This window comes from Variovorax sp. V93 (assembly GCF_041154485.1).
In the GTDB taxonomy this organism is placed as follows: domain Bacteria; phylum Pseudomonadota; class Gammaproteobacteria; order Burkholderiales; family Burkholderiaceae_C; genus Variovorax; species Variovorax beijingensis_A.
The window spans coordinates 5311147-5367920 of the sequence record NZ_AP028669.1; the positions used below are offsets into that span (position 1 = coordinate 5311147).

Below are 56774 nucleotides of genomic sequence, written 5' to 3' on the forward strand. Positions count from 1 at the left end.
GACGCACCGCATCAGCAAGTGGGTGAGCCACAGCGCACGCGAGAACTGGCGCGCCAAATGGTTCAGCAAGGTGCAGGCGCAATTGCTGCCGCTGCTCGAGCGCAATGGCGGCCAGGTGACGCCGGTGCTGGCCAAGGGCCCGCTGGCCGACCTGACGCAGCAGCTCAAGCGCGAGCATTCGGCCACGCTCGTGGTCGATGCGCGCCGCCCCAAGATCGGCGTCGACCTGGAGCCGGTCACGCTCGACCAGGCGCCGCCGCGCCAGTCGGGCTGGGCCTTTCCCGGCGCCGTGATGGGCATGGGCGCGCTGCTGGTGCTTGCGAACGAACTGGCCGAATAAGCGCGCAACCCCGTCCCTGAACGAGCCCCGGTGCGGCAACGCGCCGGGGCTCGTTGTTTTGGGGCCTCTGGGGTATCCTGCGCCGCATGCGCATCATCATCAAATGGCTGCTCAGCGCTGTCGCGCTGCTGGCGGTGGCTTATCTCTATCCCGGTGTCCAGGTTGCCAGCTTCGGCTCCGCACTGATTGCCGCAGCCGTCATCGGCCTGCTCAACATGGTCGTGCGGCCGGTGCTGGTGGTGCTGACGCTGCCGGTCACCATCGTCACGCTCGGGCTGTTCCTGTTCGTGATCAATGCGCTGCTGTTCTGGGCCGCATCGGGCCTGTTGTCCGGCTTCCAGGTCAACGGCTTCGTGGCGGCGCTGATCGGCTCGCTGATCTATTCGCTGCTGGGCCTGGTCATCGAAGCCGCGCTGGGCGGGCTGCTCTCCAAGGGCTGAGCCGCCAAGGCGGGCGGCGCTTTCTTTATCGCTGCTCGGCTCACTTCAGCGGCGGCTCCTCGGCCTGCCGCTTCACCAGCACCTCCACGGCCCGTGCGCGGGTGTCGATGATCGACGCCTCGTAGTGGTCAATGGGCGTGCCGGGCCTGCGCATGAGTTCCTGCGCGGCCTTGAGGCGGTCGCGTGCGGCCGGATAGTCGAGGATGGCCACATTGGCCTCGGCATCGGCGCGCACCGCGCGCACCGAATCGTTCTGCGCGCCATACAGGTTGGCCAGGGCCCGCCAGGCGGTGGCATCGCGCGGATTCGTGGCCACCCAGTCGCGCAGCACCGGCACCAGGGGCGCGGGCTGCCGCGTGGCCACGGCGGCATCGGCCGCAAGCAGCATCTCCGGCCGCTCCTTCGACTTGGCATCGAGCAGGCCCGCGGCCTTGGGCGCGTTGCCGCCGGCCAGTTCGATCTCGGCGTTGAGCCAGCGCGCCAGCCTGGCTGCGGAGGCGTCGTCGGCGGTGCGCGCCGTCAGCCGCTCGGCCATGGCGCGTGCGGCGCGGAAGTCGCGCAGCTCCTTGGCCGACAGCGCCGCCGCATAGAGCGTGCCGGCCTGCTGGGCCGCACTGCTCTTGGCAAACTCGCCGCTGGAGGCCGCATCGACCCACAGCCGCAGCACGTCCACACCCGGCCGCGTGAGCACGCGGGCACGCGCGGAGATCATGGCGTGGTCCATGGCCAGCGGCATGGCCGGGGCGGCATCGAGGCGGAACTGGAAGCGCCCCTGCATGTCCGAGATGCGCTCCGAGGTGAGCGGATGGCTGCGCAGGTAGGGGTAGGAGCCGTTGTCGTTCAGGCGCGAGGCGTACTGCAGCTTCTCGAACATCGCGGCCGCGCCCTGCGGCGCAAAGCCCGCCTGCGTCATCACGCCGAAGCCGACGCGGTCGGCCTCGCGCTCCATGTCGCGCGAGAAGCTCAGCTGGTTCTGCATGAACAGCGCCTGGCTGCCCATCATCACGGCCTGGCCCGCATCGGCGTTGCGGCTCTTGCCGGCCGCGATCATGCCGAGGATCAGGCCCGCCAGCATCAGCGGCATCTGCTTGCCCTGCTGGTTCATGATGCGGGAGATGTGGCGCTGCGTGACGTGCGACAGCTCGTGCCCGAGCACCGTGGCCAGCTCGTCGCGGCTGCCCACCGTGGCAATCAGGCCCATGTTGAGGCCCAGATAGCCGCCCGGCAGCGCAAAGGCATTGATGTTGCGGTCGCGCCCCAGCAGGATGGTCCAGGCAAAACGCTCGTCGAGCTCGGGCGTGAGCTCGCCGCGCTGGCGGGCGGCGGCCAGCAGGCGCTGCCAGATGTCCTGCACGTAGGCGGCGACCACCGGGTCGTCGATGTAGTCGGTGTCGCGGTAGAGCTCGCGCGCAATCTGGTCGCCCAGCTGGCGCTCGGCACTGGCGGTCATTTCGCCGCCGTCGCCCAGGCCCGGCAGCACCTGCATCTGGGCGCGGGCCGGCACCGGCAGCAGGACCTGGCCCGCTATCAAAACGGCAGCACAGAGCGACCGCAAGGCGGGCGCGGCGGAAGTCTTTCTGGTGGCAAAGGGAGTCAAGCGCGGCATTCCTCGTCCATTGGCTCGGGCTCGTATGATGCACCTCCACACCGATCGTTCACACATGAGCTCCCTCACCCATTTCGATGCCCAGGGCCAGGCCCACATGGTCGACGTTGCGGCCAAGCCCGCCACCCATCGCGTGGCCGTGGCCACGGGCCGCATCGAGATGCAGCCCGCCACGCTGGCGCTGATCGAATCGGGTACCGCCAAGAAGGGCGACGTGCTTGGCATCGCCCGCATCGCGGGCATCCAGGCCGCCAAGAAGACCAGCGACCTGATCCCGCTGTGCCACCCGCTCGCGCTCACGCGCGTGGCGCTCGCGTTTGCGCTGGCCGAAAAAGGCAATGCGCCGCAGGTGGTGTGCACCGCCACCGTCGAGACCGTGGGGCCGACCGGCGTCGAGATGGAAGCCCTCACCGCCGTGCAGGTGGCGCTGCTCACCATCTACGACATGTGCAAGGCGGTGGACCGCGGCATGCGGATCACCGACGTGCACGTGCTCGAAAAGCATGGCGGCAAGTCGGGCAGCTACCTGGCAGCCCCCCAAGGCTAGGGCGCCAGCCCGTCCACGGGCAGCCCCTTCAGCCAGCGCTCGTACTCTTCTGGAAATGCGATACGGAAGCGCTCCGCCTGGTCGCGGGCTTCCTCGCCCTGCCCCATCAGCTCGGCGCTTTCGATCAGCTTGACGATCACGCGCGGCTCGGGCGAGAAATGCAGCGTGCGCTCGGCCAGCGAGTGCATCGCGGCCGCATTGGCCGGCGTGACGGCCGTGAGCGTCAGTTCGGCAAAGTCGACCTGCCTGGCGAAGAGCCATGATCTTTTGGCCTTGGCGAGCGTGCCGTCTTCATAGGCCGGCAGGCGTTCGTCGCGCGGCAGGTAGATCTGGCTGATGCGGATGTAGTCCCAGGCGGCATAGCCGACCGCCGCCATCAGCGCCGCGGCCGCGACGGAAGACAGGATCGGCGGCTCGAGCCACCGGGCCTTGAAGCGCTGCCGCAGCGATGAAGCCGTTGCGGCGCCACGCGCCGGCCACAGCATGCCCAGGCACAGCCCGAACACCAGCTGGAACGGCCCGTACCAGAGCGGATATTCGAGCAGGCTGTGCAGCGCGATCGCGCCCAGCATGCCCCAGGCCATGAGCCGCACCGAGTCGCGCTCGCGCCAGGGCCTGGCCCCCATCACCATCCAGAGAAAACCGCCGCAGACCAGCACCGACACCGGAATGCCCATTTCCACCGCCAGGTGCAGCGGCAGGTTGTGCGCGTTGTCCAGGATCTCCGGGAAGCGCGGTCCGTCGTACAGCGTGCTGTAGTGCGCGAAGGCCAGCTCGCCCCAGCCCCAGCCCGCGAGCGGATGCGCGGCAATCAGCGAGAGCACGTTGCGCCAGAGGATCATCCGCGTGTGGTCGCCCGGCGCGCCCCCCTGCAGCCGCTGCATCATGCCCTCGACCTCGCCCGCCGCAAGCTGCGGCAGCACCCAGGCGATGGCGAAATAGACCGGGATCATTGCCAGCAGCACCAGCGGCGGCGGCAGGCTGAAGGGCGTGCCAGCGCGCTCGGCCGGTACGCCGCGGCGCTCCCGCCGCGCGATGAAGGCGGCAACGCCCACGATCGACAGCAGCTGGAGCAGCCCGGTGCGCGAGGTGGACGCCGCCGCGGCCACCAGCAGCAGCAGCGCCGCCGCCACCAGCCAGCGCCGAATGCGCGCCGAGGGCTGCGCCGCATGGATCCAGAGCGCCGCCACCAGCGCCATGCTGATCAGCGTGGCGAACTGGTTGCGCTGGCGCAGGTTGCCATACGCCTGGCCCAGCGCGGGCGTGGTGGTCCACGGCACCAGCGGCTCGGCCAGGCCGTAGTACTGGAGCAGGCCGAGCACCGCGCTGACGAGGCCGGCCACGAGCACGCCCACCGCCAGCGCCCCCGATACGGCCGGCCTGCCCCGTGCCATGCCTGCCCCCACACAGGCCGCGGCCGCCATGGCGGCCAGCGCCATCACCGCCGGCAGCCATGCGGCGGCCGTGGCATGCGGGGACGAAAAAAGCACGACTGCTGCCGCCCCGGCGCCGAGCCATACCCAGATGGCGCGCGCCGGCACGGCGACAGGAACGGCCAGAAGCATCGCCGCGAGGCAGACCCAGGTGGCCAGCAGCTGCCAGGCCTGGACCGAGGGACCGGCGACGAGGGGGCAGAGAAACGGGAACGCGACCAGCCCGGCACGCAGGGCGCCGACGGCTTTAGGCGAGAGAGCGGCGGCCTCGGCAGGCGCTGCGCGGGAAGTCATTCCGCCGATTGTGCCGACCGGCCGGGCCGACGAATGGCGGCGGGTGGGAGACGAGCGGCTTTGCGGGAAAACACATTTAGAGACATTCTTAGACAACTATCTACAACTGTTGCCAGCCCCCTGGCGGAAGGCCCGGAATCGGTCCGAAAGGTGTCTCTTGAAGAAACAAGCAAGCTATCTGCGTCGCGCTGTCCAGGCACGGGGCGGTTCGTCCGGCTTCACGCTGATCGAAGTGATGATCGTGGTGGCGATCATCGGCATCCTGGCCTCGATCGCGATTCCAGCCTACAACGACTATGTTCGCCGCGGCCAGTTGCCGGAGGCCTTCAATACGCTGTCCGCCTACCGGGCAACGATGGAGCAGTACTACCAGGACAACCGCAACTACGGTCCCTCCGGAACGAATTGCGCCGCCAATGCCGCGGCCGCATTCACGCCTTCCGGCACCAAGTACTTCAGCTACACCTGTACGACTTCAAACAGCCAGCAGAACTATGTCATCACCGCCACCGGAAGCGCGGGGCAAGCGGTCGGACACACCTACACCCTCAACCACAATGGCGACCGCGCGACCACCCAGTTTAAAGGCAGCACCGTAACCCAATCGTGCTGGCTTACAAGCAGCAGCGCTTGCTGATCGAACCATGTCGATCACCATGCGGCAACGCGGCTTCACACTGGTCGAACTGGTCGTCACCATTGCGGTGTTGGCGCTGATCCTCTTCGCCGTCATGCCAAGCATCGGCACTTGGCTGGAAAACACCCGCATTCGCAACGTTGCCGATTCGCTGCAAAACGGGCTCCAACTGGCGCGCGGCGAGGCTGTGCGGCGCAATCAGAATGTGTCGCTCTGGCTGGTGTCGCTCAATGACCCGGCCGTGCTGAGCGACGACTGCTCTCTTTCAGGCGCCAGCGGCGCCTGGATCGTGAGCGTGAACTCCCCGATTGGGCATTGTTCCGACGCCCCATCGACGATCAGCTCTCCCATGATCGTTACGGGGCGCCCCGCAGGAGACAGCGGCGGAAGAGTCACGGTGGCTGCGGTTCAAGCCGTTGACGGATCGACCGAAGGTACGACCGTCACCTTCAATGGTTTTGGGCGCGTTGCCAACAGCGATGCCATTGGCCAGATCGACGTCATCGGAACCGCCACAGGCACCCGTGCATTGCGCATCGTCGTCTCGCCCTCGGGCTCGGTGCGCATGTGCGAGCCGGCCATTGTCGACAGCACGGCAAAGGATCCCCGCAAATGCTGAACCGAGTGAATCGCGTGCGCGCGCCCGGCCAACTCAACCAGGTGCGGCGCAAGCCTCCCCAAACCTCGCATTCGCGAGGCATCGCCTTGATTGAAGTGCTCGTAGCGCTGCTGATCTTCATGCTGGGCGTGCTCGGGCTGGTCGGCCTGCAGGCCTCGATGACGCGCGCACAGACTGACTCCAAGGTGCGCGCCGATGCCGCCTATCTCGCCAGCGAACTGAATGGGCGCATGTGGTCCGACCTCACCAATCTGGCGAGCTACAACGGCACCGGTTGCGCCTCTCAAGCGCGATGCAGCGAATGGCAAAGCAAGGTCAGCAGCAGCCTGCCTGGAGGGACCGGTGCAGTCACTGTCAACGCAAGCTCCGGCGACGTTGCCGTCACCATCAGCTGGACGATGCCGAATGGTGAAACGCACCAGTACGTCACGCACACAACCGTCTCGAAGGCTGCGAACTGAGATGCGCACCGCTCAACCCATCTTCTCCAAGCATTCTTCCCAGCGTGGCTTCACCCTGGTCGAACTCATGGTCGGCCTTGTGCTGGGTCTGCTCACGGTGCTTGTCATCAGCCAGGTTCTCGCGCTCGCCGAAGGCAAGAAGCGTTCGATCACCATGGGCAGCGATGCGCAAGTCAATGGCGCGTTGTCGCTCTTCACACTTCAACGCGATGTGCAAATGGCGGGCTACGGTGCAGCCGCCAGCCCAGATGCACTCGGCTGCTCGGTGACGGGCAAGTACGACGCCGGTGGCGCGTCGTTCGTCTTTCCGTTGGTCCCGGTCGTCATTACCAATGGCACCAGCACCGATACCAACGCTCCAGACACGATCACTGTCTTGCAAGGGCGGACCACGAACTTTTCGGCGCCCATGGTCCTCAAGGAGGATCACCCACAGTCCAGCAACTATTTCGAGGTGACGTCCTCGTTCGGAGCAGTGGTCGGCAACATGATGATTGCCGTCCCAAAAATCCAGGGCAGCGGCCTGGGCTGCACGTTGTTCAGCGTGACCAACGACACGACATCCCCTGCCACCACATTGGGACCTACTCGTGTACCTCATGCCGCCACCGCTGCAAGCAAGTGGAACCAGAACAGCATATTTCCGACGAGCGGATACGCGTCGGGCAGCTATCTGCTGAACATGGGGTCGATGGTCTATCGCAGCTATTCGATCAGCAGCGCCAATAGCCTGCAGATGGTCGAGCGCTCTCCCGTGAATGGGGTGGTGACCGACCCGCCGCTGGAACTCTATCCGCAGATCGTCAATGTCCAGGCCATGTACGGCAAGGACACCAATGGCGATGGCGTTGTCGACACCTACGACAACGTTACGCCGACCACCAACGCCGGTTGGCTGCAGGTGCTCGCGATCCGCATCGCGGTAGTGGCGCGCAGCAACCAGTACGAAAAGGAGAACGTCACAGCGAGCGCACCCCAGTGGGACGTAGGCGCCAACGCCACCATCACTGGTACCACGACTTGCCATGGTGCGAGCAAGTGCATTGCGCTGAAGGTGAGCCACGTCCCGGAATGGCAGCACTACCGCTTCAAGGTCTACGACACGATCGTGCCGCTGCGCAACGTCCTCTGGAATTCCTGAGCCATCGCCATGCAAATCAGACCATTGAATCTCTTCCAACGCCGGCGTGCTCAACGCGGTGTCTCGCTGCTCTTCGCCCTTCTGACGCTGGTCGCGCTTTTGCTTGCAACATTGGCACTGGTGCGCTCGGTCGACACCAGCACGCTGGTGCTGGGCAACATGGGTTTCAAGCAGGATGCCACCTCTGCCGCGGACCAAGCCGCGCGCAAAGCCATCGACTGGTTGACCGCCAACAGCGCCAGCCTGAACACCGACGCCGCGTCGAGCGGCTACTACGCAAGCACGCAGGAGCTTGCCGCCGACGGCGTGACGGCAAAACCGCCGATCGATGTAACCGGCCGGCAACTCGCCGCCAGCAACAACCGCCAATTGATCGACTGGGACGGCAACACCTGCCAGTCCGCCACCACGGGCACATACAACGGGTGCACCGTTACGACTGCGGATGCCGGCACCATCAACAACAACAACGCCCGCTTCGTCATCTTCAGGCTGTGCTCCAAGGCGGGCAATTACCTCACTGACGCAAGCATCAGCTGCGCCAAGCCGATTTCGAGTAGCGGTGCCAGCGTGACCAAGAAGGGCGAAATGAATTACGCCGAACAGCCTTTTGCCGGTGGCGCTTCCGGACCGTACTACCGCATCGTGGTGCGCGTGCTGGGTGCGCGCAACACAGCCAGCTTCACCGAAACCATTGTGCACTTCTGATGAGGAAGTGCCGCTCCTGCGCCAGACAGAGAACCCAACACCATGAAAAATAGATTCACTCTTGCCATCGGCCTGAAGCCCCAAAGGCAGGCCATCTGCTGTGCGGTGATGATCTGTGCGTTGCTGCTGGGATCATTCGCCCCCATCGTCGATGCAGCATCCACAGACCTCTCGAACCAACCCCTGGCTACGCTGCCCGCGGTTCAAGCCAAGCCAAACCTGTTGTTCGTTCTGGACGACTCGGGAAGTATGGACAACGACTACATGCCGGACCAAATGTCCAGCGGCAAGTATGGGTACCGCTCCGCGCAATGCAACGGCGTGGGTTATGACCCTACCATGACCTATTCGCCACCGCTCAACGCGGATGGGACGTCTTATCCCAATGCGATTTTTACAGCAGCGCGTAGCGATGGCTATGACGCTTCGAGTTCAACGGTCAATCTCAACAATCGGTTCTATTACACCTACAGCGGCACTCAGCCCAAGATGGGTTGGGCATACACCAGCAGCGGAGCCATTCGGAACACTTTCTACAACGAGTGCATGACTTCGACCAACTCGTGGACCAACCTTTTTCAGCAGGTCACGGTCACCAGCACTTCCGCCGAGGCTCAAAACTACGCCAATTGGTATTCGTACTACCGCAAGCGCTACTTGTTGATGCGCACCGCCATGGGCCGTGCAATCTCGGCGCTGGACTCAAGCTATCGCGTTGGCTTCAGCACAATCAGCGACGGAACTGCGGTGGATGGCAACAACTACTTTCGCGATGTCAAGGATTTCGATCTCGCGCAAAAAACCAACTTCTACAGCAGTCTTTACAGCGCCTCGCCGACCGGCTGGACGCCGTTGCGCTCGGCCCTGTCCAAGGCGGGACGCTATTTTGCGAACAAGGCTCCTGACCAGAGCTACGACCCCGTTCAGTACTCTTGCCAGCGCAACTATGCGCTCCTCTCGACCGACGGCTACTGGAACATGAGCAAAGGCCTGAAGCTCGACGGTACCACCGAGATCGGACAGCAAGACGGTACTGAAGCCCGCCCGATGCGGGATGACAGCCAGGTCATCATCACCACCGTGACACCCTACACCGTGGCGCTGACCAGGAACGCGCTTTCCACCCAGACGCAGACCAGAACCTGGACCCGCACCTCCACCACTGTTTCTTCAACACCAGTGGCGAGCGGACAGAACAAGGGGAAGTACGCCGTCACCAAGGTGACTAATCAGCGCTACACGGAGACACAGTCTCGAACCTATACGACGCCTCAATCGGCCACGAGATCCTATTCCGAAACGGTAGTGACAACCGACGGTGTCGAGACGTCCAGAAGTACCAGCACGTCCACCACTTCGGCCTGGGTCAACACCGGGACACCCACCGAGTCGTTTACGGGCAATGGTCCTCCAACCGACAGCAGCAGCTTCACGAGCGGAAACACAAACACGACCTACCAGGCGGCCAAGGGCGATGGTGTGACGGTCAATTCAGACTCTGCTGGATCGTGGAGTTCCTGGTCTACGGCAACCACTTCCAACACAACACCTGTGGCGCAAACGCCTGTTGCGGGCACGCCAACCCAAACACCGTCCACCTCGGGGGGCACCGGTAACACGCTGGCCGACGTGGCCCAGTACTACTTCGCGACGGACTTGCGGACCAGCGCCCTCGGCAATTGCACTTCGAGCAGCTCCGGCAGCAGCCAGGACGTCTGCAGCAACATCGTGCGCCCAGTGGGGAGCGACAAGGCCGCATGGCAGCACATGAATTCGTTCACGATTGGTCTTGGCGTGAGCGGCACTCTGCCTTACGACAAGAACTACCTGACCCAGACCGCTGGTTCCTATGTGGACCTGACCAGTGGTGCATTGGACTGGCCTGTGCCCGAAGGTGCGGATCTGGATGACGGCCAGGGAGGCAACGCAACCAACGTCGACGACCTGTGGCACGCAGCCATTAATGGCCGCGGCCAGTATTACTCGGCGCTCAATGCCAGTGCGCTGAGCGAAGCCATCAACGGCGTCGTCACGTCGGTGCAGCAGGTCTCGGGCTCGGGTGCCACGGCATCGACCAGTTCGCTGCAATTGGTGGCCGGCGACAACAACCTGGTCTTCCGGGCGAGCTACACCACGCAGTTGTGGACCGGCGATCTGCAGGCCTTTGCAATCAACGGTTCGACGGGCGTCATCGCGAATACCGCCACGTGGTCCGCGCAGGCAAAACTCGATGCAACGGCCGCTTCGGACAGAAGAATCTATTTCAGCAACGGCTCGGCTCTACAGAGCTTCGAATACAACAATCTGAGTTCCGCGCAAAAGGGCTACTTCGACAATCTCTGCGGCAAGACCCTCATTGCCGCGCAATGCTCGCAGCTTTCAGACAGCAACAAGGCGCTGGCCAACAACGGCACGAACCTCGTCAACTACCTGCGCGGCGTGCGCACCTACGAAACGGCCAGCGTCGACGCATCCAACAACAGCATTGCCGCGCTCTATCGCAAGCGTGAACATGTGCTGGGCGACATCATCAACGGTGCGCCGGTCTATGTTGGGAAGCCCCCCTTCCGCTATGCCGACGCCGGCTACGCCGACTTCGTTACAGCAAAGTCAACCCGCACGCCCGTGGTGTACGTGGGCTCGAACGACGGCATGCTGCACGCTTTCTCGGCTGCGACCGGCAGCACTGGTGGCAACGAGCTCTGGGCCTACGTTCCAGGTACCGTCATGCCCAACCTCTACAAGATGGCGGACACGAGCTACGGATCAAGGCACCAATACTCCGTGGACGGAGCGCCCGTCATGGGCGACATCAAAGTTGGCACCACCTGGAAGACCATTGTTGTCGGTGGCCTGAACAGCGGCGGCCGCGGCTACTACGCACTGGACATCACCGACCCCAATGATCCCAAGGCCCTCTGGGAGTTCACCGATGCCAACCTGGGCTTCAGTTTCGGCAACCCGGTGATCGCCAAGCGCGGCGACGGCACCTGGATCGTTGCCTTTGCCTCGGGCTACAACAACACCAGTGGCGACGGCAAGGGCCACCTCTACGTTCTGAATGCAAACACCGGCGCCCTGCTGCTGGACATTGCCACCAGCGACGGCAGCAGCGACGACCCGAGCGGCCTCGCAAAGATCAACGCCTGGATCGAAAGCTCCAGCGACAACACAGCCAAGCGCTTCTACGGCGGCGACCAGCAAGGCAACCTCTGGCGCTTCGACATCGACGGTCTCCTGCTACCCAACCGGGCTGCGATGCGACTCGCCAAGTTCCAGGTCAACGACACGACGCCGCAGCCCATCACCACAAAGCCGGAAACCGTGGAGATCTCAGGCAAGCCCGTGGTCGTGGTTGCAACAGGCCGGTATCTCGGCGCATCCGACATCGCGGATTCGACGCAGCAAAGCATCTATGCAGTGAAAGACACGTTGACCGCCACCGGATGGAGCGACGTGCGCGCCGATACCACGAACTTCGTCAGGCAAACGTTCACGTTGAATGGGCCCGTGGCGACCGCCACTGCGGCCTCGGTGTCCAACACGTCGGTCGACTGGGCGACCAAGGGCGGTTGGTGGATCGACCTGCCGCATTCGCGTGAACGTGTGAATACCAACCTGGGCCTGCAATTCAGTACCTTGTCGGTTGCCACCGCCATCCCGAACGGCGACGCCTGCGCATCGGGCGGCACGGCCTGGCGCTACTACCTCAATGTGGCCAATGGCGGCGTCGTGACGACTAACCCGGCCGGTGGACTCTTCAGCACCGACGGGCTGATCATGGGCATGACCTGGGTGCAGGACAGCAATGGCAATGCCCGCATCATTTATCAGAAGAGCAATGGCGACAACGTGATCGAGACGCCGCCGGTGGCGACATCGTCTGGCTCCGGTAGCGTGCATAGAACCTCCTGGCGCGAACTGGTGGACTGAACTTCGATGAAGGCGGTCTTGGCCCCGCATGCGTCGGGCCAGACAAGGATGCGATACGTATTTTTTGTGAGCGTGGCGCTTTCGTTGGCGCTTCACGCTGCAGTGCTTTCGTCGCGGATTTCGCCTGTCGCCCCGAAGGGTGCGCCGACCGGCGCGATCGGAGACGCCGCCTCCTCCATGCGGGTGCGAACGGTCCCCCTTTTTCCTGCGCCGCCCTCGCCTTTGCCTTTACCACCCCGTGAGCCCCTTCAGGCGGCCGAAGCGGCTCATACGTCCGGCCGTGTATCCGCGTCCGAGGAGGAACGGTCGTCAGACCCGTCGCCTGCCGCGCTTCCTCCCGCGGTCATACTCGAGGCTGAAAGCGACAGCTACTTGCCACGCAAGAGGCTATCAATGCCGCCTATTGCCAAGACGACCATCGTCCTTGAGCCTCCGCCCGGTGAAATAGTGAGCACCCGCCTGGTCGGCATTCTGTCGCTCTTTATTGACGAACAAGGTCGCGTTCAGCGCGTGGATGCCGAGGAGCCGACACTCCCTCCGGCCTTCGAGCAAGTGGCACGCGAGGCCTTTATGGCCGCGAAGTTTTCTCCTGGTGAAGTCGAGGGCCGTGCCGTCAAGTCGCGCCAGCGGGTGGAAGTGGTTTTCGACTACACGCCCTGACGCACGCCTGCAACTCGCAAGCAGGGCCTTTCGGCGCGTTGACCACGCCAGCGGTGCGCAGTACGCTCTTGATGTCCCCTAGCAACTGTGCGTCGATATGTATGCGCGACCTCGCGGGCGGCGGTCTATCCGCGAAAAATCGCTGCTAATGTTCTTCCAATGATTTGGATGTCACTCCAGAAATTTCTCGTGTGCACGTACTGAATGCTATGTTCGAGTTTGATCGGCAAGACCAGATTTACGTAGTGTGATTCCGGATCGGGCGCTTTCGCGAGCAGCGAAGACTCATTTCTGAATGCAAGTGATCCCGGATCGGTGATGCCGGGCTGAACACTCAAGATGATTTTCTTCACGTCCGATGAATAGAGTGCGACAAAACGCGGCACCTCGGGCCGCGGGCCGACCACGCTCATTTCACCGCACAGCACATTGAAAAATTGCGGAAACTCATCTAGCTTGTATCGCCGCAAGAATGCTCCAGCCCGAGTAATACGTGCATCTTCACCAACCGTGATCAGAGATCCGTCCGTCTCAGAATCGTGGCGCATGGTGCGGAACTTGAGGATCTGGAAGCACCTACCGGCCAAGCCGACCCGCTCCTGACGAAACAGTGCGGGGCCCGGTGAGTCGAGTTTGATCCAGACGGCAATGGCAGCCAGAATCGGTGACAAGACCAGCAAAGCCACCAGTGCCACGCTGATGTCGAATACCCGTTTAGCCATCAACTTCGCTCAACTCAACAGCTCTTGCAGCGCCGCAATCACTCGATCTTGATCCGCATCATCCATGGCGGTAAACAGAGGGATGCTGAGCATCCGCTGATACGCGGCTTCCGAATGGGGGAACATCTGCGCATTCAATCCATAGCGATCGCGCCAATAGGGTTGGCGGTGAAGCGGTATGTAGTGCACACTGGTCCCAATGCCCTTGTCCGACAAGGCCTGGATCAGGACATCACGCGATATGGCCGCATTCTCCGTAAGGCGGATGACGTACAAATGCCATGCGTGTATCTCGCCGGGCGGAGGTGAGGCGGGAAGCAGCAACGGCAGTGAAGCCAGTTGTTCGCCATAGCGCTCGGCCAGATACTGCCGGCGCGCAAGAAAGCGCGGCAGCTTTGCAAGCTGTGCGATTCCCATTCCAGCAGCTATGTCTGTCATGTTGTACTTGAACCCGGGCGCAACAACCTCGTAGTACCAAGAAGGGGTCGTAGAGCGAAACCTGTCGAATGCATCGCGGTTGATGCCATGCAGTCGCATGACTTTGGCACGCTCGGCCAAGTCTGCACTGCGCGTAACCAGCATGCCTCCCTCCCCGGTAGAGATGGTCTTGTTGGCATAAAAGCTGAAGACCGTGAAATCGGAGTCGAGCGTGCCGACGAGCCGGCCGCCAACGGTTGCCGGGAGGGCATGTGCCGCATCTTCGATCACCTTCAGTCCATGCCGGCGTGCAACCTCCAGAAGCGCCGTCATATCCGCCGCAAGTCCCGCGTAGTGAACCGGGATGACCACCTTCGTCCGAGGCGTGATTGCAGCTTCTACACTTTTAATGTCGATGCATAGCGTGGTCGGGTCGACATCGACCAGCACAACGTCGGCTCCAAGATAGCGCACGACCTCTGCAGTCGCAGTAAAGGTGTGCGTGGTGGTGATCACCTCGTCGCCTGGCCCTACACCGACAGCCTCGAGCGCCAGATGAAGGCCCGCAGTCGCTGAATTTACGGCCATGCAGTGCAACCGTTCGTCGCCGAGAAAGCTCGCAAAATCGTTCTCGAATCGCTTGGCCTTTGGACCTGTAGTCACCCATCCGGAGCGAAGAGCCTCCGCAATTTGCGCTATCTCTTCTTCACCAGTGTCAGGCAGCGCAAAAGGTAGAAAAGTTGACTGTAGAGCCATGTCAGTACGATGGTTTGGAGATCCATGCGAGCACATGAGTGCGAAGCAGTGGAACGGTATTGAACAAGCTATAGAGACAAGGATGTACTTGCACAACGCGTCGCGCAATGGGCGGAGCCAACGTGACGCGTTGTGCGCTCACCTGAGCGCTTGGAAACAGCTCGCGTACCCGCCGCAATGAAACACCTCGTACATCAGCGTTTCGGGGGTTGTTGAAAGTGAAGTCGTACCAGAGCACTCCCCCTCCGGGCTTGACCCACCCCCACATGGCATCGGCTAAGCGCTGCTGAAATGTGTCGTCGAGCAAAGACGAGAAAACGGTGGACTGAAAAACAATGTCCTGGCTTTCAGGCGGCACATCCAACTCGCAGGCGTCCCCCTGCACAAGCTTTAGTTCCATCGGCAATGCGCGACGCGCTTCGGCATAGCGCTCTTCCAGCAATTCAATCCCTTGCAAATTGCTGACATCAAAGCCAAAGCGCAACAACTCCAGCAGATTTCCGCCGCTTCCGCATCCCACCTCGATGAGCCTCTTTTCGCGCAAATCGAGCCAACCCAGACGAGACAGCAGTCGAAGAAACGCCCGCTGACGTTCGTGCACCGTTTGCCAAACGGCAGGATTCAGAAAGCTATAGCGTTGATCCGGCGCTTGAAGGTTTCTTCGCTGATAGCGCTCACGTATGGCATCGAGTTCTTGCCCCGCCTCTGTTGATGACTCCTTGGCTTTCACGACACGGCCTCGATGAATCGCTTGGCCAAGACAGGCCAAGTGTGATGCTCCTGGATATAAGCTTTCCCACGCAACCCCATCTCCCGCCGAGCACCTGGTTCTATTGACGAGATCTCCCGAAGGCCCCGAGCAATGGCCGGAGCAGATTCGGCCTCCACTGAAACACCGCATCCTGCCTCGACAACGGGATCATTGCCGGCTTCGATTGCGCTGAGTACCACGCAACCGGCCATCATGTAGTCCATCAATTTATTGGGGGCGATACCGAATCTGAACAGCGGCACGCGCTGCAAACCAATGTACGCCACGTCCACGGCAGACAACAGGGTCGATATCTGGCGCTTCGGGATAGGGCCGAACATGGCCACGTTGTACAAGCCTTCCGAAGCAACTCTCTGCTTCAGACGCTCTCGCTCAGTTCCGCCGCCAATCAGAATGAAGCTGAACGGCTCCGAAAGCAGCATTGCCGCAGCATCGAGCAGAGAGTCCAGCGCATTGGCCAAGCCGTGCGCCCCCGCGTAGACCACCACCACACGTCCCTCACCACGTGCCTGCTGAATATGCCGCGCAAGCTCAAGTTCAAGGGCGTCGCCGGTGTGATCCCACTCTTCGCTCGACACGCCATTCGGCACGATGTGCAACCTGGACAGATCCAACCCGTGCGCAGCCATATGGTCGTGGACCTTGGGCAGCATGGACACCACAGCATCGGAGTGCCTGCAGGCAAAGTCTTCAGCGGCCTGACATATGGCAATGAACGGGTGCCGTGTTGACATGCCATTGAGTTCCATGGGCGAAAGTGGCCACAGATCGTGCACCTCATGTACCAGCTTCGCCGAAGCCAGTCGCGCAATGCGATGCGCCGGCCAGATGTCCATCGGGTAGGTACTGGATGCCACCACGATGTCCGGTTGGAAGTTGCGCGCAAGCTGTGCGGCATCCCAAATGAGTTGAATGCAGAACGCAGTGATGTTTAGTACGCGACCGACGCCATTTCCTTGATAGCACGGCGTGAGATACCACAGGTATTCCACTCCGTCGATGAGTTCCCGCTGCGTACGCCCAGCGAGCTTCGGCTGAACACTCCGCACGTGTGAATGCGAAGCCGCGACGATGCACACCGAATGGCCGGCGCCAACCCACTCCCGCGCCAGATAGTAGGGTCGGTACTCCATGCCATGGCACATAGAGCCTGCGTAGTGGTTGATCAGCAGGATTCTCACCCCTGCGCTCCTCTCAAGATTTCTGCAATGCGCCGCGCAGCATCGCCCTCCCCATAGGGGCGTACTGGCTTACCCGATGAGCCCAAGGCCGACCGAAAGGCCTCCTGCAGCACTGCGAGCGAGGTGGGAGGCGCAAGACGATTCCATCCAGCGTCGACTAGCTCGACCCATTCAGTTTCGTCTCGCAGTGTGACGCAAGGCTTCTGAAAAAAGAAGGCCTCCTTCTGCACGCCGCCTGAGTCGGTGACGATCATCTGAGCCGACTGCTCCATTTCAATCATGTCGAGATACCCCAACGGCTCGATACAGTGCAGCCGCGTGGTAGCGCTCACGTCCGCGCCGAGTCGCGCCAGCACACCTCGCGTGCGCGGGTGAAGCGGCCAGATCACATCGATCTCCCCGGACAGCGCGGTCAACGCCTCTAGGATTATGCTGAGCCGCCGCGGTTCATCGGTATTCTCGGCACGGTGAATGGTCGCCAGCACGAAAGGACGGCCCGAAATGGCGGCAAGCGCCGACGGGCGCTCGCTTCGAGCACTGGCGATCGCGGAGAAATACAGCGCGGCGTCATACATCACGTCCCCTACTCGGTGGACTAGCGAACTGGCGATACCTTCGTGCTGCAAGTTTTCCAGTGCCACCTCTGTCGGCGCAAACAACCAGTGCGACAGATGGTCGGTCAATACGCGATTGACTTCCTCGGGCATGCGTCGATTGAACGAACGCAGGCCAGCCTCGACGTGCGCCACCGGAATGTGCAGCTTTGCCGCGGCCAACGCCCCAGCCAGTGTCGAATTGGTGTCGCCGTATAGCAGCACGGCGTCTGGCTGCTCGTTCACCAACACCGTTTCAATACCGGCGAGTTGCGCCCCGGTCATCGCACCGTGGAGACCACCACTTATGCCGAGGTTCCAATGTGGCTCGGGAATACCGAGTTCTCGAAAAAAAACACTCGACATGTTGTCATCGAAGTGTTGCCCTGTGTGCAACAAGCGCTCTCGTACATCGGCAGACTCCCGTAGCACCTTGCTGAGGGTCGCAGCTTTGATGAATTGAGGGCGCGCGCCGACAATTGTGATGATATTCATAGACGTCACCTACGAGCGCTGCAACGAGAGATAGAGTTCCGCCATGCGATCCATCTGACGGCGAGCGGAGCCAAGCTCCTCGATGCGCGCGCGATTGAATGTTCCCTTTCTCTCGCGCATCGGCGCGTCGTCGAACTCGGCACACATCGCGGCGACCAGCGAATCCACATCGCCCACTGGTATCACATGACCACCGCGCGAGGTAACCCACTGCCGATTGGCTGGCAGGTCGGAGACAATAACCGGCAGGCCGCAAGCCATGGATTCCAATAGCGACACCGAAGTCGCATCGCTCTCCGGCACGGTGACCGACAAGTCGCAAGCAGCCAGTCGATCAGCCAACTCCTGCGGCGCAAGCCAGCCGTGCCACGATACCTTCTCGGCTATCTTCAAATGGGTGACCAGTTCATGCAGACTGGTCGCCTGGCTCCCGCCGCCAAACAGGTGCAACACCGCCGCACTGGCCGGACGTGCCGCAACGAACTGCGCAAACGCGCGTACAACCACATCGATACGGTAGTTCGGCTCCCACGAACGCATACTGGCGATATGAAATCCTGGCTCCCGCGAACCATCATATGGACGGAAGCGCTCAGTGTCGGCACCCCAGAAAATCTCATGCAGCGCCCCGCGCGGCCGATATCCACGGATTTCAGCAAGCACATCGCGAGAATCGGCAGTGATGAGTGACGCACGCCTCAGTGTCCACCCAGTCAACTCCTTCAGCACCGAGTTGTGATGCGGCGTGACGAGGATGTCGCTGCCCCACGCGGTGAGCACCAGTGGTCGGCGCCCGCAGGCAGCGCCCCACATGCCATAACTTGTGATGTAGTGTGCGTGCACTATGTCAGGTGCCAGTTCGCGCACCACGCGGCGCAGAGCCGGCAGGCGCAGAAACCACTGGTGACCGCGCCGCACCGACGGTAGCGCAATGACTCGCGCGCCATCTATCTCCTGCGCTGTCGCGCTGATCACTGTCACGCGAAAACCCCGGTCAACCATTGCCATCGCCCACCGCCTCAGGTGAACGCTGGCGGCATCGCCGATCAGGCATAGATGCAACGTCATCGCTTGACCCCGAGGCCGAGCAGGTGGGTGCGTAGAACTCGACAGGCGTCGAGCAATGGCAACGACCAACCACCCAGGCACCGCTGCGCGCGCACGGTGATGCCGACGTCGCTGGTCAGCGTTGCGAACGACCAGTCGATGCCGGCGAACAATGCACATACCTCGGCACGCGGTACGCTGCGAAAATGTGGGTCGCGCCCGCGCGAACGAAAAGCGTCGTACCAAAGCACATGGCCGTGTGGTCGCAACACGCGCAGCATCTCGGCTGCGGTGGCGCGACGCATCGTATCGTCGATGATGGAACTGAACACCACGTTCTGCACCACAAGGTCGAAGCTGGCATCGGCGAACGGCAGCGCTACACCGGAGGCCTGCACCACCGGCATGCCGAAGTGTCTCACTGCATTAGCCAAACGAGCATAGCTCAGATCGACGCCTACCACGTTCGCCGCCGCCACGCCCCAGCGCAGGTAGTTCGGGTATTCGAGGCCAAGGCCGCAACCCACGTCCAGCACACGCAGCGCACGCAGGTCAACGGCACGCGCGGTCAACGCTGCAAGCACACACCGCTCACGCTCGTGCGCGGCGTGTAGCACCGCGGGGTTGCCGAGCGACCAGAAGCCCGTAAGTGCGGCACTCGCGTCACGCTCCTCATAGCGGCGCTGAATGCGTTCAGTCTCGTCCATGGAAACGGTCATGTACAGTGGCCAGGAACGCGCCAAGTCGACCTGCCAGCGCGCGACGTTCATATGCGATGGCGCGCTCAGCTACGGGCACCGGTGCGCCACCAGCCATCCAATTCGAGAGCAGTTCCGCTATCCGCGCAGGTTCCGCGTGATCCAGCGCTGCACCGGCACCGACTGTGCGAAGTAACTGTGCAGCTTCGCCATCGACTGCGCCAAGTAGCAGGATGGGCCGGGCAGCCCGTAGATATTCAAACAACTTGCCGGTCATCACACCTACCGCGGCTTCGGCTTGCCCACCTATTACTAACAGCAGCGCATCAGCGGCCAGCATTTCGGCGAGTGCTTGGCGATGATCGACATACCCGGTGCGTTCCAGAACGCGGGGATAACGCGCCTCGAACGCTAATAGCTGCGGCTCGAAACGGGAGCCCACGCTACCGACAAAGCGAATGCGCAAACGTTCGCGCATCTTCGGCTCGCGCTCGAACAGCGTTTCCACGCCCCGCAAGAAGCTGTCCGGCGACTGGTGACCATAAAAGGTTCCGGCGTGCACGATGCAGAAACCTCTTGATGCGTGTGTGGGCACTACGACTCCGGCGAAGTCTGCCTCGTCGTACCCATTGGGAATGCTCATCACCGGCACATTCGGACCAGTTCGGTCAGCCAACGTGGCGGCCAAGCGCTCGGATACGGTGACTATGCCGCTGGCGGCGGCGAGCAGCCGACTTTCTAGGCGGCGATCAATTGCGCGCCGCCAACCCGGCGCTGCATACGCCGGATTGGCCGTCCACAGGTCACGAAAGTCTGCGACCCATGGCACTCGCGCGTGGCGTGCCACGCGCATCGCCGCCAGGTGGGCCGACACCGGCGGCGAACTGGAATACACCAGGTCGATCGATGTGTGCTCCATTAGACGCAGCGCCGCTTGCTCAGCATGGCGCGCCCACGCCGTTTTGTCGTCGGGGTATTGCAGGGTGCCGAAAGCTCGCAGCGCACGGTCGCGCCAGCGACTCGCCGAATCTGTTTTGTCCAGCCGCGAGGGCGTAGGCACTGCAGACACCCGTCGGGCACGGTCGCGCCGCGGCGCCAACGCCATCAGCCGGGTCAGCACCGGCGTGTGAGGCAGACGCATCACCTCGATTTTTGCCGGTACTTCGGAGAGCAGGCTGCTGTCTTGCGTGTAAGCGCTGCTGTCGGCACTGATAACACTTGGCACGATGCCGAAATCGGGCAGGTACTTGCTGAACTTGAGCGAACGTTGTACTCCAGCGCCGCCAAGCGGGGGATAGAAGTAGGCGAACATCAAAATTCGCATTACCGCACGGTCGCTCATACGGCACCCGGCACCGGCTTGGACAAGACCCAATAGTCGCAATAAGGCAGCGCCAAGTGCTTGATCAATGTGAAGCCGGCCTGAGCAAAATGCTGCTCCACGGCGATCTGCGTGACACGCCCATCGCCGATTTCCCAACAGTGGTTTGGGTCGATCCAGATGCGACCACGCACGAAACGGTTGTAAGCCTCGCTCAGGCTCAACAGGCCGTTCGGGAAACGCCAAGTGTGCAGCTTCTGACTCGGCGACAGCACGGCGACGCTGCTCTTTCGATGCGGCAGCGACACAAAGGCTTGCCCCCCAAACTGCAACCACGCGTACAAATTGGCCAGACAGGCAGGCAGATCAGCAAAGGGCAAATGCTCCATCACCTCGGTGGCTACCACGGCGTCGAAGCGGCCGGTCAGGCTAGTGTCGCCGAGCTTCAGGTCGCCGACGTAGTCGGGCTCCAGTCTGGCGTTGATGTCGAATACTGAATAGACCGGCACCAAGGGCAACACGCAGCGTCGCACCACGCCGTCGCCTGAGCCAACCTCGAGCACGCGCTGCGGCGCGCTAGTGACGAGGTCACGCACCACGTGATAGTGGCGCAGCCAGGTCACCATGTCCAAACCGGACAGGTAGTCGTGCCGACTGAGATCGAATTGCTTATCGAAGGCGTGATGATTCATCGGGTGGTTTCTCTTGTAAGGCTCATTGGCCGAACGCCTTGCGTGCGATCGAATCCGAGCTGCGCCAGTCGAGTACCAAGTAGGCCACCCCACCAAGCACGAATGCCGCCGCTGCCAGCGGCAGTGATGGCGCACCCCAGATCAGCAATGTCACGAGTGGCAGCGCGGCGAACACGGCGTGTCGTACGGTTGACCACACACCGGCCCAGGGGAAGCTCCAGTGCAGCACCTTGCGAACAAGTCGCGTGGACACGCCTACCATCACGAGGTTCGATACCGCCGCAGCACAAGCCGCTCCGACCACACCCCAATGGCGTGCGAGCCAAAGATTCAATGCAAGATTGATGACAGTAGCCAGGACTGCCAATCCGAGCACCTGCCGGCTGCGCCCATCGAGGAGCAGTGCGTAAAGCAGAATCTGGTAACTACCCGCGGCGCTGACCGATAGCCCGAGCAGCGCGAATACCAGCGGCGGCGCGGCATAGGCGCCAGTGGTCAACAACGGCAGCACCCAATGGCCTCCCACGGCCAGCAGCACAGCGACCGGCACGCACAAGAACAAGAACACTCGGAGCGCCAGCGTCATCAGCCGCGCAGCTTTGTCGAGGTGAGGCACCTGCCAATGGCGCGCCAGCACCGGGAACAAGGTGAAGCCAAGCACACTGTAGAACGCGGCCGGGATGGTGCATAGCGACACCGCGGCGGCATACACGGCCACTCCGTCGAGTCCCAGCCATTGCACCAGCACGAAGCGGTCCAAAAAACCGTTCAAGGACGTGAACAACGATAGCACGACCAGTGGCGCGGAAAAGGCCAGCAACTCTCGCAGACGCGGTGGTGAGACAGGCTCCGAAGGAACAGGCGTACGCCACAACACCCACAGCGTCGCAGCCAATACCGCCAGTGCCAGGGCCAATTGCGCCATAGCGTAGTGGCCAAACCAAGCGAGCAACGGTACGGGGACGCCGCTTACGAGCATGAGCACTACGCCGTAGCGCACCACGCTACGCAGCACCAGTGCGGAGGCCACCGCGCCGATGCGCCCGGCCGCCCGCAACCAGGCCACGCTGAACTCCGTGGTGGCGTCCGCTGCCAGCAACACCAGCAAAATGGGTATCAGGGTTTCATGGCCAGCTTCGCCGTAGATGAACGCGGCCAGTGGCAGCGGGAGCGTTGACGCCAGCGCAACGCACAGAGCAAGCAGCAGAAGCGCGACCGCGCCGAGTTGGGCAAAGAAGCGCCCACGAACCCGCGCGCCCGCGGCCGTGGAAAAGTAGCGCACCACGGCCGTTGACGAACCGAACAACACGAGCGGGACCAGCAGACTAGCCGCAACCGCTGTCTGAGTCCAGGCACCATAGTCGGCCGGGACAATGGCGCGCGTGAGCAGCGGCAACAGGAAGAAGCCCAACAGTCGGTCGATCAGCACGGCCGAGCCATAGACCGCCGTGTCGACGCGCAGCGTCGAAGCCATGTCAGTCAGAGGAGCCGAAATCGGCAGGAGTGGGCATGCAGGCAGAGCGATCGAAACTGGCTCATTGTCGAACGGCTTCGATCAAGGCTCGCACCACGCGGTCGTGATCAGCATCCTTCAAATCCGCGCTGAACGGCAAGCTCATTGCGCGCTCGCCAGCGCGGACGCTGTTAGGACAGGCATCATCGTGGCCGTAGCGGGCGTACGCCGGCTGACGGTGGAGTGGCTTCGGATAATGCACAGCAGTCGGAATACCTTGTTGATGCAATACCGCCTGCACTGCCGCTCGATCATTGACGAACACGGTGAACTGACCCCACACACAATCGCGATCGGGCCGCACCGCCAGCAGGCCCACCCTTGAGCCGGCCAGCAGCGTACGGTAGCGGGTGCCGAGTTCGCTGCGGCGCTGTAGTTCCCATTCGAAGCGCTCCAGCTTGGCAAGCACCACCGCGCACTGCAGCGTATCCATGCGACCACCGACACCAACTCGTGTGTGTGTGTAGCGTGCGCTCTGCCCATGTATACGAAGCTCCCTGCATGCCTGTGCCAGCGCGTCGTCATTGGTGAATACTGCGCCACCGTCCCCGTAGCATCCCAAAGGCTTGCTAGGGAAAAAGCTTGTGCACCCCAAGGTACTGAGGTTGCAACTCTTGCGGCCCTGGTAAGTAGCGCCAAAACTCTGCGCTGCATCCTCGATGACCGCCAAGCCGTGGCGCGCGGCGATCACATTGATCTCATTCATGTCGGCGCATTGGCCGTACAAGCTGACGGGCATGATCGCACGCGTACGACTGGTCACCTTCGCTTCAACTAGCGCCGCATCGATGTTGCAGGTGTCGGGTTCGATGTCCACGAAAACTGGTACGCCGCCCAACAGCACGATCATCTCGGCAGTTGCGGCAAAGGTGAATGGCGTGGTGATGACTTCGTCGCCGGGTTTCAGGTCAATCGCCATCAGGGCAATCAACAAGGCCTCGGTACCACTGGCAACCGTGATGCAATGCTTCGAGCCAGCGTACGCCGCAAGCCTCCCCTCCAATTCCTTCACCTCCGGACCCATGATGTACTGACCGTGATCTAGTACACGTTGCATACGCTCCGCGATCTGTCCCTTCAGCGCTACGTACTGGGACTTGAGGTCGACGAACTCGAGCTTTTCGCTCATGTTGATACCTCGATTTCGAGAGCGCAAACGCCGCTGCGCAGCACGTATCTTTCACCCGTGGCCTGGCATGTTGCGTGCTCGCCGGCAAACTCCAGACGCTCGCCATGTCGGCTCATCCAACCTACAAGCCGAGCCGGCACGCCGAGCACTAGGGCAAAGTCCGGCACATCGCGATTCACCACGGCGCCAGCGCCCACAAAGGCATAGCGTCCAATGGTTACACCGCAAATGATGGTGCTGTTGGCTCCCAACGTGGCGCCTTGGCGCACGAGCGTGCGTCGGTACTCGCTTTTGCGGCTCACGGCCGACCGGGGGTTATAGACATTGGTGAAAACCATGCTGGGACCGCAGAACACATCGTCTTCGAGCGTCACGGCGTCGTAGACACTCACGTTGTTCTGGATCTTGACGTTGTTGCCGATCCGCACGTCGTTGCCGACATAGACGTTCTGACCCAGCGAGCAATTCGCGCCGATCGTCGCGCCCGCGCTCACGTGCACCCAATGCCAGAGACGGGTTCCTTTGCCGATGTTGGCGCCCTTGTCGACGATAGCTGATTCGTGAGACAGCGCGCTCATAATTTCAGACGCCCTACAAGACGATGCGCGCACGAGTGCACAGGATCGGGTTGCGCCGTACGGATGGCCTGCACGGTTTCGACGGCTTGACGCGCATCTGTCAAACCGTAGCCTCGGCCAGCAAGAATCTCCTGATAGCTGACGGTGTGGAGGTCCGTGAATCCTTCAGAAAACTCAAGCTCCTCCTCATTCACAATGATCGATCGATAGGTCGTCTTCTTGCCTCTGGCCTCATCCGGCAGATCACCTGCATCGATGGAGAGAAACCAGCGCACCCGAGCGCGCTCGTATTCCAGAAAGCCGGCCGCCTTGCCTTCGCTGGAGTAGTGCAGCTCGTTGCTCAATACCCGTCCGAAGATGAAATGCAGCATGTCAAAAAAATGCACGCCAATGTTGGTTGCAACGCCAAAGGACTTGCGAGGATCGCCTTTCCAACTCGCCGCATACCACTTGCCACGCGATGTGATGTAGGTCAGCTCAACGTCGAATTTGGTATCAGTGGGCGCTTTGGCGACGTTGTCGCGCAGCCGGTGAATGGATTCGTGATGACGCAACTGAAGAATGGTGAAAACGCGTTTGCCGCATTCGCGCTCGACCCGCTCAAGTTCGTCAAGCAAGTCGGTCGTGGGAACCAGTGGTTTTTCGCAGATCACGTCGCAGCCGAGGCGAAGTCCTGCTGCAATGTGCGGGTGATGCAGATGATTGGGCGAGCAGACCGACACGTAGTCCAGCGCGGAGGATGGCAATCGCTTAAGCCGCTGACTGTGTTCGTAGAAGCATTCGAAGTCCGTAAAGAAATCAGCTTCCGGCGCAAGGCTGTCGATGATGCCAACGGAGTCATTGACATCGAAGGCTGTGGAAAGCGTGTTGCCAGTTTCCCTAATTGCACGCATGTGCCGCGGTGCGATATAGCCGGCTGCGCCGATCAGTGCAAAGTTCTTCATCTCAAAGTCTGAATACAGTGAAGCCGGCGGCCACTGCGTCATGCCGATCGTAGAGCGACTTCACGTCCGTAAGCACAGGCGCCGCGTGACGGCAATAGCTGTGCAACACCCCTGGCGAGAGCGCTCGATACTCGGTGTGTCCTACCGCAACCACCAGCGCATCTACTGGACTGCTTTCACTCACCGTTGCGAGTTGAAGGCCGTATTCATGCTCGACCTCTTCCGCGTTCGCCCAAGGATCAGTCACAACAACCTGCGCACCCCAAGCTTCCAGCTCTCGCACCAAATCGACAACTTTGCTGTTGCGAATGTCCGGGCAGTTCTCCTTGAAAGTGATGCCCAACACGCCAATCTTGCATCGTGGCACGTCCATGCCTGCTTGGAGCATCAGCTTGATCGTGTTGCGCGCGGCGTAGCGCGCCATGTTGTCGTTGATGCGACGCCCCGCCAGGATGATCTGCGGGATGTAGCCGACTTGCTCTGCCTTGTGGGTGAGGTAGTACGGATCGACGCCGATGCAGTGGCCTCCGACAAGGCCGGGCCGAAACGGAAGAAAATTCCACTTGCTCCCGGCCGCCTCAAGCACGTCGAGCGTGTCGATCCCAAGCCTTTCGAACAGGACGGAAAGCTCATTCATTAATGCGATGTTCAGGTCTCGCTGCGTGTTCTCGATGACCTTGGCGGCCTCGGCCACCTTGATACTGCTCGCCTTGTACGTGCCCGCCGTGATGATCCTGTTGTAGAGGCGGTCAACCGCGTCGGCCACTTCGGGCGTGCTGCCGCTGGTGATCTTCCTGATCTTCGCCAGCGTGTTGACTTTGTCCCCTGGATTCACGCGCTCTGGACTGTAGCCACAGAAAAAGTCCTTGTTGAACACCTTGTTCGAATACTTCTCCAGGGCGGGCACACAGACTTCTTCGGTTGCACCGGGATAAACCGTCGACTCGAAGATGACGACTGCGCCTTGCGGCATGACCTTTGCCACTGTTTCGCTGGCACTCAGCAAATGGGTGAGATCGGGACGGTTCGCACTGTCGACTGGCGTTGGCACGGTCACAATGAAGACATTGCAATTGCGCAGATCGGCTGGGTCTGCGCTGTAAGTCAACCAGTTCGCCTCTCGCAGATGCGCAAGGTCGGTCTCCAATGTTCTGTCGTGACCCGCCTTGAGCTCTGCGATTCGGCGCTGATTGGTGTCAAAGCCGACGACGGGCATCAACTTGCCGAATCCCACCGCCAAGGGCAAGCCGACATACCCGAGCCCGACTATGGCGAGTTTGATCTCTGCGAAGTTCATGTCCTATTCAATCGATGGTGTTTTCGGCGTGTAGCCAGGTACCAGCAAGCGCAAAACATCCTTCATTGCCGCGATGTTGCCACTGCGCGCGGCACTTAGCAGTGTCCGCAAATGAACTTTGAGGTCAGGCCAAGCCATATAGTCTTCTCTGGCGCGAATGATGCGGGGGTGGCTAGTCGGCAGCGGATTCTCCCCGATGAGCAGTTCTTCGAACAGTTTTTCGCCGGGTCGCAGCCCGCTGTAACCAATGTCGATGTCTCCAGTGGGGTGCGCCTCGCTCCGGACTGTCAGCCCGGCGAGGGCGACCATTCGTTTTGCAAGATCGAGGATCTTCACCGGCTCGCCCATATCCAAAACGAACAGGTCACCGCTATCCGCCATGGCTCCTGCGTGCAGTACGAGTTGGGCGGCTTCCGGAATCGTCATGAAATAACGCGTCATTTCGGGATGGGTGACCGTGAGTGGCCTCCTTTCCGCGATCTGCGAGCGGAAGAGCGGCACCACGCTGCCACTCGATCCCAGCACGTTCCCGAATCGAACCATTGAAAAGCAAGTCGTCGAGATTGTCGCTCCGCCCTCACCCACACAGACCTCTTCGAATGCCGTGTCGCCGCAACTTGCCAGCGCCTGCAGCACGAGTTCTGCAACCCGCTTCGTCGCACCCATGATGTTGGTCGGGCGAACGGCCTTGTCGGTGGAAACCAAGACAAAATGCTCCACCCCTGCAGCCAGCGCTGCGCGGGCTACATTCAGCGTGCCGAAGACGTTGTTGAGTACGCCTTCGCCTGGGTTGGCTTCGACCATCGGCACGTGCTTGTAGGCTGCAGCGTGATAGACCGACGCGGGCTTGTACATGACGCATATTTCGGAGATGCGCTCGAAGTTGCACACGCTGGCGAGCAGCGGGACGGTGCGCACCGGGAGCCCGTTGCGGCCTATCAAAAGTTCCAGTTCCTGATGAATCCGATACAGGGCGAATTCGCTGTGATCGATCAGCAGGAGCTGGCTCGGCCCCTGCTGCACAATCTGGCGACACAATTCGCTGCCGATGCTGCCGCCGGCACCAGTGACCAGCACCACCTTGTGCGCGAGATTGCGCGCCAGCAACTCAAGGTCTGGCGCAACCGGCGACCGACCTAACAAGTCTTCGATATCCAAATCGCGAAAATCCTGCACCGTAACGCGACCGCTTGCCAAATCGGCCAGACCCGGAATCGTACGGATGCGCGCTGGTAACGCAGACAGATGCTTGATGATCTGGTTGCGCCTTTCTCGGCTAGCACTGGGCAATGCCAGCAAGATGTCGGTTACGGCGAACTTGCTGACAAAGGCCGGGACGGCGGCTGGCAACATAACGGGGACCCGGTTGATGGTGCGACCCGCCTTGCGCTCATCATCGTCGATGAAACCGAGCAGTGTGTACTGCTGAGCGCTGGCTAGGGCGGCCGCCGTTTGTGCGCCAGCGCTTCCCGCTCCGTAAATCAACAAGCGGCTCGAGGTGCGGGTGCCGGTAGCCAGCCAGTGCCATGCCAATGTCCGGCTTCCGGCGACCAGCAGCAGCAGAATGAGCGGCTGCAGAATGCTGAGGCTGCGCGGTACGCCTTCACGCAGGTAGAGCACAACTACCACTGGAAGAAAAAGTAGCCCGTATGTCGCAACGGCTTTGCTTGTTGCGAGGATCGCGGCCAAACCGGTGTATCGAAAGATTGCGCGGTACAAACCGAACTTCACAAAGACCGGAATGGCCAGCAAAGGTGAGATGGCGTACACGGTCCATTCCATCCTCACAGGCTGATGCCAAGTGTCCAATCGAAGAGTGAATGCAAGCCACGTTGCAAGTAGCGCCAGAAAAAGGTCCAAGACAAGCACAATGAGGCGCTTGTGTGAACGAGGCCACCCGAGGACGATTTCTTGCACTTGTTTTGATGAGTTGAGATTACATCGAGTTTTGACCGAGCAAATCGATCGCTAGAGACCGAGAGCTTGGCCCGATGTGACTCCGGCGGGCCAAAGGATGCTCGCCAATGCAGGGTGCAACTTCTGTGCTTGTTCCCATCTCAATGGCCCAGCTTCGCATTGATCCCTTGGGACAATGCGACACATCTTTACCAGCCACTGGCTCGCCTCCACCGGCTGGTTGTTGAGGCCCAACAGAACCGCCAGCGTCATGAAACTACGGGGGCTCGGCCATATGAGGGTGACCTCTCGCGCCCACTGGAGCTCAGCCATGGAGACCCCAGCAACAGGTTCATACTTCATGAAGCGTTGAATTTCGCGCAGATCTGTCAACAGCAAAACTTCAGGCGGGTCAGCCACGCGGCCGTTCTGAAACTGCGCTTTCTCCAATTGCAAAGTGTTGTAGGCTTCCTCCACTCGAAAGTAGTCACGCACGACCAACCCCAAAAGAGTCGCTCCCAAGCACCAAGCTCCGAGCCATAGCCACCGCTTGGCGAACCGCGAGGACCGTGCCAAAGGCCAAATCTTCAAGTTTGCATTCAAGGCCCCCATCGCCAGACCGGTCGGCAACAAAAAATAGCCATAGTGCAGCGGCAATTCCAGCATTGCGTGAACTCCGACCACCAACACCAAAAGGAGATACAGGGCCTCCTGCGGCATACACACCCGACGCCAAGCCGTTGCAATCCATGCCAAAACACAGGCCACCAAGAGCGCGCCCAGAGGGAACCCAGCCCAAAGAATGAAATCGAGGAACAGATTGTGCGACTGAAAAAACGGATGATGGAGTGCCAGATATTGCTCCGCCACTGTCGCTTGGGCCGGCACCACTTGGTTCCAGCCATAACCGGTCAAAGGACGTTGCCAAGCCGCATGCCACAGCATTCGCCACAACTCTGGCCTCATTTCTTGGCCAAGCCGCTGCACCATCGATCCCGGCGCTTCGAGCATCATGAATCGCCGAAGCGGTCCCAGTACTAGCAACGTCAAAACATAGAAGACAGCCAAGCCGGTGACGTATCGAGGTACGCTTTTTGCGCCCCAAAGTCGACCCCACCACCACGAGGCCAACACCAGAACCACCAACCCTAGCACCGCACTGCGTGACTGCGTCAACGCCAGACCGACCAATAACCACGCTGAGGCGATTAAAGCCGCGATGCGCCCGAGCTGCCGTCGCCAGACACCCCAGCCACACGCCACCAGACCCCATAGCAGCAACGTGGCGAGCTGATTGGCTTGCGCCATGTTCGCGTATGGGCGCGAGCCATCCGAGCCAACCACCCAGATATCGAGAGTGCCGTCATTCCCCGGATCGAGCCATTGTTGAAGCTGCATGGCCACCGAAACAATTGAGGCGATGCCTATCGCCAAAAATAGGATATCGCCCATCCAGACCGGCTTCCAATCCTGCCACTGCTGCCCGACCACGAGTGCCAGCAAAAAACCCACTATGTACGCGCTCGCGATCCAGGCTTGACCAGCAAACGGTATCAGCCCAAAAGCATATTGTGCAAAAGGCAACGGAAGCAGGAGTGCGACCACCAACACTAGGCCCTGGCACGCCACCACTTGCTGCGCCCGCACGATGACCACCAAGCCAATTACCGCCAATATCGTTGCAGCCCAGGCATCAGAATGAAACGAAGTCCATGGCTTTGAGTGATTGGGCAGCAGCCAGGCAAGCGAGAGCAAGGCGGAGGCCATAACCACCCAGACGGGAGCAAGCGAGAGTCGCGAAAGTCGATTCATCAACGGATTTGGATAGACCGTAGCGTCAAAATAAAAAAAGCCCCTGCCGGGGCTTTTTTGTCAGTTCAAACACTTAGATGCGGCATTCAGTCGGAACAAACTTGTTCTTTGCAGCACTGGAAACTGCGCACGTCCACTTGATCGGGCCACCCGGAAGAACACCACTTTGCAAAGCAGAGCCATTAGCGGTCGGGGTCAACGTGAGGGTCAAAGCACCTGCAGCCGACGTTGTCACCAACGTGATGACGCCGGTCGCAGCAGCCGTACTCATGGTGCTAAGGTTCTTCAGGCCCGATCCCGATGCAATGGCGTCGACACCAGAATCAAGGGAGGCACCATTCGCGGCATTCTCACCAATGGTCGCCTTCGCGCCAGAAGCAATGACAATCGCCTCGGTCACACGCGCGCGCACCGTGTAATCCTGATACGCCGGCAGAGCCACAGCAGCCAAGATACCGATGATCGCCACAACGATCATCAATTCGATAAGGGTGAAACCCTTTTGCACGTTGCGTGCGATAGAACGACGGTTCATTCAAAAACTCCAGGTTGGTTGTAGAGCCCGGGAGCCAAGCCCGGAGCGCGGTAACTTCCGCAGCATCTGTGCCATCTCGTTTAGAGGGGCTGCGCCACCAAAATCGAGTACTTTGTGCGCAATTGAGTTACATCGAGTGACACAAAGAGCCCGCAAAAGCTACGAGTCGTGACAATTTTGTCAGCACCTTTCCCGCCGCAGACTCAAAACGTCAGCACCCCATCCGCCTTCAGCCACCGGATATCCCGCTGCGCCAACCCCGCCACCTGGTGCCCAGCCAGATCCTCGATCTGCCACATGATCTCCTCGGTTTCCGCCGGCTTGGTGTGGGTGATGTAGATCGGAAACTTCTTGCCCGGATCGATGTGCGCCAGCTCATCGGCCAGTGCCCGGGGCGACAGGTGCAGGCTGCGTTCGGCCAGGGCTTGCTCGCGGTTGCTGAATGCCGTTTCTATGACGAGCATGGCCACGTCCAGGGCGTTGAGGCGGTCCCAGAAGGGGGTGTTGCGCTCGGTGTCGCCGGTGAAGACCCAGTTGGCGCCGCCTTCGGCGCGGCTCACGGCAAAGCCGCAGGCGGGCACGGTGTGCACGGCCGGCAGCACCTCGATGCGCTTGGGGGCGGCGCTGCCCAGCTGCAGCACCTGGCCCACGGCAATGTCGTGAAAGCTCACGAAGGGCGCCTCGGGGCTGGGAATGCTTTCGAAGTCGGGCCAGATGACGTTGTTGAACACGTGGGCGCGCAGCGCCTCGATGGTGGCGCGCAGGGCGTGCACGCGCAGCGGGCGGGTGCGGCGGCCGGCCACGGCGTCGAGCATGAGGGGCAGCGCGGCGATGTGGTCGAGGTGGCTGTGGGTGAGCACCACGTCGTCGATGCCGGCCATTTCTTCGAGGGTGAGGTCGCCCACGCCGGTGCCCGCATCGACGAGCAGGTCGGTGTCGATCAGGAACGAGGTGGTCCGGCAGTCCTTGGCAATGGCGCCCGAGCAACCCAGCACGCGAACCTGCATTGTGAGAGCCCCTCTGCTTGTGTCTTCTGCTGCCGTCATTTGGTTTCGAACCGGGTTGCGCCGTCCCATTCGGGGTCCTGGGGCCGCAACGCCATGGAGGCTAATCGTTGTGCGTAGAGCTGGTAAAGGACTTTTTTGGCATCCGCGGCCAAGAGCGGATCCAGCAAGTTCCGGCCCACGGCCCAGTCCTGGCGGCGGTAGGCGGCAAGCACTTCGGCCCAGCGCTGCAGCTGGGCGGATTGCTGCAGTGCGGCAGGGGTTTGTGACTCTGCTTGTGTGGCGGCGCCCAGCGGCGTGAACACGGCCACGGCCTGGGCGCGGCCCTTGACGAGCACGCTGTCGAGCTCCTGCCAGACGAAGCCGGGCGCGAGTTCGCGTGTGGCGCCGCTGGCGACGATCTCCACGCCGTAGTGCACGCTCAGGCCTTCGAGGCGGGAGGCGAGGTTGACCGCATCGCCCACCACGGTGTAGCTGCGCCGCGCGGCCGAGCCCATGTCGCCCACGCTCATGACGCCGCTGTTGATGCCGATGCCCACGCTGATCTCGGGGCGGCCGGTGGTGCGGTGGATGTTGTTGATGTCGCGCACGGCCTCGGCCATGTCGAGCGCGGCGCGCACGGCCAGGGTGGCGTGGTCGGGGGTGTCGATGGGGGCGCCCCAGAACGCCATGACGCAGTCGCCCATGTATTTGTCGACGGTGCCGCGGTGGGTGCTGATGACGTGGGTGAGCCGGTTGAACACGTTGTTCAGGAAGGCCTGCAGCTCGGCCGGGGCCATCTGCTCGGACAGGCGGGTGAAGTTGCGCATGTCGCAGAACATGACGGTCATGGTCTTGCTCTCGGCGCGCATGCTGTAGCGGCCGGGCGTTGCGAGCATTTCGTTGACGAGCTGCGGCGGCACGTAGGTGCCGAAGAGCCGCACCAGGCCGCGGCGGGCGCGCGATTCGACGAAGTAGCCCCAGCCCATGTTGAAGGCAAAGGCGAGCGCGGCCATGGCCAGCGCGGAAGCGAGCGGCAGCACGAGGCTGTGGTGCTGGTAGAGCCAGGCGTTGACGCCGACCAGGGCCGCGACGGTGGCAATGGCAAGCACCACCGCGCGCGGAGCCGGCAGCAGCGACAGGCCCAGCGCCAGCACCAGGCCCGCGGCCAGCACGCTGAGCACTTCGTAGCCGGGGGCGTAGTCGGGCACCGCGAGCAGGCGGTGGTCGAGCATGGCCGAGACGATGTTGGCATGCACTTCGACGCCGGGAAAGGCAGCGCCGACGGGGGTGGCGCGCAGGTCTTGCAGGCCCGGGGCGGTGGCGCCGACGAGCACGATGCGGTCCTTCAACTCGCCGGGGGCGAGCCGGCCTTCGAGCACGTCGCCGGCGGACACGTAGCGGAACGAGCCGCCGTGCGCGCCGCCGGGGCCGCGGAAAGGCACCTGCATGGAAGCGGCTTCGTTGACGGGTATGCGCAGGCCGCCGACCAGCAAGGACTGGAGCGGGGGCGCGGCGCCGCCCGACGCAAAGGCCGGCCGCACGGGCGGCGTGCCGCTGGCGAGCCGGTAGACGGCGAGCCCCAGCGACTCGTAGTAGCCGGGCAGGGCACGGTCGCCTTCATAGCGGGCAATGAGCGGCACGGCGCGGATGACGCCGTCGCCGTTGGACATGACCAGGGTGTTGAGAAAGCCCGCCGCCGGCGCGGCAGCGGCCAGCAGGGGCAGGCTGGCGCCAAAGCCGTTCCAGGCCGTGGCATAGCCGCGGCCCGGCGGAAAGGCCTCGGCCTGCAGCACGGGGGCCGGCGGCAGCTGGCCCTTGGCGCCGGGCCTTTCGGTGCGCGTGAAGTAGTAGCCGAGCGCCACGCGCTGGCCTTGCATGGCGGCGGCAAAGATGGCGTCGTTGTCGAGCGTGGGGGCGAGCCGGTCGATTTCCTCAGACAGGCCCGGCATGTCGCGCAGCGGGCCGCGTGCGATCTGGCGCAGCTTGTCGAGGCCGGCGCTCCGGTCGGGCTCGACGAACATCACGTCGAAGCCCAGCGCCGCCGCCTGCTGCCGCCCGGTGAGTTCCCGGGTGAGCCGGGCCAGCTTGTCGCGCGACCAGGGCCATTGCCCTTGCCGGGTGAGGCTGGCGTCGTCGACGTCGACGATCACGATGCGCGGGTCGAGCGTGCCCGGCATGGTGGCGCGCAGGCGGGTGTCGTAGATCAGGTGGTCGAGCCGGTCGATGGCATCCAGGCGCCAGAGGCCGGTGGCATGTGCCAGCGCGAGCAGGACCGGCAGCAGTGTGATGGCAATGCGCAGTCCATGGCGCCTCATGGCAGTCACCAGCGCACCCTTGGCGCCGCCACTGCTGCGCCGCAAGAAAAATCAGACCCGCACGAACTGCATGCGCGTGGCGCCGCCGAGCTCGAGCACGTCGCCTTCCTGCAGCCCGACGGGCTCGGCGCCGAGCGGCGCGTCGTTGAGCGTGACGCCGCCCATGATGGTGGAAGCCAGGTAGCTCTGCCGGCGGCGCGTGACGACCGCCACCGCAACGCCGGGCTTGCCGATGGTGGTGACCACCTTCTGCAGCGGCACTTCCTGCCCCTGGTCGGTGCCCGAGAGAACGCGCAGCACGGGTATGCCGAGTTCGAGCAGCGCGCCGGCTTCGGTGGGCGCAGCCGACAGTGGAACGGAGGCCGCGTAGTCGCCGCGCGCAGCGCGGGTGGAACCGGTATCGGAAGCCGCGCTGCTGCGCGCGCGGAAGTGCAGGCGGCAGCCGCCGATTTCGATGACGTCGTTGTCCTTGAGCTTCTGCTGCTTCTGGACGACGATCGCATTGACGTAGGTGCCGTTGGTGCTGTTGAGATCTTCAATTTCGACTTCGCCACCGCGCATGTGCAGCACGGCATGCTCGCCGCTGACCGCGAGATTGTCGAGCACGATGTCGTTGTAGGCGCGCCGCCCCAGCGTGGTCCGGTCCTTGGCAAGCGCCATTTGCCCGATGACAGTGCCATCGATCGAAATGATCATCTTCGGCATTGCCGACTCCCTGAATGCATGTTTTTATTCAGGCGCACTGCCAACGCGCGCCCTGGCCAGGACAACTGAAATATTGTCCCGGCCGCCATTGTCGTTGGCAACGGCCACCAGAAGTGATGCTTTCTGCTGAAGCTCGACATCGTGATTCAAAAGCGTGAAAAGCTGCGCATCCGGGACCATCTCGCTGAGCCCGTCGGAGCAGAGCATATAGAGATCGTCGGGCCTTGCGGTGTGCTCGTGCATCTCGAGCACCACCTGCGGCTCCACGCCCATGGCGCGCGTCACCAGGTTGCGGTGCGGGGAGATCAGCGCTTCCTCGGCCGTGATGGCGCCGGCGTCGAGCTGCTGCTGGCGCAGCGAGTGGTCGCGCGTGAGCTGCTCGAGCTTGTTGTTGCGCAGGCGGTAGCAGCGCGAATCGCCGATGTGGCCGACCAGCACGCGCTGGGGCCGGAACGCGGCCAGCACCAGGGTGGTTCCCATGCCGTGGAGTTCGGCATTGGCCAGGCCGGCTTCGAGGATGGCGGAGTTGGCCTCGTCGGTGGCCGCCTGCAGGGCCCGCCGGACCACGCGCGCGGGCGCCTGCAGGCCGGCCTGCGCGAACCAGCGCGCGAAGCTGGCGTGCACCAGCGACACGGCCATGGCGCTGGCCACTTCGCCGCCCTTGTAGCCGCCCATGCCGTCGGCCAGCACGGCCAGGCCGAGCGCGGGGTCGATGTGAAGGTCGTCCTCGTTGTGGGCCCGTGCGCGGCCCACGTCGGTCAGCCCCGCAAAGTCCCAGGAGAGCTGGGGCCGGGTGGAGAAAAGCGACGCGCCGACACTTGCCATATGTTTTCAGAAGCGTGGACGCGCGACGGTTTCAGCGCCCCGCAGCGGCCTGCGCGCGCCGCTGAAGCAGGCGGCCCACGGCCACCACGAAGAAGGCGCCGGCGGCGGCTGCCGCATGGAGGAGCCACGGATTGGCGGCCAGCACCTCGCGCAGCGACACGTCGCTCGCTATTGTTTCGCCGCCGACCCAGCCGATCAGGGCGGCGCCCAGCATGACGACGATCGGAAAGCGTTCCATCAGCTTGATCATGAGCGTGCTGCCGAAGATCACCAGCGGAATGCTGATGGCCAGGCCAAGGACCAGCAGCACCATGTTGCCCTGCGCGGCGGCCGCCACGGCAATCACGTTGTCCAGGCTCATGACCAGGTCCGCCAGCAGGATGGTGCGCACGGCCGCCATCATGCTGCCGTATTCCTTGGCTTCTCCATCGCCCTCGTCTTCTTCGCTCAGCAACTGCAGGCCGATCCACAGCAGCAGCAGGCCGCCCACGATCTGCAGGTAAGGCAGCGCCAGCAGCCTGGCCGCCACCACCGTGAGCACGATGCGCAGCACCACCGCCGCGCCCGAGCCGAACAGCACGGCCTTTTTCTGCTGCGCTGGCGGCAGCGAACGGGCCGCCATGGCAATCACCACGGCGTTGTCGCCCGAAAGAATGATGTTGATCCAGACAATCTTGATCAGACCGATCCAGAAATCGGCGCCTTGAAGGAGTTCCATGTCTCTTGTTCCACTGTGTTGTAGTGAAAAAAGCGCCCGCAATCCAGATTGCGGGCGCTTTTTCTTTTTGCGTGGTGCGCGGAGAACTGCCGGGGGCTTGTTAGAGCTGGGCCTTGAGCAGCTTCGCAAGTTCCGAGAAGTTGCGCGTCACGGTGAAGCCGCATTCTTCCATGATGGCGAGCTTGGCATCGGCGGTGTCGGCACCGCCCGAGATCAGCGCGCCGGCGTGGCCCATGCGCTTGCCGGGAGGGGCAGTGACGCCGGCGATGAAGCCGACCACCGGCTTCTTCATGTGTTCCTTGCACCAGCGGGCCGCGTCGGCTTCGTCGGGTCCGCCGATTTCGCCGATCATGATGACGGCGTCGGTATCGGGATCGTCGTTGAAGGCCTTCATCACGTCGATGTGCTTGAGGCCGTTGATCGGGTCGCCGCCGATGCCCACGGCCGACGATTGGCCGAGGCCGATTTCGGTCAGCTGCGCAACGGCTTCATACGTGAGCGTGCCCGAGCGCGAAACCACGCCGATGCGGCCCTTGCGGTGGATGTGGCCGGGCATGATGCCGATCTTGATTTCGTCGGGCGTGATCAGGCCGGGGCAGTTCGGGCCCAGCAGCAGGGTCTTCTTGCCGCCGGCCGCTTCCTTGGCCTTCATCTTGTTGCGCACTTCGAGCATGTCGCGAACCGGAATGCCTTCGGTGATGCAGATCGCCAGGTCGAGGTCGGCCTCGACGGCTTCCCAGATGGCAGCGGCCGCGCCTGCCGGCGGCACGTAGATCACCGACACGGTGGCGCCGGTCTGCGAAGCGGCTTCCTTCACCGAGCCGAAGATCGGGATGTTGAAGATCGACTCGCCGGCCTTCTTGGGGTTCACGCCCGCCACGAAGCAGTTCTTGCCGTTCGCGTATTCCTGGCACTTCTCGGTGTGGAACTGGCCGGTCTTGCCCGTGATGCCTTGCGTGATGACTTTGGTGTCTTTGTTGATATAGATCGACATGACTTGTTCCTTAGGCCTTCTTGACTGCTGCGACGACCTTCTGGGCCGCTTCCGCCATGGTGTCGGCGCTGATGATCGGCAGGCCCGAATCGGCCAGCAGCTTCTTGCCTTCGACTTCGTTGGTGCCCTTCATGCGCACGACCAGCGGCACTTGCAGGTTCACGGCCTTGCAGGCTGCGATCACGCCGGTGGCGATGGTGTCGCACTTCATGATGCCGCCGAAGATGTTGACGAGGATGGCTTCCACGTTCTTGTTCTTCAGCATGATCTTGAAGGCTTCGGTGACCTTCTCGGGGGTGGCGCCGCCGCCCACGTCCAGGAAGTTGGCCGGCTCGCCGCCGAACAGCTTGATGGTGTCCATGGTGGCCATGGCCAGGCCGGCACCGTTCACCAGGCAGCCGATGTTGCCGTCGAGGCTGATGTAGGCGAGGTCGAACTTGGAGGCTTCGACTTCGGCCGCGTCTTCTTCGTCGAGGTCGCGCAGGGCCACGATTTCGGGGTGGCGGAACAGCGCGTTGCTGTCGAAGTTGAACTTGGCGTCCAGCGCCATGACCTTGCCCTTGCTGTCACGGTTGAGCGGGTTGATCTCGACCAGCGAGGCGTCCGTCTCCATGTAGCAGGTGTAGAGCTTCTTGAGGATGTCGACCGTCTGCGCGGTGGAGTCGGCCGGCATGCCGATGCCGTCGGCGATCTGCTTGGCCTGTTCGTCGGTCAGGCCCTTTTCGGGGTCTGCGAACACGGTGATGATCTTCTCGGGCGAGGAGTGGGCCACTTCCTCGATGTCCATGCCGCCTTCGCTCGAGGCGATGAACGCGACCTTCTGCGTGGCGCGGTCGGTCACGGCCGAGACGTAGTATTCCTTGTTGATGTCGGCGCCGTCTTCGATGTAGAGGCGGCGCACCTTCTGGCCTTCGGGGCCGGTCTGGTGCGTCTTGAGCTGCATGCCGAGGATCTCGCCGGCGAGCTTCTTGACGTCCTCGATGGACTTGGCGACCTTGACGCCGCCGCCCTTGCCGCGGCCACCCGCGTGGATCTGGGCCTTGACGACCCACACCGGGCCTCCAAGTTTCTGGGCGGCCTCGACCGCCTCCTGGACCGTATAGGCCGGGATGCCGCGCGGCACCGGCACGCCGAACTTGGCAAGGATTTCCTTGCCTTGGTACTCGTGAATCTTCATGAGGGATGTCTCTCGGAAGGAGGAGGTTGAGAACGGGAGATCTGGGGTCTGAGGCGTCTTTGGCTCTGTTGCTCGCGGGCGACGGCAGCCTGACGGCTGGGGGCGGCGAACAACCGCGGACTGTATCATGGTGCGGCGCACCAATACTCGACGTGACCTTGCGGTCAATACGTACTTTCTTCTAGCTCCCCTACGCATACTCCGATATGGCCAAGGTTTTCATCGACGGCGAAGCCGGCACCACCGGCTTGCAGATCCGCGAGCGGCTCCAGACGATGCCGCAGATCGAACTCGTGAGCATTGCGCCCGAGCTGCGAAAAGACGTGGCCGCCAAGCGCGAGCTGATGGCCGGCGTCGACCTGGTGGTGCTGTGCCTGCACGACGATGCGGCGCGCGAATCGGTCGCGCTGATCGACCAGCTGCCCGGCAGGAAGCCCAAGATCATCGACGCCTCCACCGCGCACCGCGTGGCGCCGGGCTGGGTGTTCGGCTTCCCTGAACTGGTGCAAGGCCATTGGCAGGCCGTGGCCGCGGCCGACCGCGTCGGCAACCCGGGCTGCTATGCCACGGGCGCCATCGCCATGGTGCGGCCGCTGGTCGATGCCGGCCTGCTGCCGGCCGACTTTCCGATTTCGCTGCCCTCGGTGAGCGGCTATTCGGGCGGCGGGCGGGCCATGATCGAAGACTACGAAAACGGCAAGGCGCCGCTTTTCGAGACCTACGCGCTCGGCCTCAAGCACAAGCACATCCCGGAGATCATGAAGTACACCGGCCTGACCCGCCGGCCGGTCTTCATTCCTTCGGTGGGCAACTTCAAGCAGGGCATGCTGGTGCAGCTGCCGCTGCACCTCGACCTGCTGCCCGGCAAGCCGAAGGCCGGCGACCTGCAAGAGGCGCTGGCCGCGCACTACGCCAAGAGCAACACGCCCGAACAGTTCGTGAAAGTGCTGCCGCCGACCGACGACGGCAAGCTCGACGCGCTGGCGCTCAACGACACCAACAATCTCGAAATCCGCGTGTTCCCGAACGAGGACCACCGCCACGCCGTGGTGATTGCGCGCCTCGACAACCTCGGCAAGGGCGCGAGCGGCGCCGCGGTCCAGAACCTGAAGCTGATGCTGGCGCTCTGAGGCCGGCTCCGGCAGGCCGGCGCCGCGGGGCCGGCCGTCAGTCTTCGTCGAAATCGCTGCGCAGCACCTTGGCCACCACCGCGCCCGAAAAGCCGCGCGCCAGCAGGAAGCGCGTTTGCCTGGCGCGCTCCTTCGCATCGGCGGGCGGTGCGTCGAAGCGGCGGCGCCACAGGGCCGTGGCGCGCTCCACTTCGGTGTCCTGAAGACTGGCCACGGCCTGTGCAATGGCCTCGGGCGCAATGCCCTTGGCCTGCAGTTCCTGCCGCACCCGCAGTGCGCCCGACCGGGCGGCGCGCTGGTTCAGCACCGAAGCCACCACGCGCGGCTCGCTGATGAAGTCCTTGGCGGCCAGTTCGTCGAGCGCGCGGGCCAGCTCGCCGGGTGCTTCTTCGTGCTTTGCCAGCTTGCGCTCCAGTTCCGCACGCGAATGCTCGCGCTGGCTCAGGAGCCGCAGCGCGCGGCCTTTGAGGGAGGGGGCGCCGAAAGCCATGCGCCGCTTCCGTGCGTGCTCGCCTGCTTACTCGCCCTTGTCGGCTTTGTCGGCCTTGGCCGCCTTCGCGGGCTTCTCGGCCTTTTCAGGGGCAGGCGCATTGGCATCGGCCGCCAGCAGCGGAATGCCCAGCGATTCGCGCACCTTGTTCTCGATCTCGCGCGACAGCTCGGGGTTCTCGCGCAGGAACTCGCGGGCGTTGTCGCGGCCCTGGCCGATCTTTTCGCCGTTGTAGGCGTACCAGGCGCCCGACTTGTCGAGGATCTTGGCGGTCACGCCCATGTCGATGATCTCGCCCTCGCGGCTGATGCCTTCGCCGAACAGGATGTCGAACTCGGCCGTCTTGAACGGAGGCGAGACCTTGTTCTTCACCACCTTGACCTTGGTTTCATTGCCGATGGCCTCGTCGCCCTTCTTGATGGTGCCGATGCGGCGGATGTCCAGGCGCACCGAGGCGTAGAACTTCAGCGCGTTGCCGCCGGTGGTGGTTTCGGGCGAGCCGAACATCACGCCGATCTTCATGCGGATCTGGTTGATGAAGATGACCATGCAGTTGGTCTTCTTGATGGTGGCGGTGAGCTTGCGCAGCGCCTGGCTCATCAGGCGGGCCTGCAGGCCGGGCAGCGAGTCGCCCATTTCGCCTTCGATTTCGGCCTTGGGCGTGAGCGCGGCGACCGAGTCGACCACGATCAGGTCGACGGCGCCCGAGCGCACCAGCGAATCGACGATTTCAAGGGCCTGCTCGCCGGTGTCGGGCTGGCTGATGAGCAGGTCGGACAGGTTCACGCCGAGCTTCTGGGCGTACTGCACGTCGAGCGCGTGCTCGGCATCGACGAAGGCGCAGGTGCCGGCCTGCTTCTGCATCTCGGCGATGACCTGCAGCGTGAGCGTGGTCTTGCCCGAAGATTCCGGGCCGTAGATTTCGATGACGCGGCCGCGCGGCAGGCCGCCGACGCCCAGCGCGATGTCCAGGCCCAGCGAGCCGGTGGAGACCACCTGGACGTCTTCAAGCGCCTCACCCTCGCCGAGCCGCATGATCGTGCCCTTGCCGAACTGCTTTTCGATCTGGGCCAGGGCGGCCTGCAGTGCCTTGGCCTTTTCGCTGCCTGCGACCGAGATGCTGGTGCCTTTGACGAGTGCGTCCATGAAGAAATCTCCTTGAAAATCAACGGTTTGTGTGTGATTGCGGTCCATCTGCTTTTAATTACAGGCTGGATGCTTGAACAGTAGTGTAGGGGCTCGTTGGTTTGAGTAAACCCATTTTTTGGTCAGTTTGCTTTACTATCTAGCCGATGGCCGAACAAGCTTTTCCGTCCGACCCGGACGCCTGGCGGCAAACCCACCTGGGCCGCCTGCTGGGCCATGCGATGCGCCGCTTCGACGAGCGCGTGCTCGAACTCATGGCGCACGACGTCGACGTGCCGCTGGCGCTGTCGAACCTCGCCGCGCGCGCGCAGGTGAGCGCCGCGCACATCCACATCACGCGGCACCTGGCGCGCGAAGGCTCGCGCCTCACCGAGCTGGCGGAGCGCGCCGGCATGACCAAGCAGGCGATGGGCGCGCTGGTGGACCAGTGCGAGGCCTGGGGCCTGGTGACGCGCGGGCCCGATCCGCTCGACGCACGGGCGCGGCGCGTGCTCTTCACCACCGACGGGCTCGCGTGGCTCGACGCCTTCCGCAGCGCGGTGACGCAGGCCGAGCGCGAGTTCCGCGCCAGCGTGGGCAACGACATTGCCACCGTGGTAACCATCGGACTGGAAGCCTACACGGGGGGCTAGACTCGGCGAAGAGACATATGTGAACGCGGCGCCGGCGCGGCGCCCGAACCGGCCGGAGGTGGCTCATGCGGATTCTGATTGCCGAAGACGACCAGGTGCTGGCCGATGCCCTGCTGCGCAGCCTGCGCACCTCGGGCGCGGCGGTCGACCACGTGGCGAACGGATCGCAGGCCGACACCGCGCTCATGACGCACAGCGAGTTCGACCTGCTGATCCTCGACCTGGGGCTGCCCAACCTGCACGGCATCGAGATCCTGAAGCGGCTGCGCGCGCGCGGCTCGCAGCTGCCGGTGCTGGTGCTCACCGCGGCCGACAGCGTGGAGGAACGCGTCAAGGGCCTGGACCACGGCGCCGACGACTACATGGCCAAGCCCTTCAGCCTGCAGGAGCTCGAGGCGCGCGTGCGGGCGCTCACGCGGCGCGGCATGGGCGCCACCAGCAACACGATCCGCCACGGCCCGCTGGTGTACGACCAGGCCGGCCGCGTGGCCACCATCGACGGCAAGATGGTCGAGCTCTCGGCGCGCGAGCTGGGCCTGCTGGAGGTGCTGCTGCAGCGCGCCGGCCGCCTGGTCAGCAAGGACCAGCTGGTGGAGCGCCTGTGCGAATGGGGCGAGGAGGTGAGCCTCAACGCGATCGAGGTCTACATCCACCGCCTGCGCAAGAAGATCGAGAAGGGGCCGGTGCGCATTGCCACGGTCCGCGGCCTGGGCTACTGCCTCGAGAAGATTCCCTAGATGAAACCCACCCCCGTCCCTCGCTCACTCCGTGTCGCTCGACTCCCCCTCCAGGGGGCAACACCAGCGGCCCGGCAAAGCCGGTTCCGCGGTGTCACTTGGCTCGCCCCCAGTCTTCGCGCACTTCGTGTCGCTTCGCCAACCCCCTACCGGGGGCAACACCAGCGGCCCGGCAAAGCCGGTTCCGCGGTGTTCTTGGCCTGGGCCGTATCGGTTTCATGCGTCGTGGGTCGCGCACAGCGCGGTGGAAAACTGACTTGACGCGCGGCACGTCGTTTGCATAGACCGGGGGCGAGTCCTTTGAAACTTTTCCAGCGCGCGCAGCGCTCCCTGTTCGGCGAGATCCTCGACTGGATGCTCACGCCGCTCCTGCTGCTGGTGCCGGTGAGCATCGGCGTGACCTGGCTGGTGGCGCAGGGTATTGCCAATGCCCCGTTCGACCGCGCGCTCGAATACAACGTGCAGACGCTGGCGCGGCTGGTCACGGTGCAGCAGGGGCAGACGCAGTTCGTGCTGCCGCAGCCGGCGCGCGAGATCCTGCGGGCCGACGGCGCCGACCGCGTCTACTACCAGGTGCTCGACAGCCACGGCGCGCTGCTCAGCGGCGAGCCCGACGTGCCGCACCCCAGCACCGACGAGCCCCCGGTTCCCGGCGTGGTCCAACTGCGCAACGGCGAGATGCGCGGCAAGTCGGTCCGCGTGGCCTCGCTCTGGCTCGCGGGCCCCGACAGCGACGCGGAGCCGGCGCTGCTGCAGGTGGCCGAGACGCGCGAGAAGCAGTCGGTGCTGGCCACCGAGATCATCAAGGGCGTGCTGCTGCCGCAGTTCGCGATCCTGCCGCTGGCCGTGCTGCTGATCTGGCTGGCGCTGGTGCGCGGCATCAAGCCGCTGTCGGTGGTGGAGGCGCGCATCCGCGAGCGCCGCCCGGGCGACCTGAGCCCGCTGGACGAATCGTCGGTGCCGCTCGAAGTGGTGCCGCTGGTCTCGTCGGTCAACGAACTGCTCGACAAGCTCAATGACTCGATCCACACGCAGAAGCGCTTCCTGGCCGATGCGGCGCACCAGCTCAAGACGCCGCTCGCGGGCCTGCGCATGCAGGCCGACCTGGCGCAGCGCGAGGGCGCCAATGCCGACGAGCTCAAGCAGTCGCTCAAGCAGATCGGCCGCGCCAGCGTGCGCGCCACCCACACGGTGAACCAGCTGCTCTCGCTCGCGCGCGCCGAAAGCACCGGCGCCGGCACCGGCCGCCAGCCCTGCGACCTGGCGCGGCTCACCATCGAGGTGGTGCGCGAAGCGGTGCCGCGCGCGATCGAGAAGCGCATCGACCTGGGCTACGACGGCGCCGAGGCGGGCGCGCCCGGCGTGGTGATCGAAGGCAACCAGACGCTACTCAAGGAGCTGGTGCGCAACCTGCTCGACAACGCGATCAACTACACGCCTTCGACCGCCGAGCGGCCCGGCGTGATCACCGCGCGCGTGCTGGCCGACCCCTTCGGCCACGTGGTGCTGCTGCAGGTGGAGGACAACGGTCCGGGCATTGCAGAGGCCGACCGCGAACTGGTATTCGAGCCGTTCTACCGCGTGCTTGGCAACGAGGCCGACGGCTCGGGGCTGGGCCTGCCGATCGTGCGCGAGATCGCCAACCAGCACCATGCGCAGGTGAAGCTGGAGGACGCGCATCCGGGCCGGCAGCCGCCGGGGGCGCGTTTCACAGTGCGCTTCGAAGGCGAAGAAGCCGCGGCCTGAGACGCGGCGGCGGGTTCGTCAGGGCGCGCCCTTGGCGTCCTTGCGGATCTGAAGCCACTCGGGATGCACCTGGCGGGCGAGGCGCTGCGGTTCGCGCTCGTTGAAGCCCGCGGGCGCCAGGCCGAAGCCGGCCAGGTCGCCGCGCGACCACAGCCAGTAGCCCAGATTGGCGGCAAGCAGGGCAATCAGCAGCAGGCGCAGCTTCATGGTGGCCGGCCTCAGAACGCCATGCCGCTCGGGCGCACGCTGACTTCGTCGCTCGAGACCAGCTGCAGCCCGCCGGTGGTGCGCACCTGGAGCTCGCCGCCCCAGGCCACGCCCTCGCACAGGCCGAAGCTGCCGTCGCTGAGCTGGACTTCGCGCCCGCGCAAGGCGTCGCGCGCGGCAAAGCGTTCGGCAAACGGCCCGAAGCCCTGTGCCTCGAAGGCCTGCACGCTGTGCACCAGCGGCGCGGCCAGTTCGGCCAGCACCTGGGGCGCGGTGGCATCGGGGCGCCACTGGCGCAGCCAGGCCGGCGGGGTGCGCATGCCATCGCCCTCGCGCGGGCCGATGTTGATGCCGATGCCGATCACCAGGTAGCGCGGCGGGGCCGGCGCGTCGGCGCGGCCCGCATGCGGCATGGCGGTTTCGATCAGGATGCCGGCCAGCTTGCGGTCCTCCACCCACAGGTCGTTGGGCCACTTGAGCGCGACCTTGGCCGCGCCCGTGGGATCGAGGCTTTCCGCCACGCTCACGCCCACGGCCAGCGAGAGACCGGCCCAGTCGCGCGGTGCGAGCGGCAGGCCCAGCGAGAAGGTGAGGGAGGCGGCGCCTTGTTCCTCGCTTTGCTGCGCGCTCCGCCAGGGGCGGCCGAGCCGGCCGCGCCCGGCCGTCTGGCGCTCGGCCACCAGCAGCACCGGCGGGGTGTGGCCGGCGCGCGCGCGGCGCATGAGCTCGGTGTTGGTCGAATCGATCTCGGCCACGGCCTCGACCGCGAAGCCGGGCAGGAGCGGCGCCACCGCCGCGGCGATCCGGTCTTCGAACCAGGCGGCCTGGGTACCCATCATGCTCAGCCCTTGCCGGCTCCGTCGTCCTTTTTGGACTTCTTTTTTTCCGGTTTCTTTTCGGCCTTGTTCTCCGCCTTTTTCCCGGCCTTTTTTTCGGCTTTCTTGTCCGCCTTTTTGGCTTCTTTTTTCTCGGCCTTTTTCTTGTCGGCCTTCTTCCTGGCCTTTTTCTTCTTTTTCTTTTCTTCGTCTTCGTCCTTGGGCGTCAGCAGCGTGCCGCGGCAATTCTCGGAGCCGCACCAGCAGGGAAACTCGGACAGCAGCTTCGGCGTGTAGGGCTCGTCGATGATCAGGCCGTAGTCGTAGTTGAGTTCTTCTCCTGCAGCAATGTTGCGCAGCGCCTTGATATAAACGCGCCCATTGATCTCGTCGGCCTCGCAGTTCGGATCGCACGAATGGTTGATCCAGCGCGCATCGTTGCCCTTGACGTTGCCGTCGATCACGCGTCCGTCGTCGATGTGGAAGTAGAAGGTGTGGTTCGGCTGGGCCGGGTCGTGCGGGTGGCGGCGCAGCGCCTCCTTCCAGCTGATGACTTCGCCCTTGTATTCGATCAGCGTCTCGCCCTCGGCCAGGTCGTCCACGGCGAACACGCCGTTGCCGTGGACATCCGAGCGCCGCATCTGGATGCGGCGGCCGGCGAATTGTGGGGATTTGGAAGGCATCGCCGAAGTCTGTTAGGTTGAATATGCACACATGCGCGTGTGCGCGTGCGCACACGCGGGAAGCCGCAGATTGTATGTGGCCCCCACGCTCCCGCACTGCGTGTCGTCGCTGCCCCCGAGGGGGCCGCGGGCCGCCTTGAGGCGGCTCGGCGCCGGCCAGAGAACACTTTTAGGAATTGTTGATGAAGACCTTGGTAATCGCAGAAAAGCCGTCGGTGGCACAGGACATCGTCCGCGCCCTCACGCCGGTGGCCGGCAAGTTCGACAAGCATGACGAGCATTTCGAGAACGACAGCTATGTCGTGACCAGCGCCGTCGGCCACCTGGTCGAGATCCAGGCGCCCGAGGAGTTCGACGTCAAGCGGGGCAAGTGGAGCTTCGCGAACCTGCCGGTGATTCCGCCGCACTTCGACCTGAAGCCGGTCGACAAGACGAAGACGCGCCTGAACGCCGTGGTCAAGCAGGCCAAGCGCAAGGACGTGACGCAGCTCATCAACGCCTGCGACGCGGGGCGCGAGGGGGAGCTGATCTTCCGCCTGATCGAGCAGTACGCGGGCGGCAAGACCGGCCTGAACAAGCCGGTCAAGCGCCTGTGGCTGCAGTCGATGACGCCGCAGGCCATCCGCGACGGCTTCGAGGCGCTGCGCACCGAAAAGCAGATGCAGGGCCTGGCCGACGCCGCGCGCTCGCGCTCCGAGGCCGACTGGCTGGTGGGCATCAACGGCACGCGCGCCATGACGGCCTTCAACTCGCGCGACGGCGGCTTCTTCCTGACGACGGTGGGCCGGGTGCAGACGCCCACGCTGTCGGTGGTGGTCGAGCGCGAGGAAAAGATCCGCAAGTTCGTGAGCCGCGACTACTGGGAAATCCACGGCGTGTTCCAGGCCGAGGCCGGCCAGTACCCCGGCAAGTGGTTCGACGCCAACTTCAAGAAGCCGCCGCCGGGCCCCGACGGCACGGCCGACGCCGAGATCCGCGCCGACCGCGTGTGGAGCGAGCGCGAGGCGCGCGAGATCGCCGACGCGGCGCGCGGCAAGCCCGCCACCGTCACCGAGGAAAGCAAGCCCACCACCCAGGCCTCGCCGATGCTGTTCGACCTGACCTCGCTGCAGCGCGAGGCCAACGGCCGCTTCGGCTTCTCGGCCAAGACCACGCTGGCGCTGGCGCAGAGCCTGTATGAGCGCCACAAGGCGCTGACCTATCCGCGGACCGACTCGCGCGCGCTGCCCGAGGACTACCTGCCGGTGGTGAAGGACACCATGAAGATGCTCGCCGACAGCGGCATGAAGCACCTCGCGCCCTTCGCGCAGCAGGCGGTCGACGGCAGCTACGTGAAGCCGAACAAGCGCATCTTCGACAACGCCAAGGTGTCGGATCACTTCGCGATCATTCCTACGCTGCAGGCGCCGAGCGGCCTTTCCGATGCCGAACAGAAGCTGTACGACTTCGTGGTGCGCCGCTTCATGTCGGTGTTCTTCCCGAGCGCCGAATTCCAGGTGACCACGCGCATCAGCACGGTGGAGGCTGGCGGCAAGAAATATCCGTTCCGCAGCGACGGCAAGGTGCTGGTCAAGCCGGGCTGGCTCGCCATCTGGGGCAAGGAAGCGATCAACGACGACGACGAGAAGGACGGCAAGAACCTGGTGGTGGTGAAACCGGGCGAAACGGTGAAGACCGAATCGGCCGACCTGAAGGCGCTGAAGACCCGGCCGCCGGCGCGCTATTCGGAAGCCACGCTGCTGGGCGCCATGGAAGGCGCCGGCAAGACCATCGACGACGACGAGCTGCGCGAGGCCATGCAAGAGAAGGGCCTCGGCACGCCAGCCACGCGCGCGGCCACCATCGAAGGCCTGATCACCGAGAAATACATGCTGCGCGAGGGCCGCGAGCTGATCCCCACGGCCAAGGCCTTCCAGCTCATGACGCTGCTGCGCGGCCTGGGCGTGGAGGAACTCTCCAAGGCCGAGCTCACGGGCGAGTGGGAATACAAGCTTGCGCAGATGGAGAAGGGCGCGCTGAGCCGCGACGCCTTCATGCGCGAGATCGCCGAGATGACGCAGCACATCGTCAAGAAGGCGAAGGAATACGACCGCGACACCGTGCCGGGCGACTACACGACGCTGTCGACCCCGTGCCCCAACTGCGGCGGCGTGGTGAAGGAAAACTACCGCCGCTATGCCTGCACCGGCAAGAGCGGCACGGGCGAAGACGCCTGCGGCTTCTCGTTCGGCAAGTCGCCGGCCGGGCGCACCTTCGAGGTGGCCGAGGCCGAGGCGCTGCTGGCCGACAAGCACATCGGCCCGCTGGAAGGCTTCCGCTCCAAGGCCGGCTGGCCCTTCACCTCAGAGATCATCCTGAAGTTCGACGAAGAGGCGAAGAACTGGAAGCTGGAGTTCGACTTCGGCGACGACAAGAACGCCGACACCGGCGAGATCGTCGACTTCAGCGAGCAGGACACGGTGGGCCCGTGCCCGGTCTGCGGCGCGCCGGTGTTCGAGCACGGCAGCAACTATGTCTGCGAGAAGTCGGTGCCCACCAATGCGCAGCCGACGCCGAGCTGCACCTTCAAGACCGGCAAGATCATCCTGCAGCAGCCGGTGGAGCGCGCGCAGATGGAAAAGCTGCTGGCCACCGGCAAGACCGACCTGCTCGACAAGTTCGTGAGCATGCGCACGCGCCGCGCCTTCAAGGCCTTCCTGACGTGGAACGCCGAGGAGGGCAAGGTGACCTTCGAGTTCGCGCCGCGCGAAGGCGGCAGCAAGTTCCCGCCGCGCAAGACCTTCGGCAAGGCCGCGCCGGCCGGCAAGACCGCGGCCGCCAAGAAGGTGGCGGCGAAGAAGACGCCCGCCGCCAAGAAGGCGCCGGCCGCGAAGAAGGCCGCGGCGCCGCGCAAGCCCGGTGCAGGCCTGAAGCCGAGCGATTCGCTGGCCGCGGTGATCGGTGCCGAGCCGGTGGCGCGCACCGAGGTCATCAAGAAGCTCTGGGACTACATCAAGGCCAACGGCCTGCAGGACGCGGCCAACAAGCGCGCGATCAATGCCGACGCCAAGCTCAAGCCGGTGTTCGGCAAGGACCAGGTGACGATGTTCGAGCTCGCGGGCATCGTGGGCAAGCACCTCTCGGCGCCATGACCGCGGGGCGCAGGCATTTCGCCGCCGGCCTGGCTGCCGGCGCCGCGGCATTGCTGCTTGCCGGCACGGCCGGCCTGGCGCAGGCCGCGGCGTGGCCCGACCGGCCCGTGAAGCTGGTGGTGCCGTTCCCGCCCGGGCAGGCCACCGACATCTTCGCGCGCGCACTGGCCGAACAGCTCGGCAAGCGGCTGGGCCAGCCGGTGATCGTGGACAACAAGGCCGGCGCCGGCAGCAACATCGGCACCGAGTTCGTGGTGCGCTCGCCGCCCGACGGCTACACGCTGGTGGTGGCCGGCAGCGCGATGGCGGTGAACCAGACGCTCTATGCCAAGCCGGGCTTCGACCCGCGCAAGGACCTGGTGGGCATCTCGCTCATCGCCACGGTTCCGCTGGTGTTCCTGGCCACGCCCGAAAGCGGCATCCGCAGCATGGCCGACCTGGCCGCGCGCGCCAAGGCCGAGCCCGGCCGGCTGAGCTACGCCAGCGCGGGCATCGGCGGCACGCAGCATCTGTCGGGCGAGATGTTCAAGTCGGCCGCGCGCGTCTTCATCACCCACATTCCGTACCGCGGCAGCGGGCCGGCGCAGTCGGACTTCCTGGGCAACCAGATTCCGCTGATGGTCGACTCGGTGACGGCCGCGCTGCCGCACATCAAGTCGGGCAGGGCGATTGCGCTGGCGGTGACCTCAGCCAAACGCTCCTCGCAGTTGCCTGACGTACCCACCGTGCGCGAAAGCGGCGTGGCCGGCACCAAGGACTTCGAGGCCGTGGGCTGGCTCGGCCTGATGGCGCCGCGCGGCACGCCGCCCGAGATCACGGCGCGGCTGAACCAGGAAGTGACCGACATCCTCAAGAGCGAGCAGATGGCGCGCTTCATCCGCGACCGCGGCTCCGAGCCCGCGCCCACCACGGGCGCCGAGTTCGACCGCTTCGTGGCGAACGAGATCCAGCGCTGGGGCGGCGCGGTGAAGGCCTCGGGCGCCAAGCCCGAGTAGCGGCCCGCGGCGCGGAGCTCAGGGCAGGGCGGGCGGCGCCGGCTCCGCGGCGCGGTCGACTTCGGCCAGCAGCCAGCGGCGGAAATGGTCGAGCGTGGCCAGTTGCCCGCGGCCCTCGGGATAGCAGAACCAGTAGCCTTCGTTGCCGCGGTAGCCGCCGCCCGGCAGCGGCTCGTCGACCAGCCCGGACGCGATTTCGTCCTGCACCAGGCAGCGCGGCACCAGCGCCACGCCCATGCCGACCATCACCGCGCGGATCATGGTCTGGAACTGGTCGAACTGCGGGCCGGCGAGTGGATCGAGCCCGCGCACGCCATGCGCCTCGCTCCACTGCAGCCACGATTGCGGCACCGTGACGTGGCGCAGCAGGGTGCAGCGCGCCAGGTCCTGCGGCGTGCGGATGGCGGCTTCGGCCAGCTCCGCGCGCGGCGCGATCAGCGCCACGTCCCGCCCCGCCAGGTAGTGCGAGCGCGCGCCGGGCCAGTGGCCGTCGCCGAACAGGATGGCGCAGTCGAGTTCGGGCCGCTCGAAGTCGTAGCCATGCACGAAGGGCACGAAATGCAGCGTGATCTGTGGATGCAGGCGCTGGAAATCGGGCAGGCGCGGAATCAGCCACTTGGCGCCGAAGGTGGGCAGGGTCGACAGGTGCAGCGCGCCCCCGCCGTCGCCGCTGGTGATGAACTCCAGCGTGGCCGCCTCCAGCTGCGCGAGCACGGCGCGCACGGCCTTCTCGTAGCGCTCGCCCGCGGGCGTGAGCGCGAGGCGCTTGCGGCTGCGCTCGAACAGCGGCACGCCGATCCAGCGCTCCAGCTCCTGCACCTGCTTGCTGACCGCGCCCTGCGTCAGGTGCAGCGCCTCGGCGGCGCGCGAGACGCCGCCGAAGCGCACCACGGTGGAAAAGGCGCGCAGCAGGTTCAGCGGCGGATTGAGGCGGCGGAGCGACATGGCTGGATGCCCATTAAAACATTCCAGATCAGAATGTTAGCTGGTCTATCCTTTGCTTCAAGTAGCGGAGCAACTTTTGCTTCACTACTTTCGTCTCATTGGAGAAACCCCCATGCAACGTCGCCATCTTCTTTCCGCCCTGGCCGCAGTTTCTGTCGCTCCTGGAATATCCTTTGCCCAGCAAGGCAAGCCGATCCGCATGATCGTGCCCTTCCCGCCCGGTGGCGCCACCGACATCACGGCGCGCGTGCTGTCGGAGCCGCTGGCCAAGATCCTCCAGCAGCCCGTGGTCATCGACAACCGCGCCGGCGCCGGCGGCTCCATCGGCATGGCCGAGGTGGCCCGCTCCGCGCCGGACGGCCTCTCGTTCGGCGTGGCCACGCTCTCCACGCACGGCGTGAACCCGGCCGTGTACCAGAAGCTGCCCTACGACCCGGTCAAGGGCTTCGTCGCCGTGACCGAACTGGTGAAGGCGCCGGGCGTGGTCGTCATCAACCCGCGCGTGCTGCCGGTGCAGAGCTTCGCGGAACTCGTGAAGCACCTGAAGGCGAATCCGGGCAAGGTGTCGTACGCCTCGCCGGGCAACGGCACCATCGGCCATATGTGGGGCGAACTCTTCAAGAGCAGCACCGGAACCTCGATGGTGCACATCCCCTACCGCGGTGCGGGCCCGGCCATCAACGACGTGCTCGCGGGCGAGGTGCCGGTGTATTTCGACCAGGTGGCTTCTTCGCTGCCGCACGTGAAGGCGGGCAAGCTGAAGGCGCTGGCCGTGTCCTGGAGCGGCCGGCTCGACGTGCTGCCCGAGGTGCCGACCTACCGCGAGCTCGGCTATCCGGCCAACAACGATCCGTCGTGGTTCGGACTGGTGGCGCCCGCCGGCACGCCGGCCGACATCGCGCTGCGCATGCAGCAGGCCGTGGCCACGGCGCTCAAGGACGCCACAGTGCGCGAGCGCCTGGCGCTGCAGGGGCTCTATGCGTCCGGCACCACGCCGGCCGAGTTCGCGAAGCAGATCGACAGCGAGATCGAGAAGATGAAGAAGGTCGCGGCCTTTGCCCGCATCCGATTGGACTGACCTGGTACCTGCCTATGCATCCTGTCCTGAAACTGATCCAAACCCGCGCCCAGGTGACCAGCGTTGCCGGGCACACGCCGCTGGTGCTCGATTCGCCGCACAGCGGCACCGTCTACCCCGAGGATTTCCGGCCCGCCTGCGACCTGGCCACGCTGCGGCGGGCCGAGGACACGCACGTCGAGAAGCTCTATGCCTTTGCGCCCGCCATGGGCGCGGCGTGGATCGAGGCGCACTTTCCGCGCAGCTACCTGGACGCCAACCGCGACACCACCGAGCTGGACACCGCGCTGCTCGACGGCCCCTGGACCGAGCCCCTGTCGACCGACCCGCGCGTGCTTGCCAAGGTGCGGCTCGGCAAGGGCCTGGTCTGGAAGCTCACCGACGAGGGCCTGCCGATCTACGACCGGCTGCTGGGCGTGGACGAGGTGCGCGCGCGCATCGACAACTGCTGGCGGCCCTACCACGCCGCGGTGGCCGAGGCCATTGACGCGGCGCATGCGCGGCACGGCTACAGCATCCACATCAACTGCCACTCGATGCCGGCGGTGGCGGGCAGCCACGCCACCGATTTTCCGGGGCTCGTGCATGCGGACTTCGTGATCGGCGACCGCGACGGCAGCACCGCCGACCCGGCGCTGTCGCAAAGCATCTGCGAGCACCTGCGCGCGCGCGGCTACAGCGTGGACTACAACCATCCCTACAAGGGCGTGGAACTGGTGCGCCGCCATGGCCGGCCGGCCGGGCAGCGGCACAGCATCCAGGTGGAGGTCAACCGCAGGCTCTACATGGACGAGGCCACGCTGGCGCTCGACGAGGCCGGCGCGGCGCGGCTGCGGCAGGATCTCCAGTCGATGGTGGCGATGCTGCTGGCCACCGATCCGCGCTGATCGACAACAACCCTGCCGCCGGCGCGTGTGTTGTTGCAGGGCCGGGGAAGCGCCGGCCTATAGTGGCCGCAAGTCCCACCCTTGCCTGGAGTTTTCCGTGAAGCCATTCATTGCAGCTGTTCTTGCCATCGCGATGGGCGCCCTGGCGGCGGGCTGCGCCGGCACGGGGTCGGCCGGCGGCAGCAGCGACCGCGCCACCTCGTCGTCCGGCAGCGGGGTGACGGTGTTCGGCACCATCGACGCTGGCGTCAGCGGCAGCACGAACCGTTCCGAGCGGCGCTAACCGGCCGATCTCGCCAGTCCGTCGCCTGTCAGCGCCGCAGCAGCGCCTGGCGCAGCACCCGGGCCGCGCGGTCGCGGATCCGGCCGTGCCCTGCATCGGGCACGGTGCGCGGCGCCACCTTCGCGGTGGCGCAGGCCCAGAGAAAGTCGTGCAGGATCGGCGTGTCGTCCACCGTCTCGGTGCTGCCGTATTTGTGGAATTCAGGGTGCCACTGCGTGGCGGCGATGTAGCTGCGGCCCCTGTCGGAACGGCGGCGGATGGCCTCGGGCACGCGGTCGGGCAGGCTCCAGGCCTCGATCTCGAAGCCCGGCGCGAGGTCTTTCACGCCCTGGTGGTGGATGCTGTTGACCTTGGCGGTCTTCACCTCGGGGTAGAGCTTGGCCAGGCGCGTGCCCTCCACGATCTCGATCTGGTGGAAGTTCTGGTCGTAGGCCACCGGGTCGCGGTGCCGGATGGTTTCGGGGTGCTCGTGCTGCGCCTCGATGTCCTGGTAGAGCGTGCCGCCGAAGGCCACGTTGATCAGCTGCAGCCCGCGGCAGACGCCGAAGATCGGCTTGCCGGCCTGCTCGAAGGCCTCGACCAGCGCCAGGTCGTACAGGTCGCGGATGCGGTCGCCCACCCAGGCATCTTTGAGCGGCTCCTCGCCGTAGCTGCCGGGCCAGACGTCGGCGCCGCCGTGCATCACCACGCCGTCGAGCCATTCGGCGTAGTGCGAGAGCTTGGTGTCGCCGCGCGCGGTTTCGCCCGTGGGGCAGGGCACCATCACCACCATGGCGCCGGCCGACATCAGCCAGTGCGCGATGGATTGCTCGACGTATTGCAGCGTCTTGTTGGTGAAGAGCGAACGCGCCGGATCGGCATGGGAAAAGCAGGCGGACAAGCCGATCTTCAGCCGGGCGGAAACTGGTTGCGGCATCGCGGGACGAGCAGGGCGTGCTGTGCGGAAAGGAAAGTCCATTGTGGCGCTTTGGCCTCTCGCACGGGGTCGGACGACACGCCAAAGTATGCTTTCAACGCCGCCACGACCAAGAAGGAAGACAAGCCATGAAAACGATCAAGGGCCCGGCCATATTCCTGGCCCAGTTCGCCGGGGACCAAGCCCCGTTCAATTCGCTCGACGCCATTGCCGGCTGGGCGGCCGGGCTGGGCTACAAGGGCGTGCAGATCCCGAGCTGGGACGCGCGCCTGTTCGACTTAAAGAAGGCCGCCGAGAGCAGGACCTACTGCGACGAAATCAAGGGCACGCTGGCCGCGCACGGCCTCGAGATCACCGAGCTGTCGACCCACCTGCAGGGCCAGCTGGTCGCAGTGCATCCGGCCTACGACGCGGGCTTCGACGGCTTCGCGGCGCCCGAGGTGCGCGGCGACCCGGTGCGGCGCCAGCAATGGGCGGTGGAGCAATTGCACTTCGCGGCCAGGGCCTCGGCCAACCTGGGACTCACGGCGCATGCCACCTTCTCGGGCGCGCTGGCCTGGCCGTACCTCTATTCGTGGCCGCCGCGCCCGCCGGGACTCATCGAGGAAGCCTTCGACGAGCTCGCGCGCCGCTGGCGCCCGATCCTCGATGCCTTCGACGCGGCGGGCGTGGACGTGGGCTACGAGATCCACCCCGGCGAAGACCTGCACGACGGCGTGAGCTACGAGATGTTTTTGGAGCGCGTGGACAACCACCCGCGCGCCTGCCTCTTGTACGACCCGAGCCACTTCATGCTGCAGCAGCTCGACTACCTGGCCTACATCGACCACTACCACGAGCGCATCAAGATCTTCCACGTGAAGGACGCCGAGTTCAACCCGACCGGCAAGCAGGGCGTGTACGGCGGCTTCCAGAGCTGGATCAACCGCGCGGGGCGCTTCCGCTCGCTGGGCGACGGGCAGGTGGATTTCAAGGCCATCTTCTCGAAGATGGCGCAGTACGACTTCCCGGGCTGGGCGGTGCTCGAGTGGGAATGCTGCATCAAGCACCCCGAGGACGGCGCACGCGAGGGCGCGGCCTTCATTGCCGACCACATCATCCGCGTGGCCGACCGGGCCTTCGACGATTTTGCGGCGGGCGGCGTGGACGCGGCCGCCAACCGGCGGATGCTGGGGATCGGCTGAAGCGCCTTCAGAGCAGCGCCGCGAGCCGCCGGACCGCGCCGTCGATCTGCGATTCGCCGATCAGGCCGTAGCCGAAGGCCAGGCCGTTGGGCACGTCCGGCGCCTGCGGATCCAGCGCGAAGCGCGACAGCGGCGGCAGCGCGATGCCGGCTGCGGCAGCGCGCTCGACCACCGCGTCGGCCCGCGTGCCGGTGCGCAGCCAGGCCGACAGGTGCAGCCCCGCGCTGGACGGAATCGCCTCGAGCCGGCCGGCGCCATGGTGCGCCAGCGCGTCGAGCAGGGCCGTGCGGCGCGCCCCGTAGACCTTGCGCATCTTGCGGATGTGGCGCGCGAGGTGCCCTTCGGCAATGAATGCGGCCAGCGCCTCCTGCTGCAGCACCGGGCCATGCCAGTCGGCCAGCTCGCGCGCCCGCACCAGCGCGGCGCGCGCCCAGGGCGGCGCCACCACGAAGCCGAGCCGCAGCGCGGGAAACAGACTCTTCGAGAAGGTGCCGACGTAGAAGACCGACTCGGCGCGGTCGAGCGTCTGCAGCGCATCGAGCGGACGGCCGGCAAAGCGGAATTCGCTGTCGTAGTCGTCCTCGATGACGACCGCGTTGCGCGCCTGCGCAAAGGCCAGCAGCGCCGCGCGCCGCTGCGGCGACATCGCCACGCCGGTGGGGAACTGGTGCGAGGGCGTCACGCAGATCACGCGCGCCTCGGGCGGCAGGCGGTCGACGCACAGGCCCTCGGCATCGGTCGGCACGATGGCCACCCTGGCGCCCGCAGCCGTCATGGCCTCGCGCAGTGAGGGATAGAAGAGCTGCTCGACCGCGACCACCGTGCGCCCCGG

54 protein-coding genes (2 of these 54 only partly in view) are annotated in these 56774 nt (G+C 64.3%); 20 read left to right on the forward strand and 34 right to left on the reverse strand.

The features are described from left to right. Both ACAM54_RS25255 and ACAM54_RS25260 read left to right on the forward strand, forming a co-directional pair. Positions 1 to 340, forward strand: partial view of a hypothetical protein gene (locus ACAM54_RS25255; RefSeq protein WP_145739126.1) — the 3' portion only. It extends 125 nt beyond the left edge of the window; 340 of the gene's 465 nt are visible here — the last part of the coding sequence; its start codon lies beyond the left edge, outside the window; the stop codon is at positions 338 to 340. 86 nt (positions 341 to 426) lie between these two features. Continuing rightward, complete coding sequence (locus tag ACAM54_RS25260) at positions 427 to 780, forward strand: phage holin family protein (RefSeq protein ID WP_145739124.1); 354 nt, start codon at positions 427 to 429, stop codon at positions 778 to 780. A gap of 40 nt (positions 781 to 820) precedes the next feature. On the opposite strand, the gene ACAM54_RS25265 is transcribed toward ACAM54_RS25260, so the two are convergent. Beyond that, entirely contained in the window at positions 821 to 2386 is a 1566-nt protein-coding gene (locus ACAM54_RS25265; RefSeq protein WP_369649298.1) for a M48 family metalloprotease, read from the reverse strand. Positions 2387 to 2441: 55 nt separating this feature from the next. On the opposite strand from ACAM54_RS25265, the gene moaC reads away from it, so the two are divergent. Continuing rightward, positions 2442 to 2933, forward strand: a complete 492-nt coding sequence (gene moaC / locus ACAM54_RS25270; RefSeq protein WP_192324895.1) for a cyclic pyranopterin monophosphate synthase MoaC — start codon at positions 2442 to 2444, stop codon at positions 2931 to 2933. Here the strand turns inward: moaC and ACAM54_RS25275 are convergent. Continuing rightward, complete coding sequence (locus ACAM54_RS25275) at positions 2930 to 4660, reverse strand: PglL family O-oligosaccharyltransferase (protein WP_369649299.1); 1731 nt, start codon at positions 4658 to 4660, stop codon at positions 2930 to 2932. The genes moaC and ACAM54_RS25275 overlap by 4 nt on opposite strands. A gap of 157 nt (positions 4661 to 4817) precedes the next feature. Here ACAM54_RS25275 and ACAM54_RS25280 point away from each other — a divergent pair, with 157 nt between their 5' ends. The 7 genes from ACAM54_RS25280 to ACAM54_RS25310 all read left to right on the forward strand — a co-directional run bounded on the left by ACAM54_RS25280 (position 4818) and on the right by ACAM54_RS25310 (position 12819). Continuing rightward, positions 4818 to 5297, forward strand: a complete 480-nt coding sequence (locus ACAM54_RS25280) for a type IV pilin protein (protein WP_369649300.1) — start codon at positions 4818 to 4820, stop codon at positions 5295 to 5297. A 7-nt stretch (positions 5298 to 5304) separates the two neighbouring features. Further along, positions 5305 to 5916: a GspH/FimT family pseudopilin gene (locus ACAM54_RS25285; protein WP_369649301.1), complete on the forward strand. Its 612-nt coding sequence runs from the start codon at positions 5305 to 5307 to the stop codon at positions 5914 to 5916. Then, the gene (locus ACAM54_RS25290; RefSeq protein WP_369649302.1) at positions 5910 to 6377 is read left to right on the forward strand and encodes a pilus assembly protein PilV; all 468 of its coding nucleotides are present in this window, start codon (positions 5910 to 5912) and stop codon (positions 6375 to 6377) included. The genes ACAM54_RS25285 and ACAM54_RS25290 overlap by 7 nt, the downstream gene beginning before the upstream one ends. Before the next feature lies 1 nt (position 6378). After that, positions 6379 to 7518 (forward strand): PilW family protein, encoded by a 1140-nt coding sequence (locus ACAM54_RS25295; protein ID WP_369649303.1) that lies wholly within the window; start codon positions 6379 to 6381, stop codon positions 7516 to 7518. A 9-nt stretch (positions 7519 to 7527) separates the two neighbouring features. Then, positions 7528 to 8226 carry a pilus assembly protein PilX gene (locus ACAM54_RS25300; protein WP_369649304.1) on the forward strand — a complete coding sequence of 233 codons (699 nt, stop codon included), beginning with the start codon at positions 7528 to 7530 and terminating at the stop codon, positions 8224 to 8226. Positions 8227 to 8268: 42 nt separating this feature from the next. Beyond that, positions 8269 to 12159, forward strand: coding sequence for a pilus assembly protein (locus ACAM54_RS25305; protein WP_369649305.1), 3891 nt, complete (start codon positions 8269 to 8271; stop codon positions 12157 to 12159). Positions 12160 to 12552: 393 nt separating this feature from the next. Next, complete coding sequence (locus tag ACAM54_RS25310) at positions 12553 to 12819, forward strand: energy transducer TonB (RefSeq protein ID WP_369649306.1); 267 nt, start codon at positions 12553 to 12555, stop codon at positions 12817 to 12819. 125 nt (positions 12820 to 12944) lie between these two features. On the opposite strand, the gene ACAM54_RS25315 is transcribed toward ACAM54_RS25310, so the two are convergent. From ACAM54_RS25315 to sucC, 24 genes are all read right to left on the reverse strand, one after another. Next, positions 12945 to 13541, reverse strand: coding sequence for a sugar transferase (locus ACAM54_RS25315; protein ID WP_369649307.1), 597 nt, complete (start codon positions 13539 to 13541; stop codon positions 12945 to 12947). Between the two features lie 9 nt (positions 13542 to 13550). Further along, the gene (locus tag ACAM54_RS25320; RefSeq protein WP_369649308.1) at positions 13551 to 14714 is read right to left on the reverse strand and encodes a DegT/DnrJ/EryC1/StrS family aminotransferase; all 1164 of its coding nucleotides are present in this window, start codon (positions 14712 to 14714) and stop codon (positions 13551 to 13553) included. A 1-nt stretch (position 14715) separates the two neighbouring features. Continuing rightward, on the reverse strand, positions 14716 to 15444 hold the full coding sequence (locus ACAM54_RS25325) for a class I SAM-dependent methyltransferase (RefSeq protein ID WP_369649309.1): 729 nt from the start codon (positions 15442 to 15444) through the stop codon (positions 14716 to 14718). Next, positions 15441 to 16667: a glycosyltransferase family 4 protein gene (locus ACAM54_RS25330; RefSeq protein WP_369649310.1), complete on the reverse strand. Its 1227-nt coding sequence runs from the start codon at positions 16665 to 16667 to the stop codon at positions 15441 to 15443. Before ACAM54_RS25330 ends, ACAM54_RS25325 begins: the two co-directional genes overlap by 4 nt. Then, the gene (gene wecB / locus ACAM54_RS25335; RefSeq protein ID WP_369651886.1) at positions 16664 to 17755 is read right to left on the reverse strand and encodes a non-hydrolyzing UDP-N-acetylglucosamine 2-epimerase; all 1092 of its coding nucleotides are present in this window, start codon (positions 17753 to 17755) and stop codon (positions 16664 to 16666) included. Before wecB ends, ACAM54_RS25330 begins: the two co-directional genes overlap by 4 nt. 9 nt (positions 17756 to 17764) lie before the next feature. Continuing rightward, entirely contained in the window at positions 17765 to 18823 is a 1059-nt protein-coding gene (locus ACAM54_RS25340; protein WP_369649312.1) for a glycosyltransferase, read from the reverse strand. Further along, positions 18820 to 19521, reverse strand: a complete 702-nt coding sequence (locus ACAM54_RS25345; RefSeq protein WP_369649313.1) for a class I SAM-dependent methyltransferase — start codon at positions 19519 to 19521, stop codon at positions 18820 to 18822. Before ACAM54_RS25345 ends, ACAM54_RS25340 begins: the two co-directional genes overlap by 4 nt. Next, a complete protein-coding gene (locus ACAM54_RS25350) occupies positions 19496 to 20812 on the reverse strand; it encodes a glycosyltransferase (protein WP_369649314.1) in 1317 nt (438 codons plus the stop codon). Before ACAM54_RS25350 ends, ACAM54_RS25345 begins: the two co-directional genes overlap by 26 nt. Positions 20813 to 20838: 26 nt before the next feature. After that, complete coding sequence (locus ACAM54_RS25355) at positions 20839 to 21513, reverse strand: methyltransferase domain-containing protein (RefSeq protein ID WP_369649315.1); 675 nt, start codon at positions 21511 to 21513, stop codon at positions 20839 to 20841. 22 nt (positions 21514 to 21535) lie between these two features. After that, a complete protein-coding gene (locus tag ACAM54_RS25360; RefSeq protein WP_369649316.1) occupies positions 21536 to 22987 on the reverse strand; it encodes a lipopolysaccharide biosynthesis protein in 1452 nt (483 codons plus the stop codon). Positions 22988 to 23048: 61 nt separating this feature from the next. After that, positions 23049 to 24155 (reverse strand): DegT/DnrJ/EryC1/StrS family aminotransferase, encoded by a 1107-nt coding sequence (locus tag ACAM54_RS25365; RefSeq protein WP_369649317.1) that lies wholly within the window; start codon positions 24153 to 24155, stop codon positions 23049 to 23051. Continuing rightward, positions 24152 to 24733 carry a DapH/DapD/GlmU-related protein gene (locus ACAM54_RS25370; RefSeq protein WP_369649318.1) on the reverse strand — a complete coding sequence of 194 codons (582 nt, stop codon included), beginning with the start codon at positions 24731 to 24733 and terminating at the stop codon, positions 24152 to 24154. Before ACAM54_RS25370 ends, ACAM54_RS25365 begins: the two co-directional genes overlap by 4 nt. Further along, positions 24730 to 25677, reverse strand: coding sequence for a Gfo/Idh/MocA family oxidoreductase (locus ACAM54_RS25375; protein ID WP_369649319.1), 948 nt, complete (start codon positions 25675 to 25677; stop codon positions 24730 to 24732). Before ACAM54_RS25375 ends, ACAM54_RS25370 begins: the two co-directional genes overlap by 4 nt. A gap of 1 nt (position 25678) precedes the next feature. Continuing rightward, complete coding sequence (locus ACAM54_RS25380; protein ID WP_369649320.1) at positions 25679 to 26974, reverse strand: nucleotide sugar dehydrogenase; 1296 nt, start codon at positions 26972 to 26974, stop codon at positions 25679 to 25681. A 3-nt stretch (positions 26975 to 26977) separates the two neighbouring features. Beyond that, on the reverse strand, positions 26978 to 28891 hold the full coding sequence (locus tag ACAM54_RS25385; RefSeq protein WP_369649321.1) for a polysaccharide biosynthesis protein: 1914 nt from the start codon (positions 28889 to 28891) through the stop codon (positions 26978 to 26980). A 51-nt stretch (positions 28892 to 28942) separates the two neighbouring features. Next, positions 28943 to 30625 carry a Wzy polymerase domain-containing protein gene (locus tag ACAM54_RS25390; RefSeq protein ID WP_369649322.1) on the reverse strand — a complete coding sequence of 561 codons (1683 nt, stop codon included), beginning with the start codon at positions 30623 to 30625 and terminating at the stop codon, positions 28943 to 28945. Between the two features lie 130 nt (positions 30626 to 30755). Beyond that, on the reverse strand, positions 30756 to 31217 hold the full coding sequence (locus ACAM54_RS25395; protein ID WP_369649323.1) for a pilin: 462 nt from the start codon (positions 31215 to 31217) through the stop codon (positions 30756 to 30758). Between the two features lie 203 nt (positions 31218 to 31420). Beyond that, positions 31421 to 32224 carry a 3',5'-cyclic-nucleotide phosphodiesterase gene (locus tag ACAM54_RS25400; protein ID WP_369649324.1) on the reverse strand — a complete coding sequence of 268 codons (804 nt, stop codon included), beginning with the start codon at positions 32222 to 32224 and terminating at the stop codon, positions 31421 to 31423. 35 nt (positions 32225 to 32259) lie between these two features. Further along, entirely contained in the window at positions 32260 to 34527 is a 2268-nt protein-coding gene (locus ACAM54_RS25405; protein ID WP_369649325.1) for a CHASE2 domain-containing protein, read from the reverse strand. A gap of 42 nt (positions 34528 to 34569) precedes the next feature. Beyond that, positions 34570 to 35223, reverse strand: coding sequence for an FHA domain-containing protein (locus ACAM54_RS25410; protein ID WP_145739097.1), 654 nt, complete (start codon positions 35221 to 35223; stop codon positions 34570 to 34572). A gap of 24 nt (positions 35224 to 35247) precedes the next feature. Further along, on the reverse strand, positions 35248 to 36048 hold the full coding sequence (locus tag ACAM54_RS25415) for a Stp1/IreP family PP2C-type Ser/Thr phosphatase (protein ID WP_209500275.1): 801 nt from the start codon (positions 36046 to 36048) through the stop codon (positions 35248 to 35250). 31 nt (positions 36049 to 36079) lie between these two features. Continuing rightward, entirely contained in the window at positions 36080 to 36766 is a 687-nt protein-coding gene (locus ACAM54_RS25420) for a TerC family protein (RefSeq protein WP_145739094.1), read from the reverse strand. A gap of 100 nt (positions 36767 to 36866) precedes the next feature. Further along, a complete protein-coding gene (sucD, locus tag ACAM54_RS25425) occupies positions 36867 to 37760 on the reverse strand; it encodes a succinate--CoA ligase subunit alpha (protein ID WP_015867930.1) in 894 nt (297 codons plus the stop codon). 10 nt (positions 37761 to 37770) lie between these two features. Then, the gene (gene sucC / locus ACAM54_RS25430) at positions 37771 to 38937 is read right to left on the reverse strand and encodes an ADP-forming succinate--CoA ligase subunit beta (RefSeq protein ID WP_007828709.1); all 1167 of its coding nucleotides are present in this window, start codon (positions 38935 to 38937) and stop codon (positions 37771 to 37773) included. A gap of 206 nt (positions 38938 to 39143) precedes the next feature. On the opposite strand from sucC, the gene argC reads away from it, so the two are divergent. Further along, positions 39144 to 40067 (forward strand): N-acetyl-gamma-glutamyl-phosphate reductase, encoded by a 924-nt coding sequence (gene argC / locus ACAM54_RS25435; RefSeq protein WP_145739092.1) that lies wholly within the window; start codon positions 39144 to 39146, stop codon positions 40065 to 40067. Positions 40068 to 40104: 37 nt separating this feature from the next. Here argC and recX read toward each other — a convergent pair whose 3' ends face one another. Beyond that, positions 40105 to 40557, reverse strand: a complete 453-nt coding sequence (gene recX / locus ACAM54_RS25440; protein WP_047787445.1) for a recombination regulator RecX — start codon at positions 40555 to 40557, stop codon at positions 40105 to 40107. Between the two features lie 27 nt (positions 40558 to 40584). Then, positions 40585 to 41703: a recombinase RecA gene (recA, locus tag ACAM54_RS25445; protein WP_307655869.1), complete on the reverse strand. Its 1119-nt coding sequence runs from the start codon at positions 41701 to 41703 to the stop codon at positions 40585 to 40587. A gap of 146 nt (positions 41704 to 41849) precedes the next feature. Between recA and ACAM54_RS25450 the strand changes: the two genes are divergently transcribed. The 3 genes from ACAM54_RS25450 (at position 41850) to ACAM54_RS25460 (ending at position 44818) form a co-directional block, all read left to right on the forward strand. Beyond that, positions 41850 to 42335: a MarR family winged helix-turn-helix transcriptional regulator gene (locus tag ACAM54_RS25450; protein WP_145739088.1), complete on the forward strand. Its 486-nt coding sequence runs from the start codon at positions 41850 to 41852 to the stop codon at positions 42333 to 42335. A 65-nt stretch (positions 42336 to 42400) separates the two neighbouring features. Continuing rightward, entirely contained in the window at positions 42401 to 43072 is a 672-nt protein-coding gene (locus tag ACAM54_RS25455) for a response regulator transcription factor (protein ID WP_015867936.1), read from the forward strand. Between the two features lie 300 nt (positions 43073 to 43372). Further along, positions 43373 to 44818, forward strand: coding sequence for a sensor histidine kinase (locus ACAM54_RS25460; RefSeq protein WP_145739086.1), 1446 nt, complete (start codon positions 43373 to 43375; stop codon positions 44816 to 44818). An 18-nt stretch (positions 44819 to 44836) separates the two neighbouring features. Here the strand turns inward: ACAM54_RS25460 and ACAM54_RS25465 are convergent, their stop codons facing one another. The 3 genes from ACAM54_RS25465 to ACAM54_RS25475 are packed head-to-tail and all read right to left on the reverse strand — an operon-like array spanning position 44837 to position 46523. Further along, positions 44837 to 45025 (reverse strand): sporulation protein, encoded by a 189-nt coding sequence (locus ACAM54_RS25465; protein WP_145739084.1) that lies wholly within the window; start codon positions 45023 to 45025, stop codon positions 44837 to 44839. Between the two features lie 11 nt (positions 45026 to 45036). After that, on the reverse strand, positions 45037 to 45864 hold the full coding sequence (locus tag ACAM54_RS25470) for a biotin--[acetyl-CoA-carboxylase] ligase (RefSeq protein WP_369649326.1): 828 nt from the start codon (positions 45862 to 45864) through the stop codon (positions 45037 to 45039). Positions 45865 to 45866: 2 nt separating this feature from the next. Next, positions 45867 to 46523, reverse strand: a complete 657-nt coding sequence (locus tag ACAM54_RS25475; protein WP_145739081.1) for an SET domain-containing protein — start codon at positions 46521 to 46523, stop codon at positions 45867 to 45869. Between the two features lie 182 nt (positions 46524 to 46705). Between ACAM54_RS25475 and ACAM54_RS25480 the strand changes: the two genes are divergently transcribed. Both ACAM54_RS25480 and ACAM54_RS25485 read left to right on the forward strand, forming a co-directional pair. Continuing rightward, positions 46706 to 49654 (forward strand): DNA topoisomerase III, encoded by a 2949-nt coding sequence (locus tag ACAM54_RS25480; protein WP_369649327.1) that lies wholly within the window; start codon positions 46706 to 46708, stop codon positions 49652 to 49654. Beyond that, the gene (locus tag ACAM54_RS25485) at positions 49651 to 50649 is read left to right on the forward strand and encodes a tripartite tricarboxylate transporter substrate binding protein (RefSeq protein ID WP_369649328.1); all 999 of its coding nucleotides are present in this window, start codon (positions 49651 to 49653) and stop codon (positions 50647 to 50649) included. Before ACAM54_RS25480 ends, ACAM54_RS25485 begins: the two co-directional genes overlap by 4 nt. A gap of 18 nt (positions 50650 to 50667) precedes the next feature. Here ACAM54_RS25485 and ACAM54_RS25490 read toward each other — a convergent pair whose 3' ends face one another. Then, positions 50668 to 51594, reverse strand: a complete 927-nt coding sequence (locus ACAM54_RS25490) for a LysR substrate-binding domain-containing protein (RefSeq protein WP_369649329.1) — start codon at positions 51592 to 51594, stop codon at positions 50668 to 50670. Positions 51595 to 51706: 112 nt separating this feature from the next. Between ACAM54_RS25490 and ACAM54_RS25495 the strand changes: the two genes are divergently transcribed. From ACAM54_RS25495 to ACAM54_RS25505, 3 genes are all read left to right on the forward strand, one after another. Continuing rightward, on the forward strand, positions 51707 to 52672 hold the full coding sequence (locus ACAM54_RS25495; protein ID WP_369649330.1) for a tripartite tricarboxylate transporter substrate binding protein BugE: 966 nt from the start codon (positions 51707 to 51709) through the stop codon (positions 52670 to 52672). A gap of 14 nt (positions 52673 to 52686) precedes the next feature. Then, complete coding sequence (locus ACAM54_RS25500) at positions 52687 to 53559, forward strand: N-formylglutamate amidohydrolase (RefSeq protein ID WP_369649331.1); 873 nt, start codon at positions 52687 to 52689, stop codon at positions 53557 to 53559. A 97-nt stretch (positions 53560 to 53656) separates the two neighbouring features. Next, positions 53657 to 53842, forward strand: a complete 186-nt coding sequence (locus tag ACAM54_RS25505) for a hypothetical protein (RefSeq protein ID WP_369649332.1) — start codon at positions 53657 to 53659, stop codon at positions 53840 to 53842. Positions 53843 to 53870: 28 nt separating this feature from the next. Here the strand turns inward: ACAM54_RS25505 and ACAM54_RS25510 are convergent, their stop codons facing one another. Beyond that, on the reverse strand, positions 53871 to 54758 hold the full coding sequence (locus tag ACAM54_RS25510) for a gamma-glutamyl-gamma-aminobutyrate hydrolase family protein (RefSeq protein WP_369649333.1): 888 nt from the start codon (positions 54756 to 54758) through the stop codon (positions 53871 to 53873). A 128-nt stretch (positions 54759 to 54886) separates the two neighbouring features. Here ACAM54_RS25510 and ACAM54_RS25515 point away from each other — a divergent pair, with 128 nt between their 5' ends. Next, positions 54887 to 55942 carry a sugar phosphate isomerase/epimerase family protein gene (locus tag ACAM54_RS25515; protein ID WP_369649334.1) on the forward strand — a complete coding sequence of 352 codons (1056 nt, stop codon included), beginning with the start codon at positions 54887 to 54889 and terminating at the stop codon, positions 55940 to 55942. A gap of 7 nt (positions 55943 to 55949) precedes the next feature. Here ACAM54_RS25515 and ACAM54_RS25520 read toward each other — a convergent pair whose 3' ends face one another. Next, positions 55950 to 56774, reverse strand: partial view of a PLP-dependent aminotransferase family protein gene (locus tag ACAM54_RS25520; RefSeq protein ID WP_369649335.1) — the 3' portion only. Its footprint extends 642 nt past the window's final position; 825 of the gene's 1467 nt are visible here — the last part of the coding sequence; its start codon lies beyond the right edge, outside the window — the gene reads right to left on this strand; the stop codon is at positions 55950 to 55952.

Bases quoted from the DNA above. Each gene is read 5' to 3' on its own strand.
- ACAM54_RS25260 (WP_145739124.1), top strand. From the start codon at position 427: ATGCGCATCATCATCAAATGGCTGCTCAGCGCTGTCGCGCTGCTGGCG.
- ACAM54_RS25265 (WP_369649298.1), bottom strand. From the start codon at position 2,386: ATGCCGCGCTTGACTCCCTTTGCCACCAGAAAGACTTCCGCCGCGCCC.
- moaC (WP_192324895.1), top strand. From the start codon at position 2,442: ATGAGCTCCCTCACCCATTTCGATGCCCAGGGCCAGGCCCACATGGTC.
- ACAM54_RS25275 (WP_369649299.1), bottom strand. From the start codon at position 4,660: ATGACTTCCCGCGCAGCGCCTGCCGAGGCCGCCGCTCTCTCGCCTAAA.
- ACAM54_RS25285 (WP_369649301.1), top strand. From the start codon at position 5,305: ATGTCGATCACCATGCGGCAACGCGGCTTCACACTGGTCGAACTGGTC.
- ACAM54_RS25290 (WP_369649302.1), top strand. From the start codon at position 5,910: ATGCTGAACCGAGTGAATCGCGTGCGCGCGCCCGGCCAACTCAACCAG.
- ACAM54_RS25295 (WP_369649303.1), top strand. From the start codon at position 6,379: ATGCGCACCGCTCAACCCATCTTCTCCAAGCATTCTTCCCAGCGTGGC.
- ACAM54_RS25300 (WP_369649304.1), top strand. From the start codon at position 7,528: ATGCAAATCAGACCATTGAATCTCTTCCAACGCCGGCGTGCTCAACGC.
- ACAM54_RS25305 (WP_369649305.1), top strand. From the start codon at position 8,269: ATGAAAAATAGATTCACTCTTGCCATCGGCCTGAAGCCCCAAAGGCAG.
- ACAM54_RS25310 (WP_369649306.1), top strand. From the start codon at position 12,553: ATGCCGCCTATTGCCAAGACGACCATCGTCCTTGAGCCTCCGCCCGGT.
- ACAM54_RS25315 (WP_369649307.1), bottom strand. From the start codon at position 13,541: ATGGCTAAACGGGTATTCGACATCAGCGTGGCACTGGTGGCTTTGCTG.
- ACAM54_RS25320 (WP_369649308.1), bottom strand. From the start codon at position 14,714: ATGGCTCTACAGTCAACTTTTCTACCTTTTGCGCTGCCTGACACTGGT.
- wecB (WP_369651886.1), bottom strand. From the start codon at position 17,755: ATGAATATCATCACAATTGTCGGCGCGCGCCCTCAATTCATCAAAGCT.
- ACAM54_RS25340 (WP_369649312.1), bottom strand. From the start codon at position 18,823: ATGACGTTGCATCTATGCCTGATCGGCGATGCCGCCAGCGTTCACCTG.
- ACAM54_RS25345 (WP_369649313.1), bottom strand. From the start codon at position 19,521: ATGACCGTTTCCATGGACGAGACTGAACGCATTCAGCGCCGCTATGAG.
- ACAM54_RS25350 (WP_369649314.1), bottom strand. From the start codon at position 20,812: ATGTTCGCCTACTTCTATCCCCCGCTTGGCGGCGCTGGAGTACAACGT.
- ACAM54_RS25355 (WP_369649315.1), bottom strand. From the start codon at position 21,513: ATGAATCATCACGCCTTCGATAAGCAATTCGATCTCAGTCGGCACGAC.
- ACAM54_RS25360 (WP_369649316.1), bottom strand. From the start codon at position 22,987: ATGGCTTCGACGCTGCGCGTCGACACGGCGGTCTATGGCTCGGCCGTG.
- ACAM54_RS25365 (WP_369649317.1), bottom strand. From the start codon at position 24,155: ATGAGCGAAAAGCTCGAGTTCGTCGACCTCAAGTCCCAGTACGTAGCG.
- ACAM54_RS25370 (WP_369649318.1), bottom strand. From the start codon at position 24,733: ATGAGCGCGCTGTCTCACGAATCAGCTATCGTCGACAAGGGCGCCAAC.
- ACAM54_RS25375 (WP_369649319.1), bottom strand. From the start codon at position 25,677: ATGAAGAACTTTGCACTGATCGGCGCAGCCGGCTATATCGCACCGCGG.
- ACAM54_RS25380 (WP_369649320.1), bottom strand. From the start codon at position 26,974: ATGAACTTCGCAGAGATCAAACTCGCCATAGTCGGGCTCGGGTATGTC.
- ACAM54_RS25395 (WP_369649323.1), bottom strand. From the start codon at position 31,217: ATGAACCGTCGTTCTATCGCACGCAACGTGCAAAAGGGTTTCACCCTT.
- ACAM54_RS25400 (WP_369649324.1), bottom strand. From the start codon at position 32,224: ATGCAGGTTCGCGTGCTGGGTTGCTCGGGCGCCATTGCCAAGGACTGC.
- ACAM54_RS25410 (WP_145739097.1), bottom strand. From the start codon at position 35,223: ATGCCGAAGATGATCATTTCGATCGATGGCACTGTCATCGGGCAAATG.
- ACAM54_RS25415 (WP_209500275.1), bottom strand. From the start codon at position 36,048: ATGGCAAGTGTCGGCGCGTCGCTTTTCTCCACCCGGCCCCAGCTCTCC.
- ACAM54_RS25420 (WP_145739094.1), bottom strand. From the start codon at position 36,766: ATGGAACTCCTTCAAGGCGCCGATTTCTGGATCGGTCTGATCAAGATT.
- sucD (WP_015867930.1), bottom strand. From the start codon at position 37,760: ATGTCGATCTATATCAACAAAGACACCAAAGTCATCACGCAAGGCATC.
- sucC (WP_007828709.1), bottom strand. From the start codon at position 38,937: ATGAAGATTCACGAGTACCAAGGCAAGGAAATCCTTGCCAAGTTCGGC.
- argC (WP_145739092.1), top strand. From the start codon at position 39,144: ATGGCCAAGGTTTTCATCGACGGCGAAGCCGGCACCACCGGCTTGCAG.
- recX (WP_047787445.1), bottom strand. From the start codon at position 40,557: ATGGCTTTCGGCGCCCCCTCCCTCAAAGGCCGCGCGCTGCGGCTCCTG.
- recA (WP_307655869.1), bottom strand. From the start codon at position 41,703: ATGGACGCACTCGTCAAAGGCACCAGCATCTCGGTCGCAGGCAGCGAA.
- ACAM54_RS25450 (WP_145739088.1), top strand. From the start codon at position 41,850: ATGGCCGAACAAGCTTTTCCGTCCGACCCGGACGCCTGGCGGCAAACC.
- ACAM54_RS25455 (WP_015867936.1), top strand. From the start codon at position 42,401: ATGCGGATTCTGATTGCCGAAGACGACCAGGTGCTGGCCGATGCCCTG.
- ACAM54_RS25465 (WP_145739084.1), bottom strand. From the start codon at position 45,025: ATGAAGCTGCGCCTGCTGCTGATTGCCCTGCTTGCCGCCAATCTGGGC.
- ACAM54_RS25470 (WP_369649326.1), bottom strand. From the start codon at position 45,864: ATGATGGGTACCCAGGCCGCCTGGTTCGAAGACCGGATCGCCGCGGCG.
- ACAM54_RS25475 (WP_145739081.1), bottom strand. From the start codon at position 46,523: ATGCCTTCCAAATCCCCACAATTCGCCGGCCGCCGCATCCAGATGCGG.
- ACAM54_RS25480 (WP_369649327.1), top strand. From the start codon at position 46,706: ATGAAGACCTTGGTAATCGCAGAAAAGCCGTCGGTGGCACAGGACATC.
- ACAM54_RS25485 (WP_369649328.1), top strand. From the start codon at position 49,651: ATGACCGCGGGGCGCAGGCATTTCGCCGCCGGCCTGGCTGCCGGCGCC.
- ACAM54_RS25490 (WP_369649329.1), bottom strand. From the start codon at position 51,594: ATGTCGCTCCGCCGCCTCAATCCGCCGCTGAACCTGCTGCGCGCCTTT.
- ACAM54_RS25495 (WP_369649330.1), top strand. From the start codon at position 51,707: ATGCAACGTCGCCATCTTCTTTCCGCCCTGGCCGCAGTTTCTGTCGCT.
- ACAM54_RS25500 (WP_369649331.1), top strand. From the start codon at position 52,687: ATGCATCCTGTCCTGAAACTGATCCAAACCCGCGCCCAGGTGACCAGC.
- ACAM54_RS25510 (WP_369649333.1), bottom strand. From the start codon at position 54,758: ATGCCGCAACCAGTTTCCGCCCGGCTGAAGATCGGCTTGTCCGCCTGC.
- ACAM54_RS25515 (WP_369649334.1), top strand. From the start codon at position 54,887: ATGAAAACGATCAAGGGCCCGGCCATATTCCTGGCCCAGTTCGCCGGG.